General features: G+C 71.5%; 42 protein-coding genes (1 of these 42 cut by a window edge). 22 read left to right on the top strand and 20 right to left on the bottom strand.

Features of this window, described 5'->3' with window-relative positions; all coding sequences use genetic code 11:
• The 7 genes from ACZ4MH_RS27210 to ACZ4MH_RS27240 form a co-directional block, all read right to left on the bottom strand.
• Nucleotides 1-696 carry the 5' portion of a replication initiator gene (locus ACZ4MH_RS27210; RefSeq protein ID WP_351593574.1) on the bottom strand. Its footprint begins 789 nt before the window's first position, so 696 of the gene's 1,485 nt are visible here — the first part of the coding sequence; the start codon lies at nucleotides 694-696; its stop codon lies off the left edge, out of view.
• Nucleotides 693-878 carry a hypothetical protein gene (locus tag ACZ4MH_RS27215; RefSeq protein ID WP_351593633.1) on the bottom strand — a complete coding sequence of 62 codons (186 nt, stop codon included), beginning with the start codon at nucleotides 876-878 and terminating at the stop codon, nucleotides 693-695. The genes ACZ4MH_RS27210 and ACZ4MH_RS27215 overlap by 4 nt, the downstream gene beginning before the upstream one ends.
• 94 nt (nucleotides 879-972) lie before the next feature.
• On the bottom strand, nucleotides 973-1,242 hold the full coding sequence (locus tag ACZ4MH_RS27220) for a hypothetical protein (RefSeq protein WP_351593571.1): 270 nt from the start codon (nucleotides 1,240-1,242) through the stop codon (nucleotides 973-975).
• A 20-nt stretch (nucleotides 1,243-1,262) separates the two neighbouring features.
• Entirely contained in the window at nucleotides 1,263-1,451 is a 189-nt protein-coding gene (locus tag ACZ4MH_RS27225; protein ID WP_351593568.1) for a mobile element transfer protein, read from the bottom strand.
• An 11-nt stretch (nucleotides 1,452-1,462) separates the two neighbouring features.
• Nucleotides 1,463-2,203, bottom strand: coding sequence for a DUF2637 domain-containing protein (locus tag ACZ4MH_RS27230; RefSeq protein WP_351593566.1), 741 nt, complete (start codon nucleotides 2,201-2,203; stop codon nucleotides 1,463-1,465).
• A gap of 82 nt (nucleotides 2,204-2,285) precedes the next feature.
• Nucleotides 2,286-3,635 carry an FtsK/SpoIIIE domain-containing protein gene (locus tag ACZ4MH_RS27235; protein ID WP_351593563.1) on the bottom strand — a complete coding sequence of 450 codons (1,350 nt, stop codon included), beginning with the start codon at nucleotides 3,633-3,635 and terminating at the stop codon, nucleotides 2,286-2,288.
• 2 nt (nucleotides 3,636-3,637) lie between these two features.
• Entirely contained in the window at nucleotides 3,638-3,967 is a 330-nt protein-coding gene (locus tag ACZ4MH_RS27240) for an SCO3933 family regulatory protein (RefSeq protein WP_351593561.1), read from the bottom strand.
• Between the two features lie 197 nt (nucleotides 3,968-4,164).
• Here ACZ4MH_RS27240 and ACZ4MH_RS27245 point away from each other — a divergent pair, with 197 nt between their 5' ends.
• Nucleotides 4,165-4,923 carry a GntR family transcriptional regulator gene (locus ACZ4MH_RS27245; protein ID WP_351593559.1) on the top strand — a complete coding sequence of 253 codons (759 nt, stop codon included), beginning with the start codon at nucleotides 4,165-4,167 and terminating at the stop codon, nucleotides 4,921-4,923.
• A 1,390-nt stretch (nucleotides 4,924-6,313) separates the two neighbouring features.
• The gene (locus ACZ4MH_RS27250; protein ID WP_351593557.1) at nucleotides 6,314-6,826 is read left to right on the top strand and encodes a hypothetical protein; all 513 of its coding nucleotides are present in this window, start codon (nucleotides 6,314-6,316) and stop codon (nucleotides 6,824-6,826) included.
• A gap of 323 nt (nucleotides 6,827-7,149) precedes the next feature.
• Here ACZ4MH_RS27250 and ACZ4MH_RS27255 read toward each other — a convergent pair whose 3' ends face one another.
• Nucleotides 7,150-7,791: a YceI family protein gene (locus ACZ4MH_RS27255; protein WP_351593555.1), complete on the bottom strand. Its 642-nt coding sequence runs from the start codon at nucleotides 7,789-7,791 to the stop codon at nucleotides 7,150-7,152.
• A gap of 218 nt (nucleotides 7,792-8,009) precedes the next feature.
• Between ACZ4MH_RS27255 and ACZ4MH_RS27260 the strand changes: the two genes are divergently transcribed.
• Complete coding sequence (locus tag ACZ4MH_RS27260; protein ID WP_351593552.1) at nucleotides 8,010-8,753, top strand: DUF4232 domain-containing protein; 744 nt, start codon at nucleotides 8,010-8,012, stop codon at nucleotides 8,751-8,753.
• 7 nt (nucleotides 8,754-8,760) lie between these two features.
• Here the strand turns inward: ACZ4MH_RS27260 and ACZ4MH_RS27265 are convergent, their stop codons facing one another.
• Entirely contained in the window at nucleotides 8,761-9,186 is a 426-nt protein-coding gene (locus ACZ4MH_RS27265) for a DoxX family protein (RefSeq protein WP_351593549.1), read from the bottom strand.
• A 109-nt stretch (nucleotides 9,187-9,295) separates the two neighbouring features.
• The gene (locus ACZ4MH_RS27270; protein ID WP_351593546.1) at nucleotides 9,296-9,709 is read right to left on the bottom strand and encodes a hypothetical protein; all 414 of its coding nucleotides are present in this window, start codon (nucleotides 9,707-9,709) and stop codon (nucleotides 9,296-9,298) included.
• Nucleotides 9,710-9,921: 212 nt separating this feature from the next.
• Between ACZ4MH_RS27270 and ACZ4MH_RS27275 the strand changes: the two genes are divergently transcribed.
• Nucleotides 9,922-12,417 (top strand): phosphoketolase family protein, encoded by a 2,496-nt coding sequence (locus ACZ4MH_RS27275; RefSeq protein WP_351593543.1) that lies wholly within the window; start codon nucleotides 9,922-9,924, stop codon nucleotides 12,415-12,417.
• Between the two features lie 25 nt (nucleotides 12,418-12,442).
• On the opposite strand, the gene ACZ4MH_RS27280 is transcribed toward ACZ4MH_RS27275, so the two are convergent.
• Nucleotides 12,443-13,558 (bottom strand): Gfo/Idh/MocA family oxidoreductase, encoded by a 1,116-nt coding sequence (locus tag ACZ4MH_RS27280; RefSeq protein WP_351593540.1) that lies wholly within the window; start codon nucleotides 13,556-13,558, stop codon nucleotides 12,443-12,445.
• A 63-nt stretch (nucleotides 13,559-13,621) separates the two neighbouring features.
• Here ACZ4MH_RS27280 and ACZ4MH_RS27285 point away from each other — a divergent pair, with 63 nt between their 5' ends.
• Nucleotides 13,622-14,014 carry a winged helix-turn-helix transcriptional regulator gene (locus ACZ4MH_RS27285; RefSeq protein ID WP_351593537.1) on the top strand — a complete coding sequence of 131 codons (393 nt, stop codon included), beginning with the start codon at nucleotides 13,622-13,624 and terminating at the stop codon, nucleotides 14,012-14,014.
• A gap of 100 nt (nucleotides 14,015-14,114) precedes the next feature.
• Here ACZ4MH_RS27285 and ACZ4MH_RS27290 read toward each other — a convergent pair whose 3' ends face one another.
• Entirely contained in the window at nucleotides 14,115-15,341 is a 1,227-nt protein-coding gene (locus ACZ4MH_RS27290; protein WP_351593534.1) for a GTP-binding protein, read from the bottom strand.
• 241 nt (nucleotides 15,342-15,582) lie between these two features.
• Between ACZ4MH_RS27290 and ACZ4MH_RS27295 the strand changes: the two genes are divergently transcribed.
• From ACZ4MH_RS27295 to ACZ4MH_RS27315, 5 genes are read left to right on the top strand one after another with little or no spacing between them, the layout of a single operon-like run.
• Nucleotides 15,583-17,319 carry a sensor histidine kinase gene (locus ACZ4MH_RS27295; protein ID WP_467754736.1) on the top strand — a complete coding sequence of 579 codons (1,737 nt, stop codon included), beginning with the start codon at nucleotides 15,583-15,585 and terminating at the stop codon, nucleotides 17,317-17,319.
• The gene (locus ACZ4MH_RS27300; protein ID WP_351601671.1) at nucleotides 17,316-17,744 is read left to right on the top strand and encodes a roadblock/LC7 domain-containing protein; all 429 of its coding nucleotides are present in this window, start codon (nucleotides 17,316-17,318) and stop codon (nucleotides 17,742-17,744) included. Before ACZ4MH_RS27295 ends, ACZ4MH_RS27300 begins: the two co-directional genes overlap by 4 nt.
• Entirely contained in the window at nucleotides 17,741-18,094 is a 354-nt protein-coding gene (locus ACZ4MH_RS27305; protein ID WP_030259166.1) for a DUF742 domain-containing protein, read from the top strand. The genes ACZ4MH_RS27300 and ACZ4MH_RS27305 overlap by 4 nt, the downstream gene beginning before the upstream one ends.
• Nucleotides 18,075-18,704: a GTP-binding protein gene (locus tag ACZ4MH_RS27310; RefSeq protein WP_467754737.1), complete on the top strand. Its 630-nt coding sequence runs from the start codon at nucleotides 18,075-18,077 to the stop codon at nucleotides 18,702-18,704. The genes ACZ4MH_RS27305 and ACZ4MH_RS27310 overlap by 20 nt, the downstream gene beginning before the upstream one ends.
• Complete coding sequence (locus tag ACZ4MH_RS27315) at nucleotides 18,701-19,954, top strand: cytochrome P450 (RefSeq protein ID WP_467754738.1); 1,254 nt, start codon at nucleotides 18,701-18,703, stop codon at nucleotides 19,952-19,954. Before ACZ4MH_RS27310 ends, ACZ4MH_RS27315 begins: the two co-directional genes overlap by 4 nt.
• Nucleotides 19,955-20,005: 51 nt before the next feature.
• Here the strand turns inward: ACZ4MH_RS27315 and ACZ4MH_RS27320 are convergent, their stop codons facing one another.
• Nucleotides 20,006-21,196 carry a cytochrome P450 gene (locus ACZ4MH_RS27320; protein ID WP_351601673.1) on the bottom strand — a complete coding sequence of 397 codons (1,191 nt, stop codon included), beginning with the start codon at nucleotides 21,194-21,196 and terminating at the stop codon, nucleotides 20,006-20,008.
• A 315-nt stretch (nucleotides 21,197-21,511) separates the two neighbouring features.
• Here ACZ4MH_RS27320 and ACZ4MH_RS27325 point away from each other — a divergent pair, with 315 nt between their 5' ends.
• Both ACZ4MH_RS27325 and ACZ4MH_RS27330 read left to right on the top strand, forming a co-directional pair.
• Entirely contained in the window at nucleotides 21,512-22,534 is a 1,023-nt protein-coding gene (locus ACZ4MH_RS27325; protein ID WP_351601668.1) for a cation diffusion facilitator family transporter, read from the top strand.
• A 121-nt stretch (nucleotides 22,535-22,655) separates the two neighbouring features.
• Nucleotides 22,656-23,633: a hypothetical protein gene (locus ACZ4MH_RS27330; RefSeq protein ID WP_467754739.1), complete on the top strand. Its 978-nt coding sequence runs from the start codon at nucleotides 22,656-22,658 to the stop codon at nucleotides 23,631-23,633.
• Here the strand turns inward: ACZ4MH_RS27330 and ACZ4MH_RS27335 are convergent.
• Nucleotides 23,620-24,561, bottom strand: coding sequence for an NADP-dependent oxidoreductase (locus ACZ4MH_RS27335; protein WP_351586724.1), 942 nt, complete (start codon nucleotides 24,559-24,561; stop codon nucleotides 23,620-23,622). The two genes, ACZ4MH_RS27330 and ACZ4MH_RS27335, sit on opposite strands and share 14 nt — an antisense overlap.
• Nucleotides 24,562-24,758: 197 nt before the next feature.
• Between ACZ4MH_RS27335 and ligD the strand changes: the two genes are divergently transcribed.
• Both ligD and ACZ4MH_RS27345 read left to right on the top strand, forming a co-directional pair.
• Nucleotides 24,759-25,733: a non-homologous end-joining DNA ligase gene (gene ligD / locus ACZ4MH_RS27340; protein WP_351586726.1), complete on the top strand. Its 975-nt coding sequence runs from the start codon at nucleotides 24,759-24,761 to the stop codon at nucleotides 25,731-25,733.
• Between the two features lie 278 nt (nucleotides 25,734-26,011).
• The gene (locus tag ACZ4MH_RS27345; RefSeq protein ID WP_351586728.1) at nucleotides 26,012-27,712 is read left to right on the top strand and encodes a vWA domain-containing protein; all 1,701 of its coding nucleotides are present in this window, start codon (nucleotides 26,012-26,014) and stop codon (nucleotides 27,710-27,712) included.
• Between the two features lie 80 nt (nucleotides 27,713-27,792).
• Here ACZ4MH_RS27345 and ACZ4MH_RS27350 read toward each other — a convergent pair whose 3' ends face one another.
• Nucleotides 27,793-27,981 carry a DUF397 domain-containing protein gene (locus ACZ4MH_RS27350; RefSeq protein ID WP_351586730.1) on the bottom strand — a complete coding sequence of 63 codons (189 nt, stop codon included), beginning with the start codon at nucleotides 27,979-27,981 and terminating at the stop codon, nucleotides 27,793-27,795.
• A gap of 193 nt (nucleotides 27,982-28,174) precedes the next feature.
• Between ACZ4MH_RS27350 and metG the strand changes: the two genes are divergently transcribed.
• Entirely contained in the window at nucleotides 28,175-29,884 is a 1,710-nt protein-coding gene (gene metG, locus ACZ4MH_RS27355; protein ID WP_351586732.1) for a methionine--tRNA ligase, read from the top strand.
• 67 nt (nucleotides 29,885-29,951) lie between these two features.
• Here metG and aspS read toward each other — a convergent pair whose 3' ends face one another.
• On the bottom strand, nucleotides 29,952-31,715 hold the full coding sequence (aspS, locus tag ACZ4MH_RS27360) for an aspartate--tRNA ligase (protein ID WP_351586734.1): 1,764 nt from the start codon (nucleotides 31,713-31,715) through the stop codon (nucleotides 29,952-29,954).
• A gap of 249 nt (nucleotides 31,716-31,964) precedes the next feature.
• Between aspS and ACZ4MH_RS27365 the strand changes: the two genes are divergently transcribed.
• A complete protein-coding gene (locus ACZ4MH_RS27365) occupies nucleotides 31,965-34,157 on the top strand; it encodes an ATP-binding SpoIIE family protein phosphatase (RefSeq protein WP_351586736.1) in 2,193 nt (730 codons plus the stop codon).
• Here ACZ4MH_RS27365 and ACZ4MH_RS27370 read toward each other — a convergent pair.
• The 3 genes from ACZ4MH_RS27370 to ACZ4MH_RS27380 all read right to left on the bottom strand — a co-directional run bounded on the left by ACZ4MH_RS27370 (nucleotide 34,064) and on the right by ACZ4MH_RS27380 (nucleotide 36,980).
• Nucleotides 34,064-35,203 carry an AI-2E family transporter gene (locus ACZ4MH_RS27370; protein WP_351586738.1) on the bottom strand — a complete coding sequence of 380 codons (1,140 nt, stop codon included), beginning with the start codon at nucleotides 35,201-35,203 and terminating at the stop codon, nucleotides 34,064-34,066. The two genes, ACZ4MH_RS27365 and ACZ4MH_RS27370, sit on opposite strands and share 94 nt — an antisense overlap.
• Nucleotides 35,204-35,363: 160 nt before the next feature.
• Nucleotides 35,364-36,317, bottom strand: coding sequence for a pirin family protein (locus ACZ4MH_RS27375; RefSeq protein ID WP_351586740.1), 954 nt, complete (start codon nucleotides 36,315-36,317; stop codon nucleotides 35,364-35,366).
• A gap of 189 nt (nucleotides 36,318-36,506) precedes the next feature.
• Nucleotides 36,507-36,980 carry an SseB family protein gene (locus tag ACZ4MH_RS27380; RefSeq protein ID WP_031050204.1) on the bottom strand — a complete coding sequence of 158 codons (474 nt, stop codon included), beginning with the start codon at nucleotides 36,978-36,980 and terminating at the stop codon, nucleotides 36,507-36,509.
• 132 nt (nucleotides 36,981-37,112) lie between these two features.
• Here ACZ4MH_RS27380 and ACZ4MH_RS27385 point away from each other — a divergent pair, with 132 nt between their 5' ends.
• From ACZ4MH_RS27385 to ACZ4MH_RS27410, 6 genes are all read left to right on the top strand, one after another.
• Nucleotides 37,113-38,939: an acyl-CoA dehydrogenase gene (locus tag ACZ4MH_RS27385; RefSeq protein WP_351586742.1), complete on the top strand. Its 1,827-nt coding sequence runs from the start codon at nucleotides 37,113-37,115 to the stop codon at nucleotides 38,937-38,939.
• Between the two features lie 292 nt (nucleotides 38,940-39,231).
• A complete protein-coding gene (locus ACZ4MH_RS27390; RefSeq protein WP_351586744.1) occupies nucleotides 39,232-40,548 on the top strand; it encodes a M18 family aminopeptidase in 1,317 nt (438 codons plus the stop codon).
• A 1-nt stretch (nucleotide 40,549) separates the two neighbouring features.
• Entirely contained in the window at nucleotides 40,550-42,481 is a 1,932-nt protein-coding gene (locus ACZ4MH_RS27395) for an AfsR/SARP family transcriptional regulator (RefSeq protein ID WP_351586746.1), read from the top strand.
• Between the two features lie 103 nt (nucleotides 42,482-42,584).
• On the top strand, nucleotides 42,585-42,812 hold the full coding sequence (locus ACZ4MH_RS27400) for a DUF6458 family protein (RefSeq protein ID WP_031050192.1): 228 nt from the start codon (nucleotides 42,585-42,587) through the stop codon (nucleotides 42,810-42,812).
• A gap of 344 nt (nucleotides 42,813-43,156) precedes the next feature.
• Nucleotides 43,157-44,140 (top strand): hypothetical protein, encoded by a 984-nt coding sequence (locus ACZ4MH_RS27405; RefSeq protein WP_351586748.1) that lies wholly within the window; start codon nucleotides 43,157-43,159, stop codon nucleotides 44,138-44,140.
• 91 nt (nucleotides 44,141-44,231) lie between these two features.
• Nucleotides 44,232-45,056, top strand: coding sequence for a helix-turn-helix domain-containing protein (locus tag ACZ4MH_RS27410; protein WP_467754740.1), 825 nt, complete (start codon nucleotides 44,232-44,234; stop codon nucleotides 45,054-45,056).
• A gap of 18 nt (nucleotides 45,057-45,074) precedes the next feature.
• On the opposite strand, the gene ACZ4MH_RS27415 is transcribed toward ACZ4MH_RS27410, so the two are convergent.
• Nucleotides 45,075-46,218 (bottom strand): NHL repeat-containing protein (locus tag ACZ4MH_RS27415; RefSeq protein ID WP_467754741.1); only part of this gene is annotated, 1,144 nt, incomplete at its 5' end.

Below are 46,218 nucleotides of genomic sequence, written 5' to 3' on the forward strand. Positions count from 1 at the left end.
GATGACGGCGTGGAAGTGGATGGCGCCGCGCTTTTGGTACTCGGCGACCTTGCCGTAGGAGACGCGAAGCTGTTCCTTGAGCGCCTTTTGCGTGATGCCGGCGCGCTTGGCCAGCTCCCGGGGCAGGTAGATGGTCACGTACCGCCACAGGTGTCCGGCGTGGTTGTTCCACAGCACCGCACCCGCGTAGTCGTAGCGGGCCGGGTCCAGCGCGGTGCCCAGGGCCGGGTCGTCCTCGGCGTGCTGGACGCCGCAGCGGCAGGGACGGCGGCCGTTGTCGGGGCGGTTGTGGACCGGGCCGAAGGAGGGCGCGGTGAGTGTGGCGAAGACCCGGGGGTGATCGCGAACGGTTTCCGGGGTGTTCTTGGCCGGGTCGCCGGTCAGGCCCGCGCGGATGAGGTGGTAGGTGTCGCCCGCGTAGGTCCAGGCGCAGGAGGGGCAGCGGGAGGCGCGGCGGTTGCCGCAGGCGACCCGGAGCCGTCCGCCGGGTTCATGGTCGGTGGCGTAGGTATGCAGGACCGCCCCGGTGGCCGGGTCGACCATCTTGGTGGCGCCGGTGAGGTGGATGGGGCCGGAGCAGCCGCCGGTGCGGCGGATCTGGTCTTGCCAGCGGTCGAAGCCGGGGGACCCGGCCACCTTGAGCACGTCGCTCAGGGTGGCCGGGTCCAGGCCCGCCAGGGTGGCGGCGTCACTCACGCGGCCACCTCACGAGCAGCTGCACGACGGGTCACGGTGCCGGTGCCCTCGCATGTACGGCAGACGACGGTGAGCGTCTTACGGGAGCCGTCGGGGTTGGTCTGGCCGGTGGTGATGGCGACGGTCGGGAAGCCGTCGCAGTCGGGGCAGAGCCGGACGCGGGCAGGGGTGTGCTCGGGCATCATGAAGGTGTCCCTTTCGGGTCAGCGGATCTGGAAGGGGTGCAGGCGCCCGGGGCGGCGGATACTTGGACGTTGAGGCCGTCCCGGGGGCCGTTTAGCGCTTGCGGGCGAGCTTGAGCGAGATGCCCGCGCCGCCCACGGTGGGGACGGCGGCTGCGGCGGCTGCGGCCGCGATCTGGAAGGCCACGGCGAGCACGATGATGACCACGGAAGCGCCGAGGGCGATCGTGATGGTCAGCAGGATCGGGCCCGCGTAGGAGCGGGTCGGGGCCTGGATGACGACGACGTCGCCGGGGTGGACGCTGGCCGGGATCAGGTCGGCCGGGCGGTGGTTGGCGCGGAGCTGGGCGTCCGGGTAGCGCATGGCCTTGCCTCCGTCCGGGGTCAGGGGTTGCAGCGGTGGGTGCGGGCGGCGAGTTCGGCGGCGGAGCGGTCCGACTTCTCGACCGAGAAGCGGCAGCCGGGCGCGGTGCAGGAAGCGGTGTGCTTGGTGCGTCCGCGTCCGTCGTTGTAGGAGCCGACCTGGACGGGGCCTAGGCGGGTGATGTTGTAGAAGCGGTTCGGGCGGGCCATTTGCTCTCCTTTCAAGCGAGTTGGGCGGTGATGGCGTCGGCCAGCGTGGGCGGGACGCCGAGCCGGGCGCGCAGGGTGGCGGAGTCGATCGGGGTGCCGGTGGCGGCTTGGTGGGTGTCGGCGACCTTGCGGGCGTGATCCAGCAGGGCCGGAGGCACCGAGGGCGCCGACGCGACGGGCCGGGGCGAAGGCGCGACCGGTGCAGGTTCCGGCGACGGCTCCTCAGCCGCTTCGGGCACTTCCTCGGGCACCGCAGCAGGTGCGGGCAGTTCCGCCGGGGGCGGTTCCGGGGCGCGTTCAACGGTGACCGGCTCGGCGGCCGGCATGGGCTCCGAGACCGGGGCCGGGTCGGTGACGAGGGTGTGGACCTGCCGCATCAGGGCGCCGAAGGCCAGCAGGGCGGCGGACGGCGGTACGGCCGCCACCACGTAGTCCAGGAGCGGGGCGTCAGTGCCGACGCCTGCAACGTTGAGACCGATGCTGCCGAGCGATCCGGCGACCGTGAGGCCGATGGCCCACCAGTCGGTGACGTGGCGGAGCGCGGCGCGGAACATCAGGACCTCACCGGCCAGGATGAACAGGTCGATGGTGCCCGGCCAGGCCCACCGACGTACCGGGGAGGTGGCCAGGCCGTGGGACTCAGCGACTGAGGCGAGGTGGGCGTAGGAGAGCCAGAACGCGGCGATCGTGAGGGCCATGATCACGGCACCGGCGACGAGGATCGCGGTCCGTTCCGCCTGCGGCTTGGTCATCGCCTCCTCCTTTCGGTTTCAGGCATGGGCGGGGTAGGGACCTGGCGCGAGACGGTCACGCCAACCGGGGAAGAAGGTGGTGCTACTCGGTGACGGGCACCGGTTTGACCAGCGAAGGCGCCTCATCCGGCGTCGATTCGGCCGACATCGCGGGGCGGAACGGGGCCAGGAACGGCGGATGCGGGGTGAGGTGGGCGAACTGGCGGCAGATGGCCGCGGCTTTGGCGGGCGTCATTTCCGGGGTGCGGATGCGGGACCAGCCACCGGAGGAGTCCCCGGCCACCGCGACACCGGGCCGGTCCGCGATGATCGCAGTGGCGGCCACGACCGCCTCCGAGGACACGTCACCGAGGCCCATTTCGGCGGTCTGCTTGTCGTTGACCCGGTGGACGACGCGGCCGGTCAGCTGGGCGCGGAGCATGGTGGCGCCCTTGCCCAGCTCGGAGCCGAACCGCTGCCCGCAGATCTCCAGGAAGATGCCGACCGCGCGGGCCATCTGGCCCAGCCGTACCAGCTGCATGACCATGCGGTCCCGGCGTTCCTCGTCCTTCTTCGCGGCGGTCAGGAACAGCTCGGCCACCTCGTCGACGAGGAGGACCAGCGGCACGGGCCGGACCTTTTTGGGCAGGTCCCAGAGGTCCGAGACCTGGTAGTCGCTCAGCAGGTCGAAGCGGCCCTCCATCTCCTGCACGAGCGCATCCAGCAGCCGGGCGGCGTCCTCGGGCGTGGTCACCAGGGCCGAGAGGCGGGGCGCATAGACGCTCTGTTCGACCCCTCGTTTGCAGTCGATGCCGATCAGGCCCACCGACAGCTGTGCGAGCCCGGAGATGAGGTTGCGCTGGTACATCGACTTGCCCGACTGGTTGGCGCCAAGCGTCAGGGCGTGCGGGACCTTGTGGTAGTTGCGGACGTAGGTGGTGCCGTCCTCCCGCAGAGCCACTGGCACCTCCATCGGCCCGGGCTTCTTGCGACGCTGGCGCGGCATACGCACCCGTCGCAGCACGTCATAGCCGGTCATCCGCAGTTCCACCACGCCCGGCCGGGTCTCCACCACGTTGACGGAGTGGACGCCCCAGGCATGGCGGAGCCGGTTCGAGGCCGCCGCCACGTCCGAGGGCTCCAGACCGGCGGTTAGCCGGAGCGAGACCCGCAGGCCGGTCGAAGTACCCCGGATGCTGCGAACCCTGGGCGGGACCGGCTGCACCTCACGGCGGGCGACGTTGCGGACCATGAACGCCCGCAGGCGAGACGGCTGCACCGTCAGGCCACACACGTCCATCGTGGTCCCGTACGTCCACTTCACCCGACCCCAGGTGACCGGCAGGCCCACCAGCGACCAGTACACGCGCGGGGCGCGGGCCTTGGCGTAGCCGAGGCCACCGACACCGGCGAGAGCACCGGTGGCCTCCAGCACCGTGGTCACGTCCGTCATGATCAGGCACCCGCCGCAAGAGCTGCCGCGCGGAAGGCGATGCCGTGCCGCTTCTCGCCGTTGAACTCGTTCTCCCAGTCCCGCGCCTTCAGCCCGACGACCGAGACCGGCATGCCCGGGGTCAGGCCCTCGGGGACGCCCGTCTCCGGCACGGACACCTGGTAGAGGTTGCCCTCACCCTCATCCGAGACCAGCAGGCCCACCGTCATCAGGTCGGCGCCGGTCTCGCGGTCCTTGGCGATCTCGCCCGTCTTCCGGTTGGCGACCTTCGGGGTCGGCGCGGTCGCGACGAACACCACAGCGGTCGACGTGTCGATCTTGAACGAAGGCATAGAGCACCCCTTGTTGCTGGGGAGGTCACCCCTTCCGGCGGCCTCTCTAGACATCTACGAGTGAAGCGCAGATCTCTAGAGACGTCAATAGAGATCTCTAGAGATGTTCCCGCGTGGCGGGAAGGGGCACCAGGCCCGGATGCAGCGACGTAGGCATGTCCTAGGCTGTCTAGAGAGGATGAAAGGAGGGAGACGCAATGACCGCGAATAACGGCGTTCGGCAGCCGAAGTACCAGCGCATTGCTGACGCGCTTCGGGAGGCAATTACGGCAGGTGAGTACGGTCCTGGTGATCGCTTGCCAGGCGAGAACGACCTCATGGCGAAGTACGAAGTGGCCCGGATGACGGCCCGGCAGGCTCTTGGAGTCCTGCAGAACGAAGGGCTCGCCGAGTCACGTAAGGGTGCCGGCGTGTTCGTCCGGGCGTTCCGACCGCTGCGACGACGCGGCATCCAGCGCCTCTCCCAAGAGCAGTGGGGCTCAGGCCGCTCTATCTGGTCGGCCGACACTGAAGGTCGCCAGCTCACCGTGGACCAACTCACCGTCACCGAGGAGCCGACTCCTGAGCGGATCGCGGGGGTCCTGGATGTCGACCCGGAGTCGGCTGTCTGCGTCCGCAGCAGGCGATTCGTCCTCGACGGAAAGCCGGTTTTGCTGGCCACGAGCTACCTGCCCGCAGAGCTCGTCGCAGGTTCGGCAATCACCCAGGAGGACACGGGACCGGGCGGTACGTACGCCCGCCTTGCTGAACTCGGAGCCAAGCCGGTCCACTTCCGCGAAGAGGTTCGGTCCCGCATGCCTTCCCAGGACGAAGCGAAGCGGCTCAACCTCTCCATGGGCACGCCGGTGATGCTCATCTGCCGGACCGCCTTTGCCGACGGAGGCCGACCTGTTGAGGTCAACGAGATGACCCTGGACTCCGCCTCGTACGTTCTTGAGTACGACTTCGACGCCTAGGAGCTCCCAGTGATGGGGTGGGGAGCTGTTACAGGTTTCTCTACCTCATCAAGCCCCACCCTTCGGGCGGGGAGAGGAGGAGGGCGGGGATCACTCGGTGGTTCTCGCTGAGGGGTGCCGTTCCCTGCCGGGCCTACCTGGTGCCGATCACTTGGGGTTCGCCGGTTGATCCCGTGGACACCGATCTAGGCCAGCAACCACCATGTGCCGTGGCAGCCGGGCACTTCGCGGCAGACCCATCGGAAGCCGTCCGGCTCGCGGCTGTGGCCTTGTGGGGGCTCTTGCCTTCGGCATCCGGCTCGCAGGCCAACGGCTGTGCCAGCCGCCGCTAGGAATCACACCCCACCGGCCCGCCAACGGGCCGGCGCGGGCACGGGGACTCGGGCGCCGCTCCTGCCTTCGGCCCGCTCCGCCCGGCCCCGCGCCAACGAAGCTGCCACGGGGTGATTCCCTACACGCTTTGCCCCGCCCAAAGCAGCACCGGAACGAGCAGCGCTTCCCACCGGCCAACACCACCACCGACTGATCCCAGGACCGCCACGGGCACCCACCAGGCCAGGCGAAGCAGCCCCACCGAGGCCCGAGTCTCAGGGCGAGCCCAGACGGGGAGCCCCGAGGGCGGCGAGAAGAGTGCGGATGAGAAGTGGTGAGGGTGGGGCGGAAACGGTGAGCGGTTTACGTGACAGGCGCACTGCCGACCGCACCATAGGTCCTAGTCCTGTGGAGAAGGCCAGCTACGGGAGAGGCGGGGACAGGGCGGGCGAACGCTCCCGGCGAAGACGCTGGCATGGGGCGGGCCGCCGTACCGACGCCGTCACGGATGCTCCAGCGTGAGCGGACCAGGCTCCAATACGTGGCTAAGGGGGAGCTACCTGCTGCCGCGATATGGCCGAGCCCGTCATGGGCGCTCCGCTCACTGCCGGGCAGAACCCGGGCGACCAAGCCGCTCTCGCGAATCTAGTGGGCTGCAGCGACAATCGAAAATGGAGGTACCGCGATGAGCACGTACACATACGAGGTCACGTATCGCGACGATCCGGAAGACCAGCAGTCCTTTAAAACGATCGAAGTGACGACGGACCGGCCGTACTGGAGTGAGGATGGGTTCACGATCTTTGAACGCGACGGCCAAAGGCTCCTACGCCTGCGGAACGACTGGGTACCCGTGGTCCGTCTCGTTGGAAGTGAGTGAAGCCACCGCGGACAAGGCGGGTGATCAGGGGTGGTTGCTGTACAGCACAGAAGTACAGCAACCAGCGCGACCGCCCTTGGCTACCAGCACCCGGCAGGGACCGACTGACCTGCTCCGCGGACCTCCGCAACCTCACTGCCGGTAGTTCGCAACGCGGCGTAACGATGTCGCGCCGATCACTGCCTGCACAATGAAGGCGTGGACGCGGGCATCGCTGCATTGATCGGTACGGCCATCGGTACTGGCGGCACTCTGGGCTCTACCTGGCTGGCTGGTCGGTACCAGGGGCGGACTCAATACGCGCAGTGGCGCCGACAAGGCCGACGAGATGCCTACAGCGCACTCATCGCTGCCGTAACGGCGCATAGAGAGGCGGCCGACAGCCTCATGAGGCTCTTGGACGACACTTACAGCCCCGACGACGCCTCGCGAGCATTGGAGCATCTCAACCGGCTCTTGCCTGCAGTGCGCGCGGCAGCACCGGTAGTGGCTGTGGAAGGCCCTGCCGACGTGTCAGCCCTGGCCCAGGACATGACTCATGGCGCCATGGAGCTCACTAGTGACATCGATTACTACGTCACAGCCGCCCAGCGGTTTGACGGGCCCGTACAGTCCGACGCAAATCGCGTCAACGAACGCCTGCTCGACCTCAACGGCCAGTTGGGCAAGTTCACGGAACAGGCCAGCACAGCCCTCAACTCACAGAAGTAGGCTCAGCGTTGCACGACCGGCGTAAGGCACCGACAGTCTATGCGGTCAACGCCGACGTGCCCGCTGTGTGCCCGATAGGCCGGTGATTCACGGGGAATACGGGTGATCAACGAGGGGTCGACCGCACGCCGCATGCGAGGCATTCCAGCAGGTCAGCAGCATTTTTGCTGCCCAAGTGACCCGTGATTCCCAAGCTCAGAGCGCGGGTTCGATTCCCGTCACCCGCTCCAGAGTTGAGGCCCAGGTCAGTGACCTGGGCCTTGTTTGTTGTCCGGGCCGGTCCCCCTTGGGTCTCCCTCGCCGGCGCCGGGGCGGGGGTTTCGTCAGTCGACGGGGAAGGTGCGGATGGCGGCGATGTCGAACTGGAGGCGGACCTTTTCGCTCACCATGGCGCCGCCCTGGGCGAGTTTGGCGCTGTAGGTCAGGCCCCAGTCGGAGCGGTTGATGGTGGTGGTGCCGTCGAAGCCGACCCGCTCGTAGCCGAACGGGTCGGTGACATGGCCGATGTAGGTGAGTTCGAGCACGACGGGCCGGGTGATGTCCCTGAGGGTGAGGTCGCCGGTCATGCGGTAGACGTCGTCGCCCGCGAGTTCCACGGCGGTGCTCGTGAAGGTCATGCGCGGGTAGCTCGCGGCGTCCAGGAAGTCGCGGCCGACCACGTGTGCGTCGCGCTGTTCCACGCCGGTGTCGATGCTGGCGGTGGACAGCGCTATCTGCGCCTGGGAGCGGGACGGGTCTCGGCCGTCGAAGTAGAGGCGGCTCTCGTACTCCGTGAAGGCGCCCCGCACCGTGGTCACCATGGCGTGCCGGACGGAGAAGCCGATCCTGCTGTGCGCGGGGTCGATCATCCACTCACCGGTGAGCGGAGCGAAGGCGGGGTCGGGCAGAACAGCGAGGGCGGAGGGCGCCGACGCGGCGGGGGACGCCGCGCGGCGGGAGGAGGAGCTGCGGCCGAACAAGTTCATGGGGAACGTTGTTACTTCAACGTAAGTACGGGCGCAACCCCTGTTCAGGGGGCGGAATGTGAGACTCCGGTGAAGGGTGACGCGTCCGTACTCCCCGAGGACGCCGCAAGCACGCCGCACGTTAGCGCGGTGTTAGCCGATCAGCAGTGGGGGTGGCGAGGGTAGGTGGTGCGGAACGGAAGGGCCGGCCGCACCGACGCCACCACCAGGGGGACACCATGACGCACAGCACCCGTCGCCACGGCCGCAAGGCCGCCGCCGCGCTGCTCGCCGCCACCGCGCTCGCCCTCACCGCCTGCCAGAGCGGCGAGTCCGGCGCCGCGGGGGCGGACTCGCCGGCGTCGTCCACCGGCAGCCAGGCCGACAGCGGCTCCACCGACAGCAGCTCCACCGGGTCCGCCGGCGGCCCCGCGAAGGACTCCTCGGACTCGCCCTCTCAGGCGAGCGCGGGCGCCGCCGACGGTTCCGGTACGGACTCCGGCTCCCAGGCCGACTCCGGGAGCGGCGGCTCGTCCGGCACCGGCACCTCGGCCGCCCGCTGCACCACGGCGAACATGACGGCCGGCTGGGGCTCCGAGGGCGGTGGCCGCCCCGACATGAACAGCGACCAGCAGCAGACCGCCGCCGTGTGGTTCAAGAACAACGGCAGCGGCGCCTGCACGATCAGCGGCTTCCCCGGCGTACAGCTCAAGGGCACCGACGGCACCACCTGGGACCTGCGGCGCTCCGCGAAGAAGCCCGCCCCGGTGACGCTGAAGCCGGGTGAGAACACCCACTTCACCTTCCGGCTGCTGCCCTCGACCAGCGACGAGGACCGGAAGGTCGAGCCGGCTCAGGTGATCGTCACCCCGCCGAACGAGAAGCAGCACTTCCAGCTGAAGTGGCCCTACGGCGGCGCCATCCTGGACCAGTCGGGCGCCACCCGCCCGGGCACGTTCGTGAACCCGGTCGGCGCCTCCTGAGACCGGTTCAGCGGCCGGCCCGTCGCGCGACGCCGCGGGCCCACAGGACGAGCGGTGCCTGCAGCGGCAGCCGGGCGAGGGCGGCGGTCCGCAGCGGCGCGGGGCGGTGCCGCCAGTCGACGGCCATCTGGACGTTCGCGGGGAAGACCCCGACGAAGAAGGCGGCCGTGGCCAGCGCGGCCACCCGCCGGGTACGGGGATGGGCCACACCGGCCGCCAGCGCCAGCTCGGCCACGCCGCTCGCGTACGTCCAGCCGCGCGCCGAGCCGGGCAGCGCCCGGGGCACGGTCGCGTCGAACGGCTTGGGCGCGGCGAAGTGCAGGACACCGGCGCCGGCCAGCAGCCCCGCGAGCAGCCTGGGTGAACGTCCGGTGCGATCGGTGCGGTCGGTACGGTCGGTGCGGTCGGTGCCGCTGTCGGCGGTGGGGGACATGACGCCTCCTGAACGGGCCGGGAGTGCGGCCGGGAGCAGAGCCGGGAGGCGCGACATTACTCCGGAGTAATGTCGCGGATAAGGGACTTACCGCCAACCGTGACCGGCGTCACCGCTCGTGAATGTGCTGATCGCGCCCCGCCTGATAGACGCGGGCCGAGCCGGAGGCCGTGGCGTGCTGGGTGATCACCGGAGCGGACGGGGGCGCGTCGGGGGTGACCTCGGCGAGGAGGGTGCGCAGGTCGTCGGCGATGTCGGGCCGGGCGGCGAGGAGCCGGCGGATGCGGCCCTGCCAGTCCCGGCGCAGCTCGTCCTCGGTCTCGTCGTCGGCGGCGTCGCGGGCCGTGAGCAGATCCTCGCGGGCGGCTTCGAGCTCGGCCGAGACGGCGTCGGCGCGCTCGGGACGGGCCCGCCGCCACAGTCCGACGAGGCCCTCCCGCACGCCCTGCCACGCCTCGGTGGCCATCAGCGTGACGAGCGTCGTGCCGGCGGTGCCCGCCAGCGCCGCGATTTCCGGATCCATCGGCCGTCCCCCATCTGCGTGCAGCGGCTGCGCGCGGATTTCCCCGCGTTCTTCCCTGTCTGCACGGTACGGGAGGAGGTCGGCGTCCGTACGCATTCCTCTCCAGGTCACGGGTACCGCGTACCCGGCCCGATCCTGCGTTGCCGGGTGGCGCCCCGGATCCCAGCATGGGAAGGGTCGGTTCGACGGGAAAGCCGGAGAAGGGTTGATTCATGCGGGATGCACCGGGGACCGGGACGGCGTCGGAGAGCGGCGAGCGGACGGACGCGGCACCATCCGACGCGGGCGCGGCACCGTCCGGCGCAAGCACAGCGCCATCCAACGCGGGCGCACGGGCCGGTACCGCGCTGTCCGACGAGGACGTGCGCGCGCTGGACGCCCACTGGCGGGCGGCGAACTACCTCGCCGCGGGCCAGATCTACCTGCTGAGCAACCCCCTGCTGAGCGAGCCGCTGGCACCGGAGCACATCAAGCCCCGGCTGCTCGGCCACTGGGGCACCTCGCCCGGCCTCAACCTCGTCTACACCCACCTCAACCGGGTGATCGTCGAGCGGGATCTCGATGCGATGTGCGTCTGGGGGCCTGGGCACGGCGGCCCCGCGGTGGTCGCCGGGTCCTGGCTGGAGGGCAGCTACTCGGAGATCTATCCGGACGTCAGCCGGGACGGGGCGGGCATGGCCCGGCTGTTCAAGCAGTTCTCGTTCCCCGGCGGGGTGCCGAGCCATGTCGCGCCCGAGACGCCCGGGTCGATCCACGAGGGCGGTGAGCTGGGGTACTCGCTCTCGCACGCGTACGGGGCCGCCTTCGACAACCCGGACCTCCTGGTGGCCTGCGTCGTCGGCGACGGCGAGGCGGAGACCGGGCCGCTGGCCACTTCCTGGCACTCGAACAAGTTCCTGGACCCGGTGCACGACGGTGCCGTACTGCCGATCCTGCACCTCAACGGGTACAAGATCGCGAATCCGACGGTGCTCGCCCGGCTGCCCGAGGAGGAGCTGGACGACCTGCTGCGCGGCTACGGGCACGACCCCTTCTACGTCACGGGCGACGACCCGGCCACCGTGCACCGCGCCCTGGCCGCCGCCATGGACCAGGCACTGGACCGCATCGGCGCCATCCAGCGCGGCGCCCGGGACGGCTCCGCCACCGCCCCGCCCGCGCGGCAGCCCTGGCCCATGATCGTGCTCCGTACGCCCAAGGGCTGGACCGGCCCGCGCAAGGTCGACGGCAAGCCCGTCGAAGGCACCTGGCGCGCCCACCAGGTCCCGCTCGCCGCCACCCGCGAGAACCCCGATCACCTGCGCGCACTGGAGCGCTGGATGCGTTCCTACCGCCCCGAGGAGCTGTTCGACGAGCACGGCAGGCCGCGCGCCGACGTGCTGCGCTGGGTGCCCGAGGGCGCGCGCCGGCTGGGCGCCAACCCGCACGCCAACGGCGGGCAGCTGACCCGCTCCCTCCCGATGCCGCCGCTGACCGAGTACGCCGTACCGGTCGAGCACCCCGGTACCGAGCTGCACGAGCCGACCAAGGTGCTCGGGCAGCTGCTGGAACGGGTCATGGCCGACACCGCGGACAGCCGCAACTTCCGCCTGGTGGGCCCGGACGAGACCGCGTCGAACCGGCTGCAGGCGGTGTACGCGGCGTCCGGCAAGAACTGGCAGGACAAGCTGCTGGACACCGACGAGGATCTGGCACGGGACGGCCGGGTGCTGGAGGTCCTCTCCGAACACACCTGCCAGGGCTGGCTGGAGGGCTATCTCCTCACCGGCCGGCACGGCCTCTTCTCCTGCTACGAGGCCTTCGTGCACATCGTCGACTCGATGGTCAACCAGCACATCAAGTGGCTGAAGGTCACCGGCGACCTGACCTGGCGCCACCCGATCCCTTCGCTCAACTATCTGCTGAGCTCGCACGTCTGGCGCCAGGACCACAACGGCTTCTCGCACCAGGACCCGGGCTTCGTGGACCACGTGCTCAACAAGTACCCGCCGGCCGTACGGGTCTACCTGCCGCCGGACACCAACACCCTGCTCTCCGTGGCCGACCACGCGCTGCGCAGCCGGGACTACGTCAACGTCATCGTGGCGGGCAAGCAGCCCACCTTCGACTGGCTGGACATGGACCAGGCGATCGCGCACTGCGCGCGGGGCGCGGGCGTGTGGGACTGGGCGGGCACCGAGCACGGCGGCGCGTCCCCGGACGTGGTGCTGGCCTGCGCGGGCGACGTACCGACCCAGGAGGTACTGGCCGCCGCCGCGCTGCTCCGCGAGCATCTGCCGGAGCTCGCCGTACGGGTGGTCAACGTCGTGGACATCGCGCGGCTGCTGCCCAGCGGCGACCATCCGCACGGGATGCCGGACGCCGAGTACGACGCGCTGTTCACCCCCGACCGGCCGGTGATCTTCGCGTACCACGGCTACCCGTGGCTGATCCACCGGCTCGCCTACCGCCGCACGGGCCACGCGAACCTGCACGTGCGCGGCTACAAGGAGCACGGCACCACGACCACGCCCTTCGACATGGTGGTCATGAACGACCTGGACCGGTACCGGCTGGTCATGGACGTCATCGACCGCGTGCCGGGCCTCGCCGTACGGGCCACGGCCCTGCGCCAGCGGATGCAGGACGCCCGCACCCGCCACCACGCCTACATCCGCGAACTCGGCACGGACATGCCGGAGGTGGCGGACTGGCGCTGGCCGTACTAGGACGGTCTCCGCAACATGATCACCGTCATACCGTGACGCGCTCCCCCGAGGCGGCCGCCTGCTGGATTGAGGCGAGCAGCCGCTGGCGCCTTGCCGCGTGCGCGAAGTCCGGTACGTATGCGGTGCCGTCGGTGAGGTCGGCGAGGATGCGGGCGTACTGGGCACCGACGTTGTACGGGGTCCGGCCCGCCACGTCGCCGAGCGCCGGGACGTCGTAGTAGCGGGCGGGCACCGGCAGTTCGGCCAGGGCGGCGGCGGGACCGCGGGCACCGCGCACGGTGAGGACGGCCTGCTGCAGATGGCCCGAGTCGCCGCTGACGACGAGGTCGCCGTCCGTGCCGTTGATCTCCCAGTGGAAGTCGGTACCGCGCGACAGCCCGCCGCGGAAGTGCACCGATGCCACCGCGCCCGAGGCGAGCAGCCCGTTCACCGCGATCTGGTCCTCGGCGGTCATCGGCGCCGGGCGACCCGTGCCCTCCTCGCGCACCGTCGGGCGCCGCGTGGCCGTCACCGCACCCACCTCGGCGAACTCACCCAGCACCATGGAGAACGCGTCGATCGTGTGCCCGAACGGGATGGTCAGCATCGTGGCGCCGTTGTCCCGGTCGAGCAAGTAGGCCCCGTCCGGACGGAACTCCGCTCCCCAGCCCCGTCCCGAGGCCACCAGGCTGGTGGACAGCACCTGGCCCACATAGCCGTCGCCGACCAGGTCGCGGAGGTACCGGACCACCGGCGAGGTACGGGCCTGCAGCCCGACGAAGGTCCGTACACCGGCGGCGGCCGCGGCCGCCGCCAGCTCCTCGGCCTCCGCAACCCCGTTGCCCAGCGGCCATTCGGAGAGCACCGCCTTGCCCGCTCCGACGGCGGCCAGCACGGCCTCCCGGTGCAGCGGCACCTTCACGCTGACCGCCACGAGATCGACCTCGTCGCTGCGGACCAGCTCCTCGGTACTGCCGAAGGCCAGCGGAACGCCGTACTTCTCGCCCGCCTCGCGCGCCGACGCGGCGCTGCTCGCCGACAGGGCGCGTACCTCGAGGCCGTCCAGCCGGGACAGCGCGGGCAGATGGGCCTGGGCGGCCCAGCCGCCGCGCGCGGAGAGTCCGACGATGCCGACGCGGACCGGTGCAGTGGGGTTCGTCATGGCCCGGACGCTAGGCGGGCATGCCTGATAACCCGCAAGGGCCCTTGCTATCTTCTGGGAACCATGACTGCTCAGCGCACTCTTCACGACCGTGCGGCCCCGGCTTCGCGGCACGACATCTACGCACTGCTCTGCCCCGGCCGGGCCGTCTTCGAGCTGCTGGCCAACAAGTGGACGGGGCTGGCGATCACCGCGCTGGAGGACGGCCCGCGCCGGTTCGGCGAGCTGCGCCGCAAGCTGGAGGGCGTGAGCCCGAAGGTGCTCACCCAGACGCTGCGGCGGCTGGAGGACCACGGCCTGGTCCTGCGGACGGTCTACGCGGAGGTGCCGCCCCGAGTCGAGTACGAGCTCACCCCGCTGGGCCGGGGCGCGCTGGAACCGCTGGCGCACCTGCGGACGTGGGTACGCGCCAACACCGGCAGCTTCGCGGAGAAGGTGCCGGTGCCGGACGCGTGACCGGCGGGCGGACGCCGGCCGCGTGACCGGCGGGACAGGCGCCGGCCAGACTTCGGGGATGCCCGGCGAGGGCTGCCGGGCCCGTCGGGCATCCCCGGGTTCAGGGGGTCGGGGCCGGTGTCAGGTCCCAGGCCGGGAACGGGTCGTCGTACGTCGCCCAGGCCGCGGGTCCGTCGGCCAGTTCGCCGGCGGTGAGCAGGGCGTCGGCCAGCGCGTCACGCAGCGCGTCGGCCCGCAGCCCGGTGCCGATGAACACCAGCTCCTGGCCCTGGACGGCGGGCCGGTCCTCCGCGGCGCGCTCCTCGGCGGAGTGGCCGTTATCGGACCCGTGGTCGTGGTCGTGATCGTGCACACCCGACGGCTCGAAGCGGGCCACCGCGCCCGCCTGGGACCACAGCCCGGTGACGTCGGGACGGGTAGCAAGTGTGAAGAAGCCCTTGGAGCGCAGCACCGTTCCGTACGTACCGGCGTCCAGCGGGCCGGTCACCAGGTCCCACAGCCGCCCCGGATGGAAGGGCCGCGGGTCGCGCAGGACCACGGAGGAGATGCCGTACTCCTCCGTCTCCGGCACGTGGTCGCCGTTGAGCTCGGCCACCCAGCCCGGCGCCTGCTCGGCCCTGGCCAGGTCGAAGAGGCCGGTGCCGAGGATCTCGGCGGGCGGGACCACGCCGCGTACGGTCCGCAGCACGCGGGCCGCCGGGTTGAGCCGCCGCAGCGTGGCCGTCAGCCGGTCCGCCTCCTTCGCGGAGACCAGGTCGGTCTTGTTCAGCAGGATCACATCCGCGAACTCGACCTGGTCGATGAGGAGATCGCTGACGGTCCGCTCGTCGTCCTCCACCGGCGCCAGGCCACGCTCCACGAGGTCGTCGCCGCGGCCCAGTTCGCCGTCGAAGTTCACCGCGTCCACGACGGTGACCATGGTGTCCAGGCGGGCGATGTCGGTGAGCGAGGCGCCGTCGTCCCTGGCGAAGGCGAAGGTCGCGGCGACCGGCATCGGCTCGGAGATGCCGCTGGACTCGATGAGCAGGTAGTCGAAGCGGCCGGCGCGGGCGAGCCGTTCGACCTCTTCGAGGAGGTCGTCGCGGAGCGTGCAGCAGATGCAGCCGTTGGTCATCTCGACCAGCCGCTCCTCGGTGCGGGAGAGCGCGGCGCCGTCCCGTACCAGCGAGGCGTCGATGTTGATCTCGCTCATGTCGTTGACGATGACCGCGACGCGCAGGCCCTCGCGGTTGGCGAGCACATGGTTGAGGAGGGTGGTCTTGCCGGCGCCGAGGAAACCGGAGAGCACGGTGACCGGCAGCCGGCCTTCGGGCGGCGTGTGGTTCATACCGGGAACGGTAGCAGATGATAATCATGTTCAACAAGGGGCGAGAGTGCGCCCTGGTCGGCCACGGGTCGCGGCACAGCTGGTGACGCACCGGGAATTCCGGTACGGACAGGACGTCAAAAGATTGTCATGACGCGGAAGTTGCCCGCCGGTAGGAAGCGGATAGGGTGCTTCCGATCTTCGCTTCTCCTGCGCCCGCAGGGCCCGCTTGCGATGCCGCGACCGCCCGAGGACCCGTTTGATGACAGCTCAGACACCCGCTCGTCCGCAGACAGCGCGCCCGCCCGCGGTGGCGGCGCTGTACGCGTTCCTCGTCGCCCTCGTCGTGACCGGCGGCGCCGTCCTGTGGGCGGTATTCGCGGGCCCGACGACGCTGCGCACCGAACTGGCGTGGGGCTGCGGCACGGTGGCCGCGGTGCTGAGCGTGCTGCTGGCGGTCACGGTGTACGCGGTACGGACCGCCGCCCGGCACCGCGCCCGGATCGCGGAGCTGACGGCCGCCGCCGACCGGCTCGCGGACGAGACGCTGCCCGAGGTCGTGGCCCGGCTGCGGGACGGCGCCTCGGTGGGCACCGCGCTCGGCCACACCACGATGCCCGCCGACGAGGCGCACCGCCGGATCGTGGAGACGCTGGCCACCGAGGTCGGCCGCGGCGAGCGGATGCGCGCGGCGGCGATGTCCGCCTGCGCCAGCGCGGCGGGCCGGGTCCAGGCGCTGGCCACCAGCATGCTCGCCGACCTGCGCGACATGGAGCACCGGCACGGCGAGGAGGTCCTCGGCGACCTGCTGAAGCTGGACCACACCACCGCGCAGGCGGGCCGGCTGGCGGACAGCATCGCCGTACTGACCGGCGCCCGCTCCGGCCGCCGCTGGAACAAGCCGATCACCATGGAGAGCATCCTGCGCGGCGCGATGGGCCGGATCAGCGCCTACCGCCGGGTGCGGCTGCACAGCAGCAGTACCGCGGCGGTGGCCGGGCACGCGGCCGAGGGCGTCATGCACGCGCTCGCGGAGATCATGGACAACGCCACCTCCTTCTCGCCGCCCACCTCGACGGTGCACGTGTACGTCGAGGAGGCCCAGGCCGGCATTGTGGTCAGCGTCGAGGACAGCGGCCTAGTGATGACCGAGACGGCGCTGCGCAACGCCGAGGCCGCGGTGTCCGCCAAGACGCTGGACCTGATGTCGCTGTCCGGCACCCGGCTCGGCCTCGCCGTCGTCGGCTGCCTGGCCGGCAAGCACGGCCTGACCGTCTCGTTCCGCCCTTCGGCCCGCGGCGGTACGAGCGTGGTCGTGCTGATCCCGCAGCAGCTGGTCACCCAGCCGCCGCCCAAGCCGGCCGGCCGCCGGACCGAGGTCCCCGAGGTGCCCGTCGCGGGGCTGCGGGCGGCGCACGACGCGCAGGCCCACGAGGTGCACGAACGGGACGCGCACGAAGGCGGCGTACGCGAACGCCACCGGCACGGCAGCGACGTGCACGACCGGCCCGCCGGCCGTGCCGCCCGCCCCGCCTCCGGGGCCGGGGAAGCCCGGGAGACCACCGAGTACGCCCGGGAAGCCACCGAGTACGCGGCGGAGACCACCGAGTACGCGGCGGAGACCACCGACCACCACCCCACCGTCCCCGACCGGGACACGGGCGCCGCGCGCGGCGGGGGCGCGTCGCGGGGCCCGGACGACCCGCACGGCCGGAGCGCGCCCCAGGACCGGGGCGCGTCCGACGTGCCCGCGCCGCGCGGAGCCGGTCCGGCGCCCGCGACGGAGTACGGACCGAGCGGACTGCCCAAGCGGCGCCGCGGCCAGACCCTGGCCGGCGCGCCCATCCCGCAGGCACCGCCGGCCACCGGACGCACCCGCGGCCGCTCCCACGAGGAGTCCGCCGCGCGCCTGCGCTCCTTCCGCCGGGCCGTGCGGGGCGAGGCTCCGCCCAGCCGGCCCACCACCCCCGAAAATGCCCCGAAGGACGATCCCCGATGAACACCACCGACAACCGCCTGGACTGGTTGCTGGAGAACCTCCTGCAGAAGACGCCGGGCGCCCGGCACGCGCTGGTGCTGTCCCGCGACGGCCTCAAGCTCTGCCACTCCCGGGACCTGAGCGTCGACCAGGCCGACCAGCTGGCCGCGATCGCCTCCGGCATCCAGTCGCTGTCGCACGGCGCGTCCGTCGAGTTCGGTGACGGCAGCGGCGGGGTGCGGCAGGCGATGACCGAGTTCCACGGCGGCATCCTCTTCATCGTCGAGGCCGGGCACGGCGCGCACCTGGCCGTGGTCGCCGTCGAGGACGCCGACGTCGGCCTGATCGGCTTCAACATGAACGAACTGGTCGAGCAGATCGGCGAGTACCTCAGTGCCGCGCCCCGCGAGGACGGCGGCCCCGGTCTGCCGGGCCGGCCGGCGTGAGCCCGCTCGGCCCGGACGACGACCCGGACCGCCTCTACACCGTCACCGGCGGCCGCAGCCGGGCCGCCGGGAGCCGCTTCGACCTGGTCACGCTGATCGTGGCCGAGTGCGAGCCGGCGCCCGGGATGCAGTCCGAGCACGTCCGCATCCTGGAGCTGGCCCGGCGCCCGACGGCGGTCGTGGAGCTGTCGGCCGCGCTGCGGCTGCCGGTGAGCGTCGTACGCATCCTGCTGACCGACCTGCTCGACACGGGCCGGATCACCGCCCGCCATCCCCGCACGGCCGCCCGGGCCGAGCTGCCCGAACCCGACCTGCTGAAGGAGGTGCTCGATGCACTCCAACGTCTCTGACGGCGCGGCCGGCGCCGCCTTGGCGGAGGACGTACGGGCCCCGCTGCACCAGTCCGCCGACAACGGCCTGAAGATCGTGATCGTCGGCGGCTTCGGCGTCGGCAAGACCACCCTGGTCCGCTCGGTCAGCGAGATCCGTCCCCTCAACACCGAGGAGACGATGACCCAGGCGGGCGTCGGCGTGGACGACCCGGCCGGCGTCGAGGCCAAGTCGACGACCACGGTGGCCTTCGACTTCGGCCGCATCACCATCAACGAGCGCAACGTCCTGTACCTGTTCGGCGCCCCCGGACAGGAACGTTTCTGGTTTCTGTGGGACCGGCTCTTCGCGGGGACGCTGGGCGCGGTGGTGCTCGTGGACACCCGTCGGCTGGACGACTCCTGGTACGCGATCGACCGCCTCGAAGCCCATGGAATGCCGTTCATCGTCGCCCACAACGACTTCGGCGGCGACCCGCACACCCTGGAGCAGATACGCGACGCGCTGGACCTCTCCCCCGCCGTGCCGCTGGTCGCCTGCGACGCGCGCGACCGTGACTCCAGCAAGCGGGTGCTGATCACTCTCGTACGCCATCTGTACGCGCTCGCCGCGGAGGAGCCCACGCCGTGACCGACTCCCAGCAGACCTCCGGCTGCCCCATGGCCGCCGCCGGGGCCGTACCGCTGTACGGCGAGGGGCTGAGCGGCGATCCGGCCCGGCTGTACCGGGAGATGCGCAGCCGGCACGGCGCGGTCGTACCGATCCTGCTGGACGGCGGCTTCCCGGCCTGGTTCGTGATCGGCTACCGCGAGCTGCACCAGGTCACCTCCGACCCCGAGCTCTTCGCCCGCGACTCCCGCCGCTGGCACGCCTGGGACCAGGTGCCGGAGGACTGGCCGCTGCTGCCGTTCGTCGGGTACCAGCCGTCGGTGATGTTCGCCGAGGGGCCCGAGCACCGGCGGCGGGCCGGGGCGATCAGCGACGCGCTGCTGGCCATCGACCAGTTCGAGCTGCGGCAGATCTGCGAGCGGATCGCGGACGGGCTGGTCGACGCCTTCGCCGGGCGCGGCGAGGCGGACCTGATGGCCGAGTACGCGCTGCGGCTGCCGCTGCTGGTCGTCGCCGAGCTGTACGGCGCGCCGACCAGCGAAGTGCCGGACTTGGTACGGGACATCGCCGAGTCGCTGGACGTGGGCGACGGCGCGATCGACGCGCACCGGCGGGTCGCGGAGCGGATGGCGCGGCTGGTCCGTGTGAAGCGCGGGCGGCCGGGGCCCGACGTCCCCTCGCGGCTGCTGGCCCACCCGGCGGGGCTGACCTCCGAGGAGGTGGTCATCGACCTGCTGGTGGTGATGGCGGCGGCGCAGCAGCCCACCGCCAACTGGATCGGCAACACGCTGCGGCTGATGCTGACCGACGACCGGTTCGCGGTCAGCCTGACCGGCGGGCGGCGCAGCGTGGGCCAGGCGCTGAACGAGGTGCTGTGGGAGGACACCCCCACGCAGAACTTCATCGGGCGCTGGGCGGCCCGCGACACCCAGCTCGGCGGCCACCGCATCAAGGCCGGTGACCTGCTCGTACTGGGGCTCGCCGCGGCCAACAACGACCCGCTGGTGCGGCCGGACTTCACGGCGGCGCACGCCGACGGCAACCAGGCGCACATGGCGTTCAGCCACGGCGAGCACGCCTGCCCGTACCCGGCGCCGCAGCTGGCCGAGGTGATCGCGCGCGCCGCGGTGGAGGTACTGCTGGACCGGCTGCCGGACGTGGTGCTCGCGGTGCCCGACGGGGACCTGGTCTGGCACCCGTCGCTGTGGATGCGGGGGCTGACGGGGCTGCCGGTGTCGTTCACGCCGACGTACACGCCGGGGCCGGCCTGACACCACGGGTGCCGTACGGGCCGTACCCGTACAGCACCCGGTCCGTCCGCGTCAGCCCACCGGCGTGAAGCGGACCGGCAGCGCGTCCAGGCCGCGGGTGAAGACGCCCTGTTCCCGCGGGACGAAGCCGTCCTCGAGCGCCGCGTCCGGCAGCGCGTCCAGCAGCTGCCCGACGCCGGCCTCCACCTCGGCCTTGGCCAGCAGAGCGCCGACGCAGAAGTGCCGGCCGAGCGCGAAGGCCAGGTGGTCGGCGGCGGCGGAGAAGGCCGTCGTCGCCTTGAGGTCGGCGCGGAAGATGTCGAAGGTGTCCGGGTCGGCGTACCGCCGCTCGTCCCGGCCCGCCGCGCCGATCAGGCAGGTCACCGTAGCCCCGGCCGGCACCTTGCCGCCGCCGATCGTGACCTCCTCCGCCGTCTGGCGCATGATCATGTGGACCGGGGGAGTGAACCGCAGCGTCTCCGCGAAGGCCCGCTCGATCAGCGACCGGTCCGCGCGCACGGCGGCCAGCTGCTCGGGGTGGCGCAGCAGGTTGTGCATGATGCTGGAGATCGCCTTGTCGGTGGTCTCGCCGCCCGCGGTCAGCAGCAGACTGCAGAACGCCTTGATGTCCTCGTCGCTCATCCGCGTGCCGTCGATCTCGGCGGCGCAGAGGGTGGAGAGCAGGTCGTCGCCGAGGTTCTCGCGCCGCTCCCGGATGATCGGAAGCATGTACGCGGCGAACTCCTCCTGGGTGCGCAGCCCGGCCGCCGCGACCTCCGGGTCCTGGCTCAGATTGCCGAGGAAGCCGATGATCGCGGTGTACCAGCGGTGGAAGCGGTCGTGATCGGCGCGGTCCAGGCCGAGCATGTCGACGATGACGTTGACCGGGAAGCGGGTCGCGAACTGCGCGACGAGGTCGGCCCGGCCCGCGTCGCGGAAGCCGTCGATCAGCTCGCGCGCGTTGCGCTCGATGACCGGCTGGAAGGTCTCCTGGAGCGGGACGCCGCGGAAGGCGGGCGCGACCAGCGCACGCCGTACGGAGTGCTCGCGGCCGCTCATCTGCAGGATGGTCCGGCCGTGCACCGGCTCCAGCTGCCAGTCGTAGTTGTCGGTGGTGAACGCCGGGTCCTTGAAGGCCCGTTCGACGTCCTCGTACCGGGACACTATGTAGCTCTGGGTCGCCTCGTGGTGGAGCAGCGGGAAGTCGTCGCGCAGGACGCGGTACGCGGCGTACGGATCCGCCGTGAACTCCGGCGACAGCATGTCCGGCGCTGCTCGGTCCGGCACTGCTCGGTTCGCTTCTCGGTTCGCTTCTCGGTTCGCGGCCAAGAACGCTCCCTGGGAGTGTGTGGGTGGGGGTGCTGCGATCCCCACCAAGATCGTTCCTGCTCGTCGCCCTTTCAAGACGGCCTCTGCAACCACTTTTGCGGTTACCGCCCTGACCTGCGGCGATGCGCAGACTTCCGGGGAATGACAACGGGTACCGATGCAGCCTTTGGATCTTTTGCCGAAGTGCGGTTTGCTTCGTTCGAGCGGCTTTGCGGCAGCCTTGCCGCCCGACCCAGGAGGGAGTGGGCCATGACGGGGCACGCCCACGCGCACAGCGATCACTCGGGCCACTCCCACGCGGTGGCCGCGGACGCGGACCGCCGCTGGCTGCGGGCCGCGCTGATCCTGATCACCGCGTTCATGGCCGTCGAGGTCGTGATCGGCTTCGTCGCCCGGTCCCTGGCGCTGATCTCCGACGCAGCCCACATGCTCACCGACGCCGCCTCGATCGTGCTCGCGCTGATCGCGATGCGGCTGGCGGCCCGTCCGGCGCGCGGCGGCTACACGTACGGCCTCAAGCGCGCCGAGATCCTCTCCGCGCAGGCCAACGGCGTCACGCTGCTGGTGCTGTCGGTCTGGCTGGCGTACGAGGCGGTCACCCGGCTCCTGGAGCCGCCCGAGGTCACCGGCGGCCTGGTCCTCGTCACCGCCCTCGCCGGGGTCGTGGTGAACCTCGTCGCGACCTGGTGCCTTTCGAAGGCCAATCGCTCCAGCCTGAACGTCGAGGGCGCCTACCAGCACATCCTCACCGACCTGTTCGGCTTCATCGCCACGGCGGTGGCCGGTGCGGTCGTGCTGACCACCGGCTTCGCCCGGGCGGACGCCATCGCATCGCTGCTGGTGGTCGCGCTGATGCTCAAGGCCGGCATCGGCCTGGTGCGCGACTCGGGCCGGATCTTCATGGAGGCCGCGCCCGCCGGGGTGGACCCGGACGCGCTGGGCGACCGGCTGGTCGCCGCCGACCAGGTCGTGGAGGTCCACGACCTGCACGTCTGGGAGATCACCTCCGGCGACCCCGCGCTCTCCGCGCACGTACTGGTCGCGCCCGGCGGCGACTGCCACAAGGTCCGCCGCACGCTGCAGGAGCTGCTCGCCGCGGAGTACGGCATCACGCACGCCACGCTCCAGGTCGACCACCTGGGCGAACAGGACGGCGGCGGGGAGCTGCTGCGCATCGGGGACCGCCAGGACGCCGACGCCGACCAGCCCTCCGGCGCCCACTGCGCGGACACGCACGGGCCGGTGCACCGCTCGGGGCCGCACGACCACTGAACGGCCGTCCGCAACGGCGCGTCGGCGGGCGGCGCGACGCCGGACTTCTCCGTGCCTGTGATGAGGTGGTCGTGTCGGGTTACTCGGGACGGGTTTCGGTTTCACGTGAAACGGAGGAGACATGGCAGCGAGCGCGCCGGCCCGCACCGGTGCTCCGCCCGCACGCCGCGTACCGGCCCGCCACCGACTGCGCGCCATCCTGGCCACCGTGCTGCTGGTCCTCGGCTGTCTCCTGGCCCCGCCGGCCCTCGCCATGGGCTGGGCGCGCGCCGAGCTGACCGACACCGCCCGCTACACCGCCACCACGGCACCGCTCTCCCGCGACCCGGCCGTCCAGCGGAACATGGTCACCGCGATCACCGATGAGGTGATGCGCCGGGTGGACCTGTCGCCCCTGGTGGACGCCGTGCCGCCGGCCGAACGCCCCGCGGTGCGCGAGCGGTTCACCCGCGGAGTAAGAGAGTTCGTGGCCACCCAGATCCGCGGTGTGGTCACCTCCCGTTCCTTCCCCGCCCTGTGGAGCCGCGTCAACGGCACCACCCACGCCTCTCTCGTCACCGCGCTCTCCTCACCCGGCGGCCGGCCTGTCGTGCTCGACCTGCAGCCCGTCGTCGACCGGGCCCGGGCCCGCCTCGTCCACACCGTGCCGGCCGGTGCCCGCCTGATCCAGCGCGTCCATGTCTCCGGCACCACGCTCGTGCTGCTGCGGTCCGACGAGGTCGCCGAGGCCCGCGGTCCGTACGCGGCGGTGCGGACGCTCGGCCGGCTGCTGCCCGTCGCGGCGGTGCTGAGCCTGGCGGCCGGGCTGCTGCTGGCACCGCGCCGCCGGCGGGCGCTGATCGGTACCGGCCTGGGCTGCGCGGCGGGCGGCGCGCTCCTGCTCGCCGCGTTCGCCGCCGCCCGCGGGTACGCCCTGGACGCGCTGCCCTCGGCGGTGTCCGGCGCGGCGGGCTCGGCGGTGTACGACACGCTCACCGCGCGCGCCCGGCTCGGCGGCGGGGCGCTGCTCGCCACGGGGCTCACCGCGGGGCTCGCCGCCGTCCTGTCGGGAATCCTGGCGAGGCGCGTGCGGGTCCGCCGGGCGCTCAGAGACCGATGACGGTCTTGCCCTGTGCCCGGCCCGTGCGGCTGCGGGCGAGGGCCGCCGGGGCGTCCTCCAGCTGCACCTCACTGGTGATCAGGACGGTGAGCCGGCCCGCGTCGAGCTGGTCGGCGAGGATGGACAGCAGCTGCGGCGAGGGCCGGTTGAGGAAGTTGAAGCCGCGCAGGTTGTGCTCGATGAGCATGTCCGTGTCGGCCGCGCCGACGGTGGACACGACCGTGCCCCCGTCCCGTACGACCTGCGTCATGTCCGCGAACGCTTCCGGGCCGCTGACCAGGTCGATCAGGATGTCCACGCCGTCCGGGTGAGCCGCCCGCACCTGCTGGGCCACCGGCCCCTCCGTGTGGTCCACCGTGACCGCCGCGCCGAACTGCCCCATCAGCTCCGCGCTGCCCGCCCGGGCCGTGGCGATCACCTCGGCGCCGCGCTGCGCCGCGAGCTGCGTGACGAACGTGCCGACGCCGCCGGTCGCGCCCACGACCAGCACCCGCTTGCCCTCCGCGACCCGGGTCTCCTCCACGAGGTTGTACGCGGACATGCCGGCCGTCGGCACCGCCGCCGAGGTCGCGTACGTGACGTTGCGCGGCGCGGGGGCGACCGCGTCCTCCGAGGCGACGGCGTAGTCCGCGTACGAACCACCGCCCCTGCCGACCAGCTGGAACTGCCCGAAGACCTGGTCGCCGACCGTGCAGCGGCGCACGTCGGGGCCGACCGCGACCACCTCGCCCGCCCCGTCGGTCCCGAGGATCAGCGGGAAGGAGTGCGGCACGGCGTCCTTCAGCATGCCGTCGGCGATCTTCCAGTCGACCGGATTCAGCCCGGCGACCGCCATCGCGACCAGCACCTCGCCGGGTCCCGGCTCGGGCTGCGGCAGGTCCATCAGCTCGGGCTCGGCCCCGAAGGCACTGACTGCTACGGCTCTCATCGTGGTGTTCCTTCCACCTCTCCGTACCCCGGCCCCTGTCCGGCCCCTGCCGGGGATCGTAAGCACGCCGGTGCCGCCCGGCGCGGCAGGCGAAAGGGCCATGCCCCGGAAGCAACTCGTACGGCCGTCCCCAAGGGCGGCCGCGGCGCGGCGGCGGTGGGTTTGGCACACGGCCGGTGCGGTTACTCCTCCCCCTCATGAAGGGCGACAAGGGCGACAAGAACGACGGGCGCCCCGGCAGCGGGCGCGCGAAGGGCGAGGAGACCGTACGGGCGGGCCGGCGCACCGTCGCGATCAGCCGCCCGGACAAGGTGCTCTTCCCCGACGACGGCATCACGAAGCTGGACGTGGCCGAGCACTACCGGGCGGTCGCCCCGCGCGCGCTGCCCCATCTGCGCGGCCGCCCCCTGATGATGGAGCGACACCCGGACGGCATCGGCGGCCGCCCGCTGATGCAGAAGAACGCGCCGGACTACTTCCCCGACTGGGTGCGCACCTCCGTCCAGGAGAAGGCCGGCGGCAAGGTGACGCACGTCGTCTGCGACGACGCCGCCACGCTCGTGTACCTCGCCGGGCAGGCATCGCTGACCCAGCACCGCTGGCTGTCCCGCGAGGACACCCCCAACGACCCCGACCTCCTGATCGTCGACCTGGACCCGTCGGAGGGCGCGGACTTCGAGGACGTGCGCTGGGCGGCGGCGCGGGTCTGCGAGCTGTGGGACGAAGTCCGGCTGCCCGTCCGGCTGATGACCACCGGCTCGCGCGGCCTGCACGTCATCGCGCCGCTGGACGCCAAGTCCGACTACGACGCGGTACGGGACTTCGCGCACCGCGCCGCGGAGCTGCTCGCCGACCGCCACCCGGACCGGCTCACCACCGAGCAGCGCAAGGCCGACCGCCCCACGAAGGGCGGCCGCGGCCGCATCTACCTCGACGTGCAGCGCAACGCCTACGCGCAGACCGCGGTCGCGCCCTACAGCGTCCGCGCCAAGCCGGGCGCGCCGGTGGCCATGCCGATCACCCGCGAGGAACTGGACGACCCGGAGCTGAACGCCCGGCGCTGGACGCTGCGTACCGCGCCCGAACGGCTGGCGGCGGCCGACCCGTGGTCCGGTGACGGCTGGCGCGGCCGGTCGGTGAGCGCGGCGGCGAAGCGGCTGCCCTCGGAGTAGGACACCACGCCCGCCCGGAGCGGGGTGGTGACGGTGCGTCGGGTGATCGGCCGCGACGGTACGGGGACAGGCCCGACACGCGGCGACAAAAAGATGAACCGACGGCGAATCCGGGTGGCTTCGGCTCGTACCGGCACACGGCACGCGGGGTCCCACGATGCGACAGGGGCAGGCCGCTACCCTTTGGTGTCCGTCCTGGTCAGCACGCGCCTCGCTCAAACGGACATTCGCCGCACCCAGCACATACGCACGCCACCACACGCACGAGAGGTACGCCGATGGGCATTCGGAGTCTGCTGCGCAACGCTTTCGGTCGCTCCAAGGCGGCCAGTAAGGAACCGGATGCCGTCGCGGCGACGGAGGCCACCGACGAGGCGGCCATCCCGGAGGCCCGCGAGGAGTCGGCCCCCTCGGCGGACGCGGTGACGGAGGCCGCGCCGACCGCGGAGACGGAGGTCCCGGCGGCCCGTACGGAACAGGCACCGGCCCGTCCGGAGCCGGCGTACGCGGAGACCGCGCCCGCGGCGGGCGCCGCGGTACTCGCGGCTTCGGCCGCCTCTTCGGATGCCGCCGACATCTCGGACCTGGTGAGAGAGGCCTTCGACCGCCCGTCGGCGGTGAAGCCGGAGGTGACGGAGCAGCGCTCCGCCGAGCCGACGCCCGCGGAAGCGGCACCTGCGGAAGCGGCGCCTGCGGAGGAGCCGCCTGCGGAGGCCAAGGCCGCGGCCACGACCGAGGTCGAGGCCGAGGTCGAGGTCGAGGAGCCGAAGGCCGCGACGAGCGCTGAGGTCGAGGCCAAGGACGAGGTCGAGGTCGAGCCTGAGATCAAGACGGAGCCCGAGGCGGCCGAGCCGGTGGCCGCTGAGCCGGTGGCCGCCGAGCCCGAGCCGGTGACCGCCGACGCCGAGCAGGTCACGGCCGAGGCCCCGGCCGACCAGCCGAAGGCCGAAGAGCCGAAGACCGAGGCCCCGGCCGAGGAGCCGAAGGCGGCGGAACCGCAGGCCGACGAGCCGAAGGCCGAGGCCCAGCCGGAGGCCGAGCCCGAGGTCGTCGCCGAGCCCGAGCCCGAGCCCACCCCCGCGGCCACCATCCCCGCCGCCCGCACAGAATCCCCCGCCGAGGCCACGACCGAGGCCCCCGCCGAGCCGGTCCCCGCGCCCGCAGAGGCAGCGGCGCCCGCAGCCGCAGACGCAGCCGCGCCCGCCGACGGCGAAGCCCGTCCCGCCCTCTCCCTCGCCAAGGTCGAGGACGTCGCGCCCGGGCTGGTCAGCCTGTACAAGGACGCCGGTGCGGCGCTGGAGAAGCAGGGCCTGACCGCTCAGCGCGCCGCCGTCTACCTCGCGCTCGACCGCTCCGGTTCGATGCGCAACTACTACAAGGACGGCACCGTCCAGCACCTCGCCGAGCAGGCCCTCGGCCTCTCCGCGCACCTCGACGACGACGGCACCGTCCCCGTCGTCTTCTTCTCCACCGACATCGACGGCACCGCCGACCTCGACCTGACCGGCTACGAGGGCCGCATCGAGGAACTGCACGCGGGCCTCGGCCACATGGGTCGGACCAACTACCACTGGGCGATCAAGGCCGTCGTCGACCACTACAAGAAGTCGAAGACGACCGCTCCCGCGTTCGTGATCTTCCAGACCGACGGCGCCCCCACCTCCAAGCCCGCCGCCGAGAAGGCGCTGTGCGAGGCGGCCGGGCTGCCGATCTTCTGGCAGTTCGTCGGCTTCGGCGACCCCGAGGCCAAGGGCTTCGACTTCCTGCGCAAGCTGGACGACCTCGCCGTACCGGAGAAGCGGAAGGTCGACAACGCCGGCTTCTTCCACGCCGGCCGCGACCCGCGCGCCCTGGCCGACGCCGACCTCTACGCGCAGCTGATGATCGAGTTCCCCGAGTGGCTCACCGAGGCCCGCGCCGCGGGCGTACTCAAGGACCGCAAGAACCGGAAGAACGGCAAGAACAGCAAGACCGGCTGACCCGGCACGACCGGCACACGGCCCGGCGGCTCCCACGCGGAGCGGCCGGGCCGTCGCGCTTCATACTTCAGCCCCGCGCCTCAGTCCGCCGTCGTGTACGCGATGAACAGCGACCATGCCGCCGACGAGAACGTCAGCCGCGGCGTCTCCGCGTCCACCCGCTTCGAATCCCGCACATGCACCGATCCAGCCGCGGCCGCGACCTCCACACAGGCGGCGTCCTCGTACTCGCTGTAGCTCGACGTGAACCACGTCAGCCCGTCACCCATGGCCCCTCCGCCACCCCTCGATGCCGCGCATCGCTTCCCCAGGTACTCACAGCATCCCCGGTCGCCTGCACACCATGCGTACAGGAGTCCACGAGCCGAAATGGGGCGCGGTGGCCCCCGTCCGGGCGAGTACGATATTGGCGTTCCGTAGTGCAAAAAATCACTCACCGTAGCGACTTGGGAGCAGCCGGCAATGGCTCGACACCTCATCACCAGCGCCCTTCCGTACATCAACGGGATCAAGCACCTGGGCAACATGGTGGGGTCCATGCTCCCGGCCGATGTGTACTCCCGGTATCTGCGCCAGCGCGGGCACGACGTGCTGTACATCTGCGCGACCGACGAGCACGGCACCCCCGCCGAGCTGGCCGCGAAGGACGCCGGCCTGCCCGTCGACGCGTTCTGCGCCGAGCAGCACGACGCCCAGAAGGCGATCTACGACGGCTTCGGCCTCGCCTTCGACCACTTCGGGCGCAGCTCCTCGCCGGAGAACGTCGAGCTGACCCAGCACTTCGCGCGCAAGCTGCACGAGAACGGCTTCATCGAGGAGCGGGCGATCCGCCAGGTCTACTCGAACGCCGACGAGCGCTTCCTGCCCGACCGGTACATCGTCGGCACGTGCCCGCACTGCGGTTACGACAAGGCCCGCGGCGACCAGTGCGAGAACTGCACCCGCGTGCTGGACCCGACCGACCTGATCGACGCCCGCTCGGCGATCAGCGGCAGCAGCGACCTGGAGGTGCGGGACACCAAGCACCTCTTCCTGCTCCAGTCCAAGCTGCAGGGCGAGGTCGAGAAGTTCATCGACGAGGCCGGTGAGGACTGGCCGACGCTGGCCTCCTCCATCGCCCGCAAGTGGCTGACCGAGGGCCTGCACGACCGCGCGATCACCCGCGACCTGGACTGGGGCGTGCCGGTGCCGGCCGACGTCTGGCCGGACCTGGCCGCCGAGGGCAAGGTCTTCTACGTCTGGTTCGACGCGCCGATCGAGTACATCGGCTCGACGAAGGAGTGGGCGGACGTCGACCCGGAGAACCGCGACTGGAAGTCGTGGTGGTACGAGGCCGACGACGTCCGGTACACGGAGTTCATGGCCAAGGACAACGTGCCGTTCCACAGCGTGATGTTCCCGGCGACCCAGCTGGGCACCCGTGAGCCGTGGAAGAAGGTCGACTTCCTCAAGGCGTTCAACTGGCTGAACTACTACGGCGGCAAGTTCTCCACCTCGCAGCGGCGCGGCATCTTCACCGACGCGGCGCTGGAGCTGCTGCCCGCCGACTACTGGCGCTACTTCCTGATGGCGAACGCGCCGGAGTCCGACGACACCTCCTTCACCTGGGAGCTGTTCTCCTCCTCGGTCAACAAGGACCTGGCCGACACCCTCGGCAACTTCGTCAACCGCGTGCTCTCCTTCTCGCGGAAGCGCTTCGGTGACGAGGTCCCGGCGGGCGCCGAGGCCGGCGAGGCCGAGGCGAAGCTCGGCGAGGAGATCGCCCGCCTCCTCGCCGAGTACGAGGAGCACATGGAGGCCATGCAGTTCCGCAAGGCCGCGGCGGCACTGCGCGCCCTGTGGAGCACGGGCAACTCCTACCTGGAGGAGAAGGCCCCCTGGCTGGAGATCAAGACCGACCAGGACGCGGCCGCGCTCACCCTCCGTACGGCGATGAACCTCATCCACCTGTACTCGGTGATCTCCGAGCCGTTCATCCCGTCCTCGGCGAAGGCCATGCGCGCCGCGTTCGCGCTCGCCGACGACACGGCCCTGTGGATCACCGCCGACGAGGCCCGCGCCCTGTCCACGGTCCCGGCCGGCACCTCCTTCACCGTCCCCCCGGTCCTCTTCGCCAAGATCACCGAAGACGACCTGACCTCCTACAAGGAGCGCTTCGGCGGCGAGGAGTAAACGCACACAGCACACGCCGAGGGGCCCGGAACCGTTTGGTTCCGGGCCCCTCGGGCGTATGTGCCGCCTACTTCGCCTGCGGCTTGCGCAGCGAGAGGTGGAGTTCCTTCAGGCGGGACTCGTCGACCTCGCTGGGGGCGCCCATGAGGAGGTCCTGGGCGTTGCCGTTGAGGGGGAAGGCGATCGTCTCGCGGATGTTCGGCTCGTCGGCGAGGAGCATGACGATGCGGTCGACGCCGGGGGCGATGCCGCCGTGCGGCGGGGCGCCGAACTTGAACGCGCGGAGCATGCCGCCGAACTCGGCCTCGACGGTGTCCTTGTCGTAACCGGCGATCGAGAAGGCCTTGTACATGACCTCGGGCTCGTGGTTACGGATCGCGCCGGAGGACAGCTCGACGCCGTTGCAGACGATGTCGTACTGCCAGGCCAGGATGTCCAGCGGGTCCTTGGTCTCGAGGGCTTCGAGACCGCCCTGCGGCATCGAGAAGGGGTTGTGGGAGAACTCGATCTTGCCGGTCTCCTCGTCCTTCTCGAACATCGGGAAGTCGACGATCCAGCAGAAGCGGAAGACGCCCTCTTCGAAGTGGCCCGCGCGCTTGGCGGCCTCGACGCGGACCGCGCCCATGATCTTGGAGACCTCGTCGAACTCGCCCGCGCCGAAGAAGACGGCGTGGCCGGGCTTCAGGTCCAGGGCCGTGACCAGCGCCTTGACGTCGTCCTCGGTGAGGAACTTGGCGATCGGGCCGGTGAGGGTGTTCTCCTCGCCGACGCGGACCCAGGCCAGGCCCTTCGCGCCCTGCTCGACGGCGTACTCACCGAGCCCGTCGAAGAACTTCCGCGACTGGTCGGCGGTGTCCGGCACGGCGAGCGCGCGGACGTGCTTGCCGGCGAACGCCTTGAAACCGGAGCCCGCGAAGACGTCGGAGACGTCCACCAGCTCCAGCTTGGCGCGCAGGTCCGGCTTGTCGTTGCCGTACTTGAGCATCGCCTCGCGGAACGGGATGCGCGGGAACGGCGAGGTGACCTCGCGGCCGCCGCCGAACTCCGTGAAGAGCTCGGTCATCAGCTTCTCGACGGGCTGGAAGACGTCCTCCTGCTCGACGAAGCTCATCTCGATGTCGAGCTGGTAGAACTCGCCGGGCGAGCGGTCCGCGCGGGCGTCCTCGTCGCGGAAGCACGGCGCGATCTGGAAGTACCGGTCGAAGCCCGCGATCATCAGCAGCTGCTTGAACTGCTGCGGGGCCTGCGGCAGTGCGTAGAACTTGCCGGCGTGCAGGCGGGAGGGGACCAGGAAGTCGCGCGCGCCCTCGGGGGAGGTCGCGGACAGGATCGGCGTCGCCATCTCGTTGAAGCCAAGCGTCACCATCTTCTGGCGGATGGCGGAGATGACGGCCGTGCGCAGCATGATGTTGCGGTGCATGCGCTCGCGGCGGAGGTCGAGGAAGCGGTACTCCAGGCGCTTCTCCTCGTTCACCCCGTCCTCGGCGTTGATCGTGAAGGGGATCTGCTCGGCGGCGCCGAGCACCTCGACCGCGGAGACCTCGATCTCGACCTCGCCGGTGGGCAGGTCGGGGTTGATGTTGTCCGCGCCGCGGGCGCTGACCTTGCCGTCGATGCGGACGACGGACTCCTTGGTCAGGGAGCCGAGCGCCTCGTTGGCGGGGGTGCCGGGGCGGGCGACGAGCTGCGTGATGCCGTGGTGGTCGCGCAGATCGATGAAGAGGATGCCGCCCAGGTCACGTCGATTGTGCAGCCAGCCGCTGAGGCGGACGTCCGTGTCGACGTCCGCGGCCCGGAGCTCGCCGCAGTTATGGGACCGGTACCGATGCATCGCTCATCCAAGTCGTCGCGAGTCGAGGTGGGGCAACGGGGGAAGGGAGGCCGGGTCGTCGGCTCCCGGTCGGCACCCGATGATCACCCCAGGATTGGCATAACCGCTCCAGGTTACCGCTCCGCCCCGCCGCTCCGGGTCGCCATATCCACGACAAGACCCTCGTGAGCCCCTCGTACGAACACCATGGGACCAGGGTCACGTCCTTCGCACTGGTGAGCCTCCGTGAAACCCACATAAAGTGATGCAATGCGCACCAAGGACGTCCTGGCCGCCATCGGCACCGGCCTGTGGCACTGGGACCACGCAGTGGGCAAGGTGAGGCTGGACGCCGAGGCGGCCAGGCTCCTCGGGCTGCCCGAGGAGCCCGCCGACTTCAGCGAAGCCTTCATCCGCTCCCGTTTCCACGCCGTCGACTTCGCAGAGATCAACGGCGTCGTCCACCTCGCGCTGACCGAGGGCACCCTCGCCGAGGGCCGGCTGCGGGTCATGGACACCGACGGCAAGGTCCTGCGCGTCGTCCGCTGCCGGGCGCGCGTCACGCCGCTGGACAACAGTTACGAGCTGGTCGGCACCCTCCAGGAGGTCCCCGAGGCGCAGCCGGGCACGTCCGCGGCGCGCACCCCCGTCACCGGCGACTGGCGCCGCTCCCGCGAGGCATTCCTGCTGGACGCGGGCCGCGCGCTGGCCGAGGCGCGCTCCACCGAGGAGGTGCTGCGGGTGGCGGCCGGCCTGTCCATGCCCGGGTTCATGCCCGACGGACTGGCCGTCTTCGGCATCAAGGGCGACCGCATATCGGTCATCGGGCACCACGGACACCGCCCCGGGGACGAGCAGCCGTTCGTCGACATGTCCCTGAACACCGAATACCCGGCCGCCGAGGTGATACAGACCGGACGCGCCATCTACCTCCCCTCCCCGGAGGAGTACCGCCGCCGGTTCCCCGCGACCTGGCCGATGGCCGCGCACTTCGACCGCCAGTCCTGGGCCTTCCTGCCGCTGATCAGCGCCGGCCGGACGGTCGGCGCCTGGATGGCCGCCTTCGCCCACCGCGTCGCCTTCACACCCGACGAGCGCTCCGTGCTCACCACCGTCGCCCGGATGCTCGCCCAGGCGCTGCACCGGGCCGGCGACCAGGAGTCGCAGCTGGAGCTGACGACGGGCCTGCAGCGCAGCATGATGCCGACGGTGCAGCCGGACATCCCCGGCATGGCGGTGGCCGCGCGGTACGTCCCCACCGGCGGCGGCCTGGAGGTCGGCGGCGACTGGTACGACATGATCACGCTGCCCTCCGGCCGGATCGCCCTGGTCATCGGGGACGTACAGGGGCACGACGTACGGGCGGCGGGGCTGATGGGCCAGCTGCGGATCGCGCTGCGTGCCTACGCCTCGGAGGGCCACCACCCCGACGCCGTGCTCTCCCGCGCCTCCCGCTTCCTCTCGGGCCTGAACGACGCCGAGGCCGAGGGGCTGGACCCGCGCTTCGCCACCTGCCTCTACATCGAGGTCGACCCGGCCACGGGGCTGCTGGACATCGCCCGCGCCGGCCACCCCGACCCCGCCATCCGGATGACCGACGGCACGATGCTGGTACGGCCGACCGCCGGCGGGCTCCCGCTGGGCATCCATCCGGACACCGACTACCCCACCACCCGGCTGGTCCTGGAGCCCGGCGAAACGATGCTGGTCTGCACGGACGGGCTCATCGAGACCGGCGGGCACGACCTGGAGAGCGGCTGGGCGCGGCTGCGGGACATCATCGAGAGCCACGAGGAACCGGAGTCCGGTGACAGCCTCGAAAAGCTCGCCGACGCGCTGGTACAGGCCGTGCACGGGCCGTCCTCGCACCACACCACCGGGCGGCTGGCCGACCGCCGCGAGGGCGGCAGCTGCGCCATCGGCACCGGCGGGCTGGAGCCGCGCGCGCCCGTGCGCCGCACGGTCCTGACCATCGCGCAGGCCGAGCCGGAGCGGATCTCCGAGGCCCGCGGCCAGATCCGCGACGTGCTGCACGACTGGGCCGACGAGGACCAGATCGACTCGGCAGCGCTGATGGTCTCCGAGATGGTCACCAACGTCCTGCTGCACACCGACGGCGACGCTCTGCTGATCGCCGAGATCTCCGGCGTGAAGGGCTCCCGGTGCGTCCGGGTGGACGTGGCCGACAGCAGCGACGAGCTGCCGCACCGCCGCCGCCCCGGCGAGCTGGCCTCCTCCGGGCGCGGCCTGGTGCTGATGGAGCTGCTGGCCGGCGCGTGGGGCGTGAATCCGCGCGGGGACGGCAAGTCCATCTGGTTCGAGCTGTACGAGGACGCGCAGGACCGGGCCGGCGCGGCAGCGGACGCGGCTCAGGCCGGGGCGCCGCCGGACGTGTCCCCGGAGGAACCGCCGGACGGCGGCCCCTCGCTGCCCGGCTCCTCGCTCTCCGAACCAGCCGCGTAGTGCTCGTGCAGCTCTGACAGGATGCCGGTCGCCGCCGCCGTCAGCGGCACGGCCAGCAGCATCCCGAGGATGCCCGCCACGCTCGCGCCCGCGGTGATCGCCAGCAGCACCACGGCCGGGTGCATGTGCACGGTACGGCTCTGGATCATCGGCTGCAGGACGTGCCCTTCGAGCACCTGCACGGCCAGTACGACGCCCAGCGCCCACAGCGCGATCACGAACCCGCGGTCGGCCAGCGCGACCAGTACCGAGACCGCGCCGGAGATGAACGCGCCGAGGTACGGGATGTACGCGCCGACGAAGACCAGCGCGCCCAGCCCGACCGCGCCCGGCACCCCCAGGATCAGCAGCCCGACCGTGATGCAGATGGCGTCGATCAGCGCGATGACCGTGGTCCCGCGCATGAAGCCCTCCACGGCCTCGAAGCCGCGCCGCGCCATCCGCTCCAGCTGCGGCCCGGACCCGCCCGGCGCCCAGGACCGCAAGACGCCCACCGCCCGCTCCGCGTCCCGCAGGAAGAAGAACGTCAGCAGCAGCGCCAGCACGCCGGCGGCCACCGTCTGGCCGACCAGGCTGAGACCGGAGAGCAGCCCGGTCGCGGCCCGGCCGCCGAACTTCTGCACCAGTTGCTTGGCGTTCGCCGTCAGGTCGCCCAGCGAGGTGCCGGTGGCGCCCAGGTGCTTGGTGAGCTCCCGGGTCGCCCGCTGCACCGAGGACACGATCTGGTCGCCGGTGTCGACCAGCGCCGACACCACGATGTACCCGGCGCCGCCGACGACCACCAGCAGTACGACGCAGGTCAGCCCGGACGCCAGCGACCGGTTGAGCTTCATCGCGACCAGCCGCCGGTACACCGGCCCGAGCAGGGCGCTGCCCAGCAGGGCCAGCAGGACGGGCGTCACGGCCGCCTTCAGGGTCACGGTCAGCCATACGGCGACCGCGACCACCGCCGCGACCAGCAGCAGCAGTCCGCACCAGGCCGCGGCCCGGCGAGCTCCAAGGGGAAGCAGCGCTTCCCGTTCATCCGTCTTCGTCCGCTTCTGCACGGGACCAGTCCACCACGTGCCCCGCAGGGGCGCGGGGAACTGCGCGCCCGGCCGGACACGGCCGGCACTCGACCGGCGGCCGGATCCCGGCGCCCGCACAGCACGAAGCCGTGCCCGGCGTTTCACGTGAAACGCCGGGCACGGCCGTGGGTGAGTCGGATCAGCCGGCGGCAGCCGGGATCGTGCCGAGGCGGCCGGCCTGGAAGTCCTCGAACGCCTGGGCAAGCTCGGCGTGCGTGTTCATCACGAACGGGCCGTAGTGCATCATCGGCTCGCGGATGGGCTGCCCGCCGAGCAGCACGACCTCGAAGTTCGGGCTGCGGGACTCCTGGGTCGCGTCCGCCTTGATGGTGAGCGAGTCACCGGCGCCGAAGACGACCGTCTGGCCCATGCGGAACGGACGGCCCTCGGGGCCCGCCGTGCCGCGCCCGGCCAGCCCGTACGCCAGCGCGTTGAAGTCGGCGCGCCAGGGCAGCGTCAGCTCGGCGCCCGGGTTGAGCGAGACGTGCATCATCGTGATCGGCGTGTGCGTGATGCCGGGGCCCTCGTGCCCGCCGATGTCGCCCGCGATCAGCCGCAGCAGCGCACCGCCGTCGGACGAGGTCAGCAGCTTGACCTGGCCGCCACCGATGTCCTGGTAGCGGGGGGCCATCATCTTGTCGCGCTTCGGCAGGTTCACCCACAGCTGCAGGCCGTGGAAGAGACCGCCGGACATCACCAGCGACTCCGGCGGCGCCTCGATGTGCAGCAGGCCGGAGCCCGCCGTCATCCACTGGGTGTCGCCGTCGTTGATGGTGCCGCCGCCACCGTGCGAGTCCTGGTGCACGAAGGTGCCGTCGATCAGGTACGTGACCGTCTCGAAGCCGCGGTGCGGGTGCCAGGGCGTGCCCTTCGGCTCGCCCGGCGCGTACTCCACCTCGCCCATCTGGTCCATCATGATGAACGGGTCGAGGTGCTTGTAGTCGATGCCGGCGAAGGCACGACGCACGGGAAAGCCCTCGCCCTCGAAACCGCTGGGCGCGGTCGATACGGCGAGTGCGGAGCGCTGCCGCCCCTCGGCGGGCGCCGCGACGCGCGGCAGGGTCAGCGGGTTCTCAACGGTCACTGCGGGCATGACGGCCTCCTCGGTCGTTCCACGTTCAATTTAGTTGAACACTGAACAACCCGCAAGCCGCACTTCATTCCCGAAGGTGTCTCCGCAGGTCAGCGAGGTGAACAAACCGGTGGGCCGGTCGCGTACCCACGCGACCGGCCCACCGGATCAAGTACTGGACGGGATCAGCCGTACACAGAGCGACGGCGGTCAGCCATACATCCGCCGCATCGCGAAGTCGACCATCTGCTCCACCGCCTTGGCGTCGAACACCATGCGGTGCTCGCCCTCCATGTCGAGCACGAAGCCGTACCCCGTCGGCAGCAGGTCGAGGACCTCGGCGCCGGTGATCACGAAGTACTTCGACTCCTTGCCGGCGTAGGCGCGCAGCTCCTTGAGCGAGGTGAACATCGGGATCACCGGCTGCTGGGTGTTGTGCAGCGCCAGGAATCCCGGGTTGTCACCCCGCGGGCAGTACACCTTGGACGTCGAGAAGATCCCCTGGAAGTCCTCGGCCGACATCGAACCCGTGGTGAAGGCGCGCACCGCGTCGGCGAGGGAGGGAGGGGACGGCTCCGGATACAGCGGCTGCCCGCCGTAACCGCCAGGAGCCTGCTGCGGCGGGGGCGGCGCAGCGCCGTAACCCTGCTGACCCGCGCCCACGTTCTGGTCGTAGCCGTACATAGCTGCAAAGCGTACTGAGTCACAGATGGGCCGTTAGGGGTTGCTTCTTATTACCGACGGGTAGCATCCTAGATGCTACTACCTGGTATGTGTTTGAGGATCTCCTCACGAAGGATTACGGGAGCCGTCGCCATGGGGCACTACAAGTCGAATCTCCGCGACATCGAGTTCAACCTCTTCGAGGTGCTCGGCCGCGACAGCGTGTACGGCACCGGCCCGTTCGCGGACATGGACGTCGACACCGCCAAGAGCGTGCTGTCCGAGATCGCCCGGCTCGCGGAGAACGAGCTGGCCGAGTCGTACACCGACGCCGACCGCAACCCGCCGGTCTTCGACCCCGAGACCAACACCGCGCCGGTCCCGGCGTCCTTCAAGAAGAGCTACCAGGCGTACATGGACGCCGAGTGGTGGCGGCTGGGCGTCCCGGAGGAGATCGGCGGCACCACGACGCCGCGCTCCCTGCTGTGGGCCTTCGCCGAGTCCATCCTGGGCTCGAACCCGGCCGTGTGGATGTACGCCTCCGGCCCGGCCTTCGCCGGCGTCCTCTTCGAGGAGGGCACCGAGCAGCAGAAGCACATCGCCAAGGTCGCCACCGAGAAGGGCTGGGGCTCCACGATGGTGCTGACCGAGCCCGACGCGGGTTCGGACGTCGGCGCCGGGCGCACCAAGGCGGTCAAGCAGGAGGACGGCTCCTGGCACATCGAGGGTGTGAAGCGCTTCATCACCTCCGGTGAGCACGACATGTCGGAGAACATCCTTCACTACGTGCTCGCGCGCCCCGAGGGCCACGGCCCGGGCACCAAGGGCCTCTCGCTCTTCCTCGTCCCGAAGTACGAGTTCGACTTCGAGACCGGCGAGCTGGGCGCCCGTAACGGCGTCTACGCCACCAACGTCGAGCACAAGATGGGCCTCAAGGCGTCCAACACCTGCGAGATGACCTTCGGCGACAAGCACCCTGCCAAGGGCTGGCTCATCGGCGAGAAGCACGACGGCATCCGCCAGATGTTCCGCATCATCGAGTTCGCCCGGATGATGGTCGGCACGAAGGCCATCGCGACCCTGTCCACCGGCTACCTGAACGCGCTGGAGTACGCCAAGGAGCGCGTGCAGGGCCCGGACCTGGCCGCCTTCACCGACAAGAAGGCGCCGCGCGTCACGATCACCCACCACCCCGACGTGCGCCGCTCGCTGATGACGCAGAAGGCGTACGCGGAGGGCATGCGCGCCCTGGTGCTCTACACGGCCACCGTCCAGGACGAGATCCTGATCAAGGAGACGGCCGGCGAGGACGCGTCCGCCGAGCACGCGCTGAACGACCTGCTGCTGCCGATCGTGAAGGGCTACGGCTCGGAGAAGTCCTACGAGCAGCTGGCCCAGTCGCTGCAGACCTTCGGCGGCTCCGGCTACCTGCAGGAGTACCCGATCGAGCAGTACATCCGGGACTCCAAGATCGACACGCTCTACGAGGGCACCACCGCCATCCAGGGCCAGGACTTCTTCTTCCGGAAGATCGTCCGCAACCAGGGCGCGGCGCTGACCACGCTCTCGGAGACCATCAAGAAGTTCCTGGCCGAGGCGGTCGGCGGCGAGGAGCTGGAGGGCGCACGCGGCGAGCTGGGCAAGGCCGCCGGCGACCTGGAGGCGATCGTCGGCGCGATGCTGACCGACCTCGCCGCCACGGAGAACGACGTCAAGTCCATCTACAAGGTGGGCCTGAACACCACGCGCCTGCTGCTGGCCTCCGGTGACGTCGTCATCGGCTACCTGCTGCTGAAGGGCGCCGCGGTGGCGCAGGAGAAGCTGGCGACCGCCTCCACCAAGGACAAGGCGTTCTACCAGGGCAAGATCGCGGCGGCGAAGTTCTTCGCGCACAACGTCCTGCCGGGCGTCGCCGTGCAGCGCGGGCTCGCCGAGTCCGTCGACCAGTCGCTGATGGAGCTGGACGAGGCGGCGTTCTGATCCGCCGCTGAGCCGGCGCCGGGCCCCGTGCCCTGCCTGCCGTTCCCGTGGCCCCGTCCGGTCCGTTCCGGGCGGGGCCACCGGCGGTTCCTGGCGGGACCGTCTGCGGTTCCTGGCAAGGCCATCGGCGGTTTTTGGCGGCGCCTTCGGTGTTCGAGCGGGTATGGCCGACTATGGCCGGTCACCTGAACCCCGTTGAGCACAGGAGTAACACCGGCCACACCGACGCCGGATTCCACTCATCCGTACGGCACAACACCCACCCGGTGCGACGCGTCCTTATGCTGAATCCATGAGCACATCTGTCCGCTTCGATCGCGGCCACACCGACGACCTGATGTCCTTCCTCGCCGCGAGCCCGTCGCCGTACCACGCGGTGGCGAACGCGGCCGCCCGGCTGGAGAAGGCCGGCTTCCGGCAGGTCGCCGAGACCGACGACTGGACCGAGGCATCGGCGGCCGGCGCCGCGGACTCGGCGGGCGGCAAGTACGTGCTCCGCGGCGGCGCCCTCATCGCCTGGTACGTCCCCGAAGGCGCGACCCCCGCGACCCCCTTCCGCATCGTCGGGGCGCACACCGACTCGCCGAACCTCCGCGTGAAGCCGATCCCGGACACGGGGGCGCGCGGCTGGCGGCAGATCGCGGTCGAGATCTACGGCGGCACGCTGCTCAACACCTGGCTCGACCGGGACCTGGGCCTGTCGGGCCGGGTGACGCTGCGGGACGGCAGCCATCGACTGGTCAACGTCGACCGGCCGCTGCTGCGCGTACCGCAGCTGGCCGTGCACCTGGACCGGTCGGTCAACGCCGACGGCCTCAAGCTCGACAAGCAGCGCCACATGACGCCGATCTGGGGCCTGGGCGAGGTCCAGGAGGGCGGCCTGATCTCCTTCGTCGAGGAGGAGGCGGGGCTCTCCGCCGGCGAGGTGCGCGGATGGGACCTGATGGTGCACAGCGTCGAGCCACCCGCCTACCTGGGCCGGGACCAGGAGCTGGTCGCCGGGCCGCGGATGGACAACCTGCTGTCGGTGCACGCTGGTACGGCCGCGCTCGCCGCCGCCTCCGCACAGGACGGCCTGACCTGCATCCCGGTGCTGGCCGCCTTCGACCACGAGGAGAACGGCAGCCAGTCCGACACCGGCGCCGACGGCCCGCTGCTGGGCACCGTGCTGGAGCGTTCGGTCTTCGCGCGCGGCGGCGGTTACGAGGACCGGGCGCGCGCCTTCGCCGGCACGGTCTGCCTGTCCTCCGACACCGGCCACGCCGTCCACCCGAACTACACCGAGCGGCACGAGCCGGGCCACCACCCGATGCCCAACGGCGGACCGATCCTGAAGGTCAACGTCAACCAGCGGTACGCCACCGACGGCGGCGGCCGCGCGGTCTTCGCCGACGCCTGCGAGCGGGCCGGCGTGCCGTGGCAGAACTTCGTCTCGAACAACTCCATGCCGTGCGGCACGACGATCGGCCCGATCACCGCCGCCCGGCACGGCATCACCACCGTCGACATCGGTGTCGCGATCCTCTCGATGCACTCGGCGCGCGAACTGTGCGGCGCCGAAGACCCGCATCTGCTGGCCGCGGCCCTGACAGCCTTCCTGGAGGGCTGAGTTGGAGTTCTCCCTGCTGGGTCCGGTCAGCGTCACCACCGCCGCGGGCGAACTCGCGCTCGGGCCCGCCAAGCGGCGCAGCGTGCTCGCGCTGCTGCTCCTGCGGCCCAACACCACCGTCCCGCTGGAGCAGTTGATCGACTCCCTGTGGGAGGACGAGCCGCCCGAGCACGCCCGTACGGTCGTGCAGGGACACGTGTCGCGGCTGCGCGCCACGCTCGCGGCGGGCGGCGCCGACGCGTACGGCGTGGAGCTGGCCACGCACGGCTCGGCGTACCTGCTGCGGCTTCCCGAAGAGCTGATCGACGCCCACCGCTTCGGTGAACTGGTCTCGCTGGCCCGGCCCGAGGCGGCACCGGCCGACGCCGTGCCGCTGCTGCGGGAGGCGCTCGGGCTGTGGCGCGGCCCCGCGCTGACCGGCACGGTCAGCAGCCCGCCGTTCGCCGCCGCCACGCACGCGCTGGACGAGCGGCGGTTGACGGCCGTGGAGACGCTGGCCCGCGCGCACAGCGCGCTGGGCGAGCACGCACAGGCCGCGTCCGTGCTGTACACCGCCGCGGTGCAGCACCCGCTGCGGGAGGGGCTGATCGCCGCCCTGATGCGGGCGCTGTTCCGTACGGGCCGCCAGTCGGACGCGCTGGACTGGTACCACCGCACCCGGCGGCTGCTCAGCGAGGAGCTGGGCGTCGATCCGGGTGCGCGGCTGCGGGGAGCGTACGAGGAGATCCTGCGGGCGGAGGAGGCGGCGCCGGGCACCGGCACGGTACCGGCAGCCCGCACGGCGGGCGCTCCGGGCGCCGGGGCCGGTACGGAGAGCGGTGCCGAACGGCCGGCGGCGGGGGTTTCACGTGAAACCGGGCCAACTGCCTCTGGCAGCACGGACGGTGGCGCCGGTACGGGCCCGGTCCCGCCCCGGCTGCTGCCCCGGCCACCGGCCCGCTTCCTCGGCCGCGGAGCGGCGCTTGACCGGCTCACCGCGGCGCTGACCGGCGACTCCGGTCCGGACAGCGACAGCCCGCTGGCGGTCGTGACCGGCCCGGCCGGGGTCGGCAAGACCGCGTGTGCCGTGCAGTGGGCACACCAGCACGCCGCCGACTTCCCCGACGGGCAGCTCTTCGCCGACCTGCGCGGTTTCGGGGAGGGCGACGCGACCGAACCGGCCGCCGTACTGCGCTTCTTCCTCACCGCACTGGGGACGCCGGAGGACGCCGTACCGTCGTCCCCCGCAGCCGCGTCCGCGCTGTACCGCTCGCTGGTCGCGGACCGTCGGCTGCTGGTCGTACTGGACAACGCCCGCAGCTCGGCACAGGTGCGGCCGCTGCTGCCCGGCGGCCCCGGCTGCGCCACCATCGTGACCAGCCGGAGCAGGCTGGACGGTCTCGTGGCCACGGACTGCGCCCGGCCGGTCGGGCTGCAGGTGTTCGGCGTGACGGAGGGCGTCGCGCTGCTGGGCGCGATGCTCGGCGCCGACCGGGTGGACGAGGACCCGGAGGCCGCCCGCGAGCTGGTCGAGCTGTGTGACGGGCTGCCGTTGGCGCTGCGCGCCGCGGTCGCCCAGCTGACCGCCCGGCCGCGCTGGCGGCTGGCCCGGCTGGCGGCCGCGCTGCGCGACGAGCGGCGCCGGCTGTCGCTGCTCTCCGCTGAGGACACCGGGATCGCCTCGGCGCTGCGGATGTCCGTGGCCCGGCTCTCGGCGGCCGACGCGCGGCTGCTGAGCGCGCTGGCGACCAGTACGGACGGACAGCTGAACGCCTCGGCGGCGGCGGCCCTGGCCGGCTCGGACCTGGAGCACACGCAGGACGGGCTGGCCCGGCTGGCCGAGATGCACCTGGTCGACGAGAAGGCCACGGACGTCTACACGATCAGCGCCCTGACCCAGCTCTTCGCCCGGGACGGTACGGGAGAGCCGGAAGGGACGGAGCCGAACAACTGAGGTACGGCACTGCTGGATTGACGGGCCGCTGATTGACGGTCCCGCGCCCGGGTACTCGGCGCGGGACCTGCCCGGAACCGCCGATCCAGAGGAGGCGCACATCATGGGCATCGGCTGGTGCATCGGTCTGCTCGCCGCCGGAGGAATCCTGACCTTCGCGGTGGACTGGCACATGGCCGGGGTCAACCTCGATCTCGTGGGTCTGATCCTGATGGCGGTCGGCATCATCGGTATCGCCGCTTACGTCAGCATCTTCAAGCGGCGGCGCATGCAGCCACCGCCGCCCGCGGCGCCCGTGATCGAGGAGACCCATCGGCACGGCTACGAGTGACGACACCGCGGCTCAGCAACCACCTCGACCGGCCCGGAGAACGAAGACCGGACCACCAAGGACTTGAAGGGGCGCCCGCGCGAGGACCGCGCGGGCGCCCCTTCTGTGTGCCTGCACGTCCCGTCATGTCCCGCACCCGCCCGGCCGACGTCTCGCGCGCGCCGTCCCACGCCGACGTCCTCGCAGGTCGGCACCGCTCCCGGGACGTCCTGGCGGGTGGGATGTCCCATGGGACACGACAGCCCCGGATTCCCCCTGTTCCCCGCCCAATGATGGTTCTCGTCGCCGAGGCGGCCGATCGGCACGACGCCCCGGCCGCCTCCGTCAAACGAGGGGAATCCATCATGTCGCAGACCGACGACACCACGTTCCGCACGACTTCCCGCACCCGGGGACCGGCCCGTACGCCCCGCAGGGCGGCGCTCCGCAGGGTCCTGCCCGCGATCGCCGCCGCGGGCATCGGCATCTCCGGCATCACGGCCTGCTCGGGCGGTGCCGCCAAGGCGGACACCGGTACCAAGGCCGCCGCGCAGACCACCGTCACGGCGCGGGACACCAAGGCCGACCTGACGACGCAGGGCGGCTCGGCCGCCACCATCACGAAGAACGCGGCCGGCAGCACCTTCCCGACCTGGGGGACGCGCTGGGTGGTGCACGCCTCGCCGGACACCAACTCGCCGTCCGTCGGCATGATCAACAAGGACGCGCCGGGCCAGGACAGGATCACGGCCGACTACCAGGTCAACACGGGCAAGAAGGTCTGCGAGGGCAGCTCCTGCTCGACCTACATGGCGCACCTCACCGGCCCGGTGACCGGCTTCCTCAGCGTCGTCGCGGTCGACATCCCGCAGGACTCGCTGCCGGGCGTGCCCGTACAGGGCGGCCCGCCGCCGGCCCCGACGCCCGGCGGCACCCGCGGCGAGGCGCTGCAGCGCGCGGCCACCTGGCTGACCGCCAACAACGGTGCGCAGGTGCCCTACAGCCAGGCGAAGAACTGGAAGGACGGCTACCGCCAGGACTGCTCCGGCTACGTCTCCATGGCGCTGAACCTGGGCGCCCCCGGCACCAACACCGTGGGCCTCACCAGCTCCAGGATCACCCGGCCGATCGCCGTCAACGACCTGAAGCCCGGTGACCTGCTCATCGACGCGGCGGGCGACAACAACACCCGGCACGTCGTGATGTTCGAGAAGTGGGACAACCCCGCGCACACCTCCTACACCGCGTACGAGCAGCGCGGCGGCCACGGCACCGACCACCGGTCCCTCACCTACGGGCTCAACGGCGGCGAGTTCAAGCCCTACCGCCCCGTGAAGTTCACGGACTGATCCGGGCGGTTTCCGGATCCTGTAACGAGAGGCACTTCCGCCGCAGGGGAGCGGAAGTGCCTCTCGCGGTGCGTGCCGCGGTTGTGCTGAAATGCCGTGCGTGCAAGGGAAACCGAACCGCACCACCAATCCCCGTCGCAAGCCGCTCGCACCCCTGCCCGACCAACTCGACGGACCGGTACGCGACTTCGTGTCCGGCCTGCGGCACATGCATGGCGAACTGGGTCTGAGCCTGAAGGACCTGGAAACCCGGCTGCCGGCCAGCAGATCCTCCCTGTCCCGTTACCTGCGCGGGCAGAGCCTGCCCGACGAGCGACTGCTCGTGCAGTGGTGCAAGCTCTCCTTCACCGGCGAGGACCGGCTGCCGGAGCTGGTACGGCTGCTGCACCTGGCCAACGAGGCAGCGGCGGGCGGCACGGAGAGCGCGGAGGTGTCCGGCAGCGCACCGATACAGCCGCCGAAAACCACACCCCGGCTGAAGCCGGTCCTCGTGGGCGCGGCCACGGCCGCGGTCCTCGCGGTCGCAGCCGTCGTGACGTGGAGCCTGATCGACGACAACGGCGCCTCGGGCCACGGTGTTTCACGTGAAACACCGGCGGCCAAGGGCACGGAGCGCATCACCGTCCACAACGTCGACAAGGAATGCCGGTCCAAGCACACGCGCGAATGCTCCATGGGGCTGGCCATGGACCCGTACCTGGCCTACCGGCCGTCCAACATCGGCGGTCACGTCTGGCACGGCGACCAGTTGACCGCCGAGTGCCGGATCGCCAACGGCGTCACCGTCACCGACGAGGTCGGCGGCCACAGCAGTATCTGGTTCGAGGTCCGGCAGGACGGCAAGGAGCTGTGGATGCCCGGCATCCGGATCGACCCCGACCAGCTTCAGTACTCGACGCTCGACAACTGCGAGTGATCGGGGTCCGCTCCCGGTTTACGCGTCGCTGTCCAGCCCCGCCAGGACGAGTCCGAGCCGGGCGGTCCCGTCCGCGGTGACCGTGACCGGCACGCCCCAGTCCTGCTGGTGCACATGGCAGGCCGGGTACTCGATGTCCGGGGCGTCGTCGCAGGACGCGGCCATGGCCGAGACGTGCAGCACGCCCTCGGTGACCCCGTCGGCGAGGACCAGGTCCCGGCCGAGGTCGGTGCCCGCGCCCTCGCCCTCCGCCAGCAGCTCCGGCGGGGTCGAGCTGACCAGCAGCCGGGTGGACGGGCCGTAGCGGGTGTCCAGCTTCTGCCCGGCCGGTGCCTGGAAGACCACGTCCAGCCGGAGCCGGCCGGGGGCCACCTCGGTGGCGGCGCGCTGGGTGCGGTGCGCGACCGACTCCACCCGTACCGCCTCCTCGGGCAGCCGCAGCCGGGTCAGCCGGTGCCGGGCCGACTCCACGACGACGATGTCGTCGCCGACGAGCACCGCGTCGGAGGGCTCGCGCAGATCGGTGGCGAGGGTCGTGACCTCGCCGGTCGCGCCCTCCTCAATCGGCGGAGTGAAGCGGCGCAGCGCGTGGTTGTACGTGTCCGAGACCGCGACCGAGCCGTCCGGCAGCGCGGTGACGCCCAGCGGGTGCTGCAGCAGCGCCTGGTCGGCGGCGCCGTCGCGGTGCCCGAAGTCGAAGAGGCCGGTGCCCACGGCCGTGTGCACGACGCCCTCGCGGTCGATCCAGCGCACCGCGCTGGTCTCGGAGTCGGCGATCCACAGCCGGTCCTCGGCGGCGGCCAGGCCCGACGGCTGCGCGAACCACGCCTCGGCGGCCGGCCCGTCCACCAGACCCTCGTTGGTGGTGCCCGCCGCGGCGCGTACGGTGCCCGTCTCCGGGTCGTACGTCCACAGCTGGTGCACGCCGGCCATGGCGATCCACACCCGGCCGTCGAAGTACGCCACGTCCCACGGCGAGGAGAGGTCCACCTCGCGGGCCGGGCCCTCGGTGGGCGAGCCCTGCCACCACTGCTTGCCGGTGCCGGCGACGGTCGCGACCTCGCCGGTGGCCGGGTCGAACGTGCGCAGCGCGTGGTTGACCGTGTCGGCGACGATCACCGTGCCGTCCGGCAGCAGCGCGAGGCCCTGCGGCTCGCTGAAG

The organism is Streptomyces sp. NPDC026301, assembly GCF_055567935.1.

Coding starts and splice junctions, on each gene's coding strand:
- ACZ4MH_RS27220 (WP_351593571.1), bottom strand. CDS start 1,242: ATGCGCTACCCGGACGCCCAGCTCCGCGCCAACCACCGCCCGGCCGAC.
- ACZ4MH_RS27300 (WP_351601671.1), top strand. CDS start 17,316: ATGAACACCACCGACAACCGCCTGGACTGGTTGCTGGAGAACCTCCTG.
- ACZ4MH_RS27235 (WP_351593563.1), bottom strand. CDS start 3,635: ATGACGGACGTGACCACGGTGCTGGAGGCCACCGGTGCTCTCGCCGGT.
- ACZ4MH_RS27245 (WP_351593559.1), top strand. CDS start 4,165: ATGACCGCGAATAACGGCGTTCGGCAGCCGAAGTACCAGCGCATTGCT.
- ligD (WP_351586726.1), top strand. CDS start 24,759: ATGAAGGGCGACAAGGGCGACAAGAACGACGGGCGCCCCGGCAGCGGG.
- ACZ4MH_RS27405 (WP_351586748.1), top strand. CDS start 43,157: ATGTCGCAGACCGACGACACCACGTTCCGCACGACTTCCCGCACCCGG.
- ACZ4MH_RS27265 (WP_351593549.1), bottom strand. CDS start 9,186: ATGTCCCCCACCGCCGACAGCGGCACCGACCGCACCGACCGTACCGAC.
- ACZ4MH_RS27230 (WP_351593566.1), bottom strand. CDS start 2,203: ATGACCAAGCCGCAGGCGGAACGGACCGCGATCCTCGTCGCCGGTGCC.
- ACZ4MH_RS27260 (WP_351593552.1), top strand. CDS start 8,010: ATGACGCACAGCACCCGTCGCCACGGCCGCAAGGCCGCCGCCGCGCTG.
- ACZ4MH_RS27290 (WP_351593534.1), bottom strand. CDS start 15,341: ATGAACCACACGCCGCCCGAAGGCCGGCTGCCGGTCACCGTGCTCTCC.
- aspS (WP_351586734.1), bottom strand. CDS start 31,715: ATGCATCGGTACCGGTCCCATAACTGCGGCGAGCTCCGGGCCGCGGAC.
- ACZ4MH_RS27335 (WP_351586724.1), bottom strand. CDS start 24,561: ATGAGAGCCGTAGCAGTCAGTGCCTTCGGGGCCGAGCCCGAGCTGATG.
- ACZ4MH_RS27255 (WP_351593555.1), bottom strand. CDS start 7,791: ATGAACTTGTTCGGCCGCAGCTCCTCCTCCCGCCGCGCGGCGTCCCCC.
- ACZ4MH_RS27325 (WP_351601668.1), top strand. CDS start 21,512: ATGACGGGGCACGCCCACGCGCACAGCGATCACTCGGGCCACTCCCAC.
- ACZ4MH_RS27215 (WP_351593633.1), bottom strand. CDS start 878: ATGCCCGAGCACACCCCTGCCCGCGTCCGGCTCTGCCCCGACTGCGAC.
- ACZ4MH_RS27330 (WP_467754739.1), top strand. CDS start 22,656: ATGGCAGCGAGCGCGCCGGCCCGCACCGGTGCTCCGCCCGCACGCCGC.
- ACZ4MH_RS27320 (WP_351601673.1), bottom strand. CDS start 21,196: ATGCTGTCGCCGGAGTTCACGGCGGATCCGTACGCCGCGTACCGCGTC.
- ACZ4MH_RS27295 (WP_467754736.1), top strand. CDS start 15,583: ATGACAGCTCAGACACCCGCTCGTCCGCAGACAGCGCGCCCGCCCGCG.
- ACZ4MH_RS27390 (WP_351586744.1), top strand. CDS start 39,232: ATGAGCACATCTGTCCGCTTCGATCGCGGCCACACCGACGACCTGATG.
- ACZ4MH_RS27270 (WP_351593546.1), bottom strand. CDS start 9,709: ATGGATCCGGAAATCGCGGCGCTGGCGGGCACCGCCGGCACGACGCTC.
- ACZ4MH_RS27380 (WP_031050204.1), bottom strand. CDS start 36,980: ATGTACGGCTACGACCAGAACGTGGGCGCGGGTCAGCAGGGTTACGGC.
- ACZ4MH_RS27285 (WP_351593537.1), top strand. CDS start 13,622: ATGACTGCTCAGCGCACTCTTCACGACCGTGCGGCCCCGGCTTCGCGG.
- ACZ4MH_RS27345 (WP_351586728.1), top strand. CDS start 26,012: ATGGGCATTCGGAGTCTGCTGCGCAACGCTTTCGGTCGCTCCAAGGCG.
- ACZ4MH_RS27400 (WP_031050192.1), top strand. CDS start 42,585: ATGGGCATCGGCTGGTGCATCGGTCTGCTCGCCGCCGGAGGAATCCTG.
- ACZ4MH_RS27385 (WP_351586742.1), top strand. CDS start 37,113: ATGGGGCACTACAAGTCGAATCTCCGCGACATCGAGTTCAACCTCTTC.
- ACZ4MH_RS27240 (WP_351593561.1), bottom strand. CDS start 3,967: ATGCCTTCGTTCAAGATCGACACGTCGACCGCTGTGGTGTTCGTCGCG.
- ACZ4MH_RS27310 (WP_467754737.1), top strand. CDS start 18,075: ATGCACTCCAACGTCTCTGACGGCGCGGCCGGCGCCGCCTTGGCGGAG.
- ACZ4MH_RS27280 (WP_351593540.1), bottom strand. CDS start 13,558: ATGACGAACCCCACTGCACCGGTCCGCGTCGGCATCGTCGGACTCTCC.
- metG (WP_351586732.1), top strand. CDS start 28,175: ATGGCTCGACACCTCATCACCAGCGCCCTTCCGTACATCAACGGGATC.
- ACZ4MH_RS27375 (WP_351586740.1), bottom strand. CDS start 36,317: ATGCCCGCAGTGACCGTTGAGAACCCGCTGACCCTGCCGCGCGTCGCG.
- ACZ4MH_RS27275 (WP_351593543.1), top strand. CDS start 9,922: ATGCGGGATGCACCGGGGACCGGGACGGCGTCGGAGAGCGGCGAGCGG.
- ACZ4MH_RS27410 (WP_467754740.1), top strand. CDS start 44,232: ATGCCGTGCGTGCAAGGGAAACCGAACCGCACCACCAATCCCCGTCGC.
- ACZ4MH_RS27225 (WP_351593568.1), bottom strand. CDS start 1,451: ATGGCCCGCCCGAACCGCTTCTACAACATCACCCGCCTAGGCCCCGTC.
- ACZ4MH_RS27365 (WP_351586736.1), top strand. CDS start 31,965: ATGCGCACCAAGGACGTCCTGGCCGCCATCGGCACCGGCCTGTGGCAC.
- ACZ4MH_RS27350 (WP_351586730.1), bottom strand. CDS start 27,981: ATGGGTGACGGGCTGACGTGGTTCACGTCGAGCTACAGCGAGTACGAG.